The organism is Tolypothrix sp. VBCCA 56010 (genome assembly GCF_050875635.1).
GTDB lineage: Bacteria > Cyanobacteriota > Cyanobacteriia > Cyanobacteriales > Nostocaceae > Hassallia.
Genome location: NZ_JBPAOH010000056.1, coordinates 1 through 41,392, shown reverse-complemented (window position 1 = coordinate 41,392; position 41,392 = coordinate 1). Strand labels below are relative to the sequence as shown.

32 protein-coding genes, 3 tRNA genes and 2 pseudogenes are annotated in these 41,392 nt (G+C 41.5%); 23 read left to right on the top strand and 14 right to left on the bottom strand.

The features are described from left to right. Window positions 1-446: 446 nt before the first annotated feature. From AABK37_RS19680 to AABK37_RS19670, 3 genes are all read left to right on the top strand, one after another. Window positions 447-566, top strand: a complete 120-nt coding sequence (locus tag AABK37_RS19680) for a hypothetical protein (RefSeq protein ID WP_432553231.1) — start codon at window positions 447-449, stop codon at window positions 564-566. Window positions 567-610: 44 nt separating this feature from the next. After that, the gene (locus AABK37_RS19675; RefSeq protein ID WP_432553227.1) at window positions 611-817 is read left to right on the top strand and encodes an acyl-CoA thioesterase; all 207 of its coding nucleotides are present in this window, start codon (window positions 611-613) and stop codon (window positions 815-817) included. Between the two features lie 696 nt (window positions 818-1,513). Next, window positions 1,514-1,747, top strand: a complete 234-nt coding sequence (locus AABK37_RS19670) for a hypothetical protein (RefSeq protein WP_432553226.1) — start codon at window positions 1,514-1,516, stop codon at window positions 1,745-1,747. Window positions 1,748-1,784: 37 nt separating this feature from the next. On the opposite strand, the pseudogene AABK37_RS19665 reads toward AABK37_RS19670, so the two are convergent. The 4 genes and pseudogenes from AABK37_RS19665 to AABK37_RS19650 form a co-directional block, all read right to left on the bottom strand. Further along, window positions 1,785-2,526: pseudogene (locus AABK37_RS19665) on the bottom strand (IS1 family transposase). 7 nt (window positions 2,527-2,533) lie between these two features. Beyond that, window positions 2,534-3,415: a TrmH family RNA methyltransferase gene (locus AABK37_RS19660; RefSeq protein ID WP_432553225.1), complete on the bottom strand. Its 882-nt coding sequence runs from the start codon at window positions 3,413-3,415 to the stop codon at window positions 2,534-2,536. A gap of 103 nt (window positions 3,416-3,518) precedes the next feature. After that, window positions 3,519-3,600, bottom strand: a tRNA-Leu gene (locus tag AABK37_RS19655). Between the two features lie 50 nt (window positions 3,601-3,650). Then, the gene (locus AABK37_RS19650; protein WP_432553224.1) at window positions 3,651-3,950 is read right to left on the bottom strand and encodes a hypothetical protein; all 300 of its coding nucleotides are present in this window, start codon (window positions 3,948-3,950) and stop codon (window positions 3,651-3,653) included. A gap of 195 nt (window positions 3,951-4,145) precedes the next feature. Between AABK37_RS19650 and murA the strand changes: the two genes are divergently transcribed. The 17 genes from murA to AABK37_RS19565 all read left to right on the top strand — a co-directional run bounded on the left by murA (window position 4,146) and on the right by AABK37_RS19565 (window position 24,228). After that, window positions 4,146-5,522 carry a UDP-N-acetylglucosamine 1-carboxyvinyltransferase gene (gene murA, locus AABK37_RS19645; protein ID WP_163519423.1) on the top strand — a complete coding sequence of 459 codons (1,377 nt, stop codon included), beginning with the start codon at window positions 4,146-4,148 and terminating at the stop codon, window positions 5,520-5,522. A gap of 178 nt (window positions 5,523-5,700) precedes the next feature. After that, window positions 5,701-6,576 (top strand): M48 family metallopeptidase, encoded by an 876-nt coding sequence (locus AABK37_RS19640; RefSeq protein WP_432553223.1) that lies wholly within the window; start codon window positions 5,701-5,703, stop codon window positions 6,574-6,576. Further along, window positions 6,555-6,638: transfer RNA gene (locus AABK37_RS19635), tRNA-Leu, on the top strand. The genes AABK37_RS19640 and AABK37_RS19635 overlap by 22 nt, the downstream gene beginning before the upstream one ends. Window positions 6,639-6,778: 140 nt before the next feature. Then, on the top strand, window positions 6,779-7,957 hold the full coding sequence (locus AABK37_RS19630; RefSeq protein WP_432553222.1) for a tyrosine-type recombinase/integrase: 1,179 nt from the start codon (window positions 6,779-6,781) through the stop codon (window positions 7,955-7,957). A gap of 731 nt (window positions 7,958-8,688) precedes the next feature. Continuing rightward, on the top strand, window positions 8,689-8,895 hold the full coding sequence (locus AABK37_RS19625; RefSeq protein WP_432553221.1) for a hypothetical protein: 207 nt from the start codon (window positions 8,689-8,691) through the stop codon (window positions 8,893-8,895). A gap of 486 nt (window positions 8,896-9,381) precedes the next feature. Beyond that, the gene (locus AABK37_RS19620) at window positions 9,382-10,191 is read left to right on the top strand and encodes a WecB/TagA/CpsF family glycosyltransferase (RefSeq protein WP_432553230.1); all 810 of its coding nucleotides are present in this window, start codon (window positions 9,382-9,384) and stop codon (window positions 10,189-10,191) included. 487 nt (window positions 10,192-10,678) lie between these two features. Beyond that, complete coding sequence (locus AABK37_RS19615) at window positions 10,679-12,196, top strand: lipopolysaccharide biosynthesis protein (protein ID WP_432553220.1); 1,518 nt, start codon at window positions 10,679-10,681, stop codon at window positions 12,194-12,196. A 161-nt stretch (window positions 12,197-12,357) separates the two neighbouring features. Continuing rightward, on the top strand, window positions 12,358-13,641 hold the full coding sequence (locus AABK37_RS19610) for a polysaccharide pyruvyl transferase family protein (RefSeq protein ID WP_432553219.1): 1,284 nt from the start codon (window positions 12,358-12,360) through the stop codon (window positions 13,639-13,641). A 69-nt stretch (window positions 13,642-13,710) separates the two neighbouring features. Then, window positions 13,711-14,643: a glycosyltransferase gene (locus tag AABK37_RS19605; protein WP_432553218.1), complete on the top strand. Its 933-nt coding sequence runs from the start codon at window positions 13,711-13,713 to the stop codon at window positions 14,641-14,643. Window positions 14,644-14,728: 85 nt separating this feature from the next. Further along, on the top strand, window positions 14,729-15,781 hold the full coding sequence (locus AABK37_RS19600) for a glycosyltransferase family 2 protein (protein ID WP_432553217.1): 1,053 nt from the start codon (window positions 14,729-14,731) through the stop codon (window positions 15,779-15,781). Between the two features lie 146 nt (window positions 15,782-15,927). Next, the gene (locus tag AABK37_RS19595) at window positions 15,928-17,073 is read left to right on the top strand and encodes a glycosyltransferase family 4 protein (protein ID WP_432553216.1); all 1,146 of its coding nucleotides are present in this window, start codon (window positions 15,928-15,930) and stop codon (window positions 17,071-17,073) included. Window positions 17,074-17,123: 50 nt separating this feature from the next. Next, window positions 17,124-18,197 (top strand): glycosyltransferase, encoded by a 1,074-nt coding sequence (locus AABK37_RS19590; RefSeq protein ID WP_432553215.1) that lies wholly within the window; start codon window positions 17,124-17,126, stop codon window positions 18,195-18,197. A 154-nt stretch (window positions 18,198-18,351) separates the two neighbouring features. Next, a complete protein-coding gene (locus AABK37_RS19585; RefSeq protein WP_432553214.1) occupies window positions 18,352-19,269 on the top strand; it encodes an FkbM family methyltransferase in 918 nt (305 codons plus the stop codon). Between the two features lie 9 nt (window positions 19,270-19,278). Next, complete coding sequence (locus tag AABK37_RS19580) at window positions 19,279-20,481, top strand: glycosyltransferase (RefSeq protein ID WP_432553213.1); 1,203 nt, start codon at window positions 19,279-19,281, stop codon at window positions 20,479-20,481. Further along, on the top strand, window positions 20,474-21,607 hold the full coding sequence (locus AABK37_RS19575; protein WP_432553212.1) for a glycosyltransferase family 4 protein: 1,134 nt from the start codon (window positions 20,474-20,476) through the stop codon (window positions 21,605-21,607). The genes AABK37_RS19580 and AABK37_RS19575 overlap by 8 nt, the downstream gene beginning before the upstream one ends. A 13-nt stretch (window positions 21,608-21,620) precedes the next feature. Continuing rightward, window positions 21,621-22,796: a glycosyltransferase gene (locus AABK37_RS19570; protein WP_432553211.1), complete on the top strand. Its 1,176-nt coding sequence runs from the start codon at window positions 21,621-21,623 to the stop codon at window positions 22,794-22,796. A 37-nt stretch (window positions 22,797-22,833) separates the two neighbouring features. Beyond that, on the top strand, window positions 22,834-24,228 hold the full coding sequence (locus AABK37_RS19565; protein WP_432553210.1) for a hypothetical protein: 1,395 nt from the start codon (window positions 22,834-22,836) through the stop codon (window positions 24,226-24,228). A 261-nt stretch (window positions 24,229-24,489) separates the two neighbouring features. On the opposite strand, the gene AABK37_RS19560 is transcribed toward AABK37_RS19565, so the two are convergent. The 8 genes from AABK37_RS19560 to AABK37_RS19525 form a co-directional block, all read right to left on the bottom strand. After that, on the bottom strand, window positions 24,490-25,608 hold the full coding sequence (locus AABK37_RS19560; RefSeq protein ID WP_432553209.1) for a nucleotidyltransferase domain-containing protein: 1,119 nt from the start codon (window positions 25,606-25,608) through the stop codon (window positions 24,490-24,492). Between the two features lie 54 nt (window positions 25,609-25,662). After that, entirely contained in the window at window positions 25,663-26,889 is a 1,227-nt protein-coding gene (locus AABK37_RS19555; protein ID WP_432553208.1) for a PqqD family peptide modification chaperone, read from the bottom strand. A 2-nt stretch (window positions 26,890-26,891) separates the two neighbouring features. Further along, window positions 26,892-28,715 carry an ABC transporter ATP-binding protein gene (locus AABK37_RS19550; protein ID WP_432553207.1) on the bottom strand — a complete coding sequence of 608 codons (1,824 nt, stop codon included), beginning with the start codon at window positions 28,713-28,715 and terminating at the stop codon, window positions 26,892-26,894. Window positions 28,716-28,755: 40 nt separating this feature from the next. Further along, complete coding sequence (locus tag AABK37_RS19545) at window positions 28,756-29,688, bottom strand: serine kinase (protein ID WP_432553206.1); 933 nt, start codon at window positions 29,686-29,688, stop codon at window positions 28,756-28,758. 939 nt (window positions 29,689-30,627) lie between these two features. Further along, a complete protein-coding gene (locus AABK37_RS19540) occupies window positions 30,628-32,649 on the bottom strand; it encodes a lasso peptide isopeptide bond-forming cyclase (RefSeq protein ID WP_432553205.1) in 2,022 nt (673 codons plus the stop codon). Further along, the gene (locus AABK37_RS19535) at window positions 32,646-33,086 is read right to left on the bottom strand and encodes a lasso peptide biosynthesis B2 protein (RefSeq protein WP_432553229.1); all 441 of its coding nucleotides are present in this window, start codon (window positions 33,084-33,086) and stop codon (window positions 32,646-32,648) included. The genes AABK37_RS19540 and AABK37_RS19535 overlap by 4 nt, the downstream gene beginning before the upstream one ends. Continuing rightward, window positions 33,070-33,384, bottom strand: a complete 315-nt coding sequence (locus AABK37_RS19530) for a PqqD family peptide modification chaperone (protein WP_432553228.1) — start codon at window positions 33,382-33,384, stop codon at window positions 33,070-33,072. The genes AABK37_RS19535 and AABK37_RS19530 overlap by 17 nt, the downstream gene beginning before the upstream one ends. Before the next feature lie 1,004 nt (window positions 33,385-34,388). Continuing rightward, window positions 34,389-34,721, bottom strand: a complete 333-nt coding sequence (locus tag AABK37_RS19525) for a hypothetical protein (RefSeq protein ID WP_432553204.1) — start codon at window positions 34,719-34,721, stop codon at window positions 34,389-34,391. A 549-nt stretch (window positions 34,722-35,270) separates the two neighbouring features. Here AABK37_RS19525 and AABK37_RS19520 point away from each other — a divergent pair. Further along, a tRNA-Gln gene (locus AABK37_RS19520) sits at window positions 35,271-35,342 on the top strand. A 211-nt stretch (window positions 35,343-35,553) separates the two neighbouring features. Here AABK37_RS19520 and AABK37_RS19515 read toward each other — a convergent pair. Then, entirely contained in the window at window positions 35,554-35,748 is a 195-nt protein-coding gene (locus AABK37_RS19515; RefSeq protein ID WP_432553203.1) for a ribbon-helix-helix protein, CopG family, read from the bottom strand. Window positions 35,749-36,866: 1,118 nt separating this feature from the next. On the opposite strand from AABK37_RS19515, the gene AABK37_RS19510 reads away from it, so the two are divergent. Continuing rightward, on the top strand, window positions 36,867-39,083 hold the full coding sequence (locus AABK37_RS19510; RefSeq protein WP_432553202.1) for a GumC family protein: 2,217 nt from the start codon (window positions 36,867-36,869) through the stop codon (window positions 39,081-39,083). Window positions 39,084-39,218: 135 nt separating this feature from the next. On the opposite strand, the gene AABK37_RS19505 is transcribed toward AABK37_RS19510, so the two are convergent. Beyond that, entirely contained in the window at window positions 39,219-39,698 is a 480-nt protein-coding gene (locus tag AABK37_RS19505) for a hypothetical protein (protein WP_039754020.1), read from the bottom strand. Between the two features lie 700 nt (window positions 39,699-40,398). Here AABK37_RS19505 and AABK37_RS19500 point away from each other — a divergent pair. Further along, window positions 40,399-41,202: pseudogene (locus AABK37_RS19500) on the top strand (IS630 family transposase); the annotation flags it as partial. Window positions 41,203-41,392 lie beyond the last annotated feature (190 nt).

Below are 41,392 nucleotides of genomic sequence, written 5' to 3'. Positions count from 1 at the left end.
TAATGTCGTTTTTTCTAAAAACTTGGACATATAGTCGCCACAAACGGTTAAATGTCCAACTATGGTGAAGATTGTCTAATTATTTTGATTCAGTTGCAAACCCCTCCAAATTTTGCTAAACCTGTACTCAACTCAAGTTAACTTCATCCTTGAAAGTACGAAGCTTTAAAATGCTCACTTCCAAAGACTAATTAACAGCGATTTAAATACATGTAGAAATGTAGCAGGGGCTAACGCGTCGCCTTGCCAAAACAAAAACTTACAAAAAGAAAATTTTTCTTTTTAACCTAATTTTTATCTTCTCATAATTGAGCGTTTACATTAGAAAATTTAATTAAATTGAAAACATTCTTAACGCACTAAGATAACTCTTTACTAGTCGGCGCGATCGAGTGCTCGATCGCGCCGACTACATAGAGCAGTGCATCACTGAGGAATCACAACCAATGGAAAAATTCAAGACTTTATTGCGGGTTCGGCACTACGAAATGGATGCTCTCGGACACGTTAACAACGCCGTTTACCAAAACTATTTAGGGCAGCGATTGAACACTCAGAACACTTAGGCTTAACTTTAGAGGTATACCGAGAATTGGCGGGCGTATTTGTCATGGGTTGCGTAGAGATTGAGTATCTGCGCCCAGCAGTAGCAGGTGATACCTTAGAAATCACCACTTGGTTACACCAAATGCGGGGTAGCCGTGCGATTCGGCGCTACGAAATCCGCACTCCATACCAAGACGAATTATTAGTTACGGCACGAGGCGCTGTGGGTATGGGTAGAAGCCAAAACAATGCGCCCGCGACCGATTCCTAGTGGCTTATTAGTATAAATGTACACCAAATAACTTTTTAGATGGCAATACTTTGGGCAATTTTTGAGGGAAGAAGGTAAATGTATGGTTGAGAACCAGATAAATTGCGGATAGATATCTTTTCTTCGATTTCTTGCAGTAGTCGAGAATGAGACAACAGTAATATCACTTAACTTCATTAACAAAGTTGAAAATTGCCTATTTTCTAGATGAGAAAATTATCTAGATTTTATATTGATTTGTATATTTTTCATAAGTTAAATTAACTTTATTTTATATACGTTCATAAGTGGACAAGTGAAAATAAACGCGGACTGAATGTAATGAGCGGCTCTATCCGCTTTAAACTCTTGCAATTGAGCGGTAAACCGCTCACTACTAACTAAAGCTACATTTTATGTTTAATTACGCCCACTTACTTCCCGTAGGCAATTGAAGTGCGCGGGGCTGATTTATAACTTATAACGGATATCAGATATTCGCGTTGCCCCCAATTTGCAGCACAAGTAAACGAGTTACGCTCAAACTAGTTTACTTGTGCCTTGTGTGCGGGGTCGCGAAGTGCAAACCTTGTTTTACTTCACATTAGCTGATTTTGCCATCAAGCCTTTTAATGTGTAAATTTGATACAGAATAAATTAGTTTTGGTACAGATAACCATAATTATAAACTGCAATCACGATTATCAAATCAAAATTATGGAGCAAAATCAGCAACAACGCCGCGCTGCCGCTAAAGAGTTTCTTCAATCCCTCGATGAGTTGGAGGATATATTACAAGAGAGTCCGACTGAAGAGGAAGAAACTTTAAAAACCGATACTGCTAAAACCAGTGATGCTGAACTATTTGAAATAAAAGCAGAAATTGATTTAGAGGCTTTGGAAGATGCCGTTGCTGATATCGAACAATATCTGGAAAATAAAATAAAATAAAAGTTACGAGTTGGCGTTGCTCCCGTTGCGGGATGAACTAGGCTACTAAGGGTACAAATCCATGATGGAGGTAGTGCAGTAACAATCGAATTGATAGTTTAAGCATTTCTTCGGATGCGCGAATAGCAAAGAGTTTTTCGCTCTCAGGCGTGCCAAGTAATGCAAAGCCGGAGACGCTCCGCCTTTGGTCTTAATCTGGTGTTTTCTCACATCACGAGTGTCATGTATGTTTTTTTGATTATCTGGTCACAATCATCAATAAAACATAGATAAACTGGATATCCATCAGTCACATAAAAATAACATTTCCAACATTTAATAATTTTCCATAGCTTTGCTTCTTGTTTTAGCGCTACGGTCACCTAAAGTCCAAGCTAAAATACCTGGAAGACCGTTATTTACTGCTGTCCATACCCATATCTTGTTTTTTTTTAACAAACGTCTCCAGCTCATCCACTTGAAAAGACCTCAGGAATTTGTGAATGTTCAGGCGCATCTGGTAATTTGGAAGCAACTTTTTTCACCCAGTTTATTACCGTATTATGATTGACTCCAGTTAGGCGCGAGGGCGGCACGAAAACCTATGGCATTTACATACATGGTTAGACATTGTTGTTTAATTTCGTCGTTGTATCCACGCGAGTGAATATGATTCTAGAAATTGGCGTTCGCGAAGCGTGCGCTCTGCGCGATCGCATGATATACAAATGTAGTGAGCGTTTACCACGGCGATGCCCGTTCTTCCGGACATGGGTAGATGCACACTGAGGACAGTTCATCCCTTAATTATGCAACGCCTACGAGTTTATAATTCTTAACTCCTAACTCCTCACTTTGCTCCTCCCCTACAGACGTTCCAGACCGAACGTCTCTACCGCTGCTTTGCTTTTTGTAACTCCTAATCTGCCGTTGAGCTTCATACAACATTAAAGCTGCGGCGATCGCCACATTCAAAGATTCCACCCCTGGACTCAGGGGTATTTTCACTTCTATATCTGCCATTGCCGCTAAAGAAGCCGACAAACCCGCACCTTCATTACCCAATAAAATCAAACTTGGTTTTTGCCAATCTACTTGCCAATAAGTTAAAGTCGCACTTGGCATAGTTGCCACAATCTGCATTCCTGCTTGCTTGGCAAGACTGACTGTATCTTTTAAAGAAGCACTTACCGCCATTGGCAAGCGAAACCACTGACCGGCACTGGCGCGTAACACTTTGGGGTTATCTAAATCTACACTATCTGCACTCAGCCACAGCCCCGATGCGCCAGCCGCTGCCGCAGTCCGAATCATCGTCCCCAAATTGCCCGGATCTTGTATAGTTTCCAAAGCTAGCAGCAACCCAGCGAACGGAACTTGCATTGCCGAGCTTCGTTTGGCGGTAGCGATAACACCATCCGGTTGTACTGTCGTAGCGATCGCACTCAATACTTCTTCACTGACAATTTCAAAGCGATCGCACCGACTACTAGCTTGCTCCCAAAGTGCAGAATGAGCCGCTTGCCATTGTAGCGTACAACACACAACTTCCAGCGGATAATTCACCGCACAAGCTTCTTCCAGCAAATGCGTACCTTCCAGTAAAAACAACTCCTGCTTGTGACGCTCCTTCCTTGAGTGTAATTTGCGGATTTGCTTTACTAAAGAATTCTGTAAACTAGTTAACATTAAAAATTATGAGTTATAAGTTAGCAATTCAAAGAAAACAAATTTAACTTTGCGCCTCCTGTACAGACCGGACCGAGCGCGTCTCCACAACTCCTAACTGATATGCGGAACCCGGGACTTGAACCCGGAAGCCTTGCGGCACTAGAACCTGAATCTAGCGCGTCTGCCAATTCCGCCAGTTCCGCTGGCATTATTTAATCACCGTTTTTTATTGTCGCTTATTTTCTAACTTTTGTCAACGCCCTGAGGGTAAAATCAGGAATTGGTAATTGGGCATGGGGCATTGGGGATAGGTTTGGCTGTGCGTTCGGTCAAAAGATAGCCTTTGCACCTGCCGTCCGAAGGGCATAGGTTTGGCTGTGCGTTGCGATCGCTTCTTGCGGACCGACGGGTTCCACAGGCTACAGCACAACCGCGTCGGGTTAAGAGCGCTATCTGCATCTGCCGTCATGGGGCATTGGGCATTTATCCCCCTTGTCTTCCTTGTCCTCCTTGTCCCCCTCTCCCCCCTTCCCCCACTCCCCCACTCCCGCAATACGTTGGCATTACTAGGAGCGCACTTATTTTACAAATGCTTAAAAGGCTTACTCCAAATTGCTTTGGCTCGCCAATTCCACTTAAATTAATGCCAGACCTAGCGCAAAAATGTAGACAAATCGAATCTTTACTGTAGAATCGAAACCAACTTCAAATCTTTAAAATTACTGAATTTCTTTAGGAGAGCAGGCTTATTAATACCAATACCAGCTTACCGGATGCCAAATTACCTGAAGCAGACTCCTCAGTCTTGCAAATCTGGGGTGGGCATCGTTTGCGAGGTCATGTGAAAATTAGTGGGGCAAAAAATTCAGCATTGGTAATCATGGCTGGAGCCTTACTATGTTCGGGAGATTGCCGCATCCGCAACGTTCCATTATTGGCTGATGTCAAGCGGATGGGTCAAGTTTTGTCAGCTTTGGGTCTTCGTTTAGAGCAACACGATGATATTTTAGATATCAACGCTAGCGAAATTACAACGTCCAAAGCTCCTTACGAACTAGTTACCCAGTTGCGGGCGAGTTTTTTTGCCATTGGTGCAATTTTGGCACGACTGGGAGTAGCACAGATGCCATTACCCGGTGGTTGTGCGATTGGGGCAAGACCGGTTGATTTGCATGTCCGGGGACTGCAAGCGATGGGAGCCGAAGTGCAGATAGAACATGGCATTTGTAATGCTTACGTTCCAGGTAGCAATGGTAGGCTCAAAGGAGCCAAAATTTACCTGGACAGCCCCAGCGTTGGTGCAACGGAAACCTTGATGATGGCGGCTACTCTGGCAGATGGGGAAACGACCCTGGAAAATGCTGCACGCGAACCAGAAGTAGTCGATTTGGCGAATTTCTGTAACGCGATGGGAGCAAAAATTCAAGGTGCCGGCACTAGTACGATTACCATCGTCGGTGTTCCCAAATTGCATTCTGTTGACTACTCGATTATTCCCGATCGCATTGAAACAGGTACATTTTTAGTTGCTGGAGCGATCGCGCGATCGGAAATTACCCTCTCACCAGTAGTCCCCGAGCATTTAATCCCAGTACTTGCTAAACTACGAGATATTGGCGTGCCCATAATTCAAGAAGCGCCCGATTGCTTACGCATAATGCCTGCTCAAACTCTGAGAGCAACGGATATTGAAACCTTGCCCCATCCTGGCTTTCCCACGGATATGCAAGCACCATTTATGGCTTTGCTGACCGTAGCAGAAGGCGATAGCATAATCAACGAATCTGTGTTTGAAAATCGCTTGCGTCACGCTTCCGAGTTAAATCGCCTAGGGGCAGACATTCGCGTTAAAGGTAACGCAGCCTTCGTTCGGGGAGTACCGATGTTGTCTGGCGCACCTGTATTAGGTACAGACTTGCGGGCATCAGCAGCCTTAGTCTTGGCAGGACTGGCAGCTGAAGGCAAAACTACAATTCAAGGATTGCGCCATTTAGATCGCGGATACGATCGCCTTGATATCAAGTTGCAGCAATTAGGAGCAAAAATCCTCCGCGTCAGCGAAACACCGACAGATGCAGAATTACCTGCAAAAGCCAGTAATCCTCAAGCGTCGATTTCAACGTAGTGGTTTATGTCATTAGTTTTGAAAATTCGTAGTGAGCGATTTATCGCTCAATTTTAAGCGCAAAGAGCGCTCATTACGAGTAATAGGTAGGGCATCTGCCCTGCCTAATTGTCGTTATACTAACGGTGGGAGGCTGTATATATCCCACCGTTTTTTACTTTCAAGTTCTTCGATTGCTATGTCCTTTTTTAAGACTCAGCTCATTGGTATCAAAGCAGATTCTTTTCGTCATCCTTTAGACTTGGAAGCAACTCTTGCTCTCAAGCAGATACCCGGATTAGACATGCTGGTGCGGAATTTGCTCGGACCATTGGCAGAGCAAGTTTTTTATGTAGAAAATATTGCCTCCAGCGTTTTGGTAGGCGAACAACAATTGCCCGATCTACACAAGCTCTTGTTAGAAGCTTGTAAAATACTGGATATGGAGCCTCCTCAACTTTACATCCGCCAACATCCGGCTCCCAACGCTTATACTTTTGCCATGCGGGGGAAACAGCCTTTTATTGTCGTACACACTTCGCTGATCGATCTACTTACCCCTCTTGAAATTCAGGCAGTGATTGCCCATGAGTTAGGACATCTTAAGTGCGATCACAGCGTTTACCTGACTCCGGTAAATTTATTGGTATTAGCAGCCGCAAGTCTACCAAATATAGGAGCAGTGCTAGCACAAAGCATACAAGCACAACTTTTAGAATGGGTACGCTGTGCTGAGTTTACATGCGATCGCGCCGCATTATTAGCCACCCAAGATCCCAAAGTTGTCATGTCAGTCTTGATGAAGCTTGCCGGTGGTTCGCCAACATTAGCACCCCAACTCAACCTTGATGCCTTTGTCGCCCAAGCCCGCGCTTACGATGATATCAGCAAGACCGAATTGGGTGAAATGGTCAAAGTCGCTCGCACCGCTCAATTATCGCATCCAGTGCCAGTACTGCGGGCGCGAGAAATTGATCGCTGGGCAAGCAGCAAAGAATATCAAAAGTTGTTGCATTCGTCAGAAAAAGAGTATAATAGTGAAGTTGCACCCAAGGGCGGGTGGCGAAACTGGTAGACGCATCACACTCAAAATGTGACGATCGTGAGATCATAGGAGTTCGATTCTCCTCCTGCCCACTGTAAAAATATAGATAAATATAGGGTTTCAGCCAACCTATCTGGAACCCTATATTTTTAGTTCTGTTTTTTATTGACTATTTGACGATGACTTAACTATGATCTTTGTACTCGCCACAGTTCATAGTCAAGGCAAAGTAATGAACCCACAACAAAAAGGATTTGAAGGTTCTGTAGGTATCGAAACTTTCCAAGGTAGGTTACGGTTGCGGTTGCCACGTCAACTTTACGGTGGTAAACAGAAATACTTGACACTAAGTTTAGATGATAGTCCGGAAAATCAGCAGCTAGCTAAGAATAAAGTAAAGCAAATCGAGGCTGATATTGCTGGTGATTTGTTTGACCTCACACTGGTTAAGTACAGGTCACAAACTCATATAAGGTTAGTCCAGCTACAAGAAGAAACACACAAAGCACTAACATTGCTTGAACTGTGGGATAAATATACTGAGTACCGCAAACCACAAATAGCCCCTACTACCTTTCTACATAGCTATCAAAAACGGTATTTAAACGCAATACAAGAACTGCCAACTCAAGATTTAAGCAACGCTGTTGACATTCGTGACTATCTACTAAAAACAAAAACTCCAAGCACTGCCAAACAGTTACTAATTCAATTTAATGCCTGTTGCGAATGGGGTGTTAAAGTCTCACTTGTCACTGATAACCCTTTTAAGGGAATGGTTGAAAAAATCAAGATAGTCAAAGATGAAACAGAAATAATTGATCCATTTAGTCATGCTGAACGTGACGCTATAATCTCTGCTTTCCTCGATCATCCGAGACATTGCTACTACGCACCTTACATAAAGTTCTTGTTTATGACTGGTTGCAGAACCTCAGAAGCCATCGGGTTGCAATGGAAACACATTAATCATGACTGTACGCAAATTACATTCTCTGAGGCAATGTCAAAAGGTATTCGTAAAGATACTAAAACTCACAAAAGTCGGAAATTTCCTTGCAATGCCAAATTACAGTATCTACTGCTAGACATTCGTCCTAAAAACTATAAGTCTGATGAGTTAGTATTTCCTAATCGTAAGGGTCAACCTATTAATGCTGCTACCTTTCTACATAATGTGTGGAGTGGTGAGGAAAGTAAGGGAAAGGTAGGTATTGTAACTGGGCTAGTCAAAGAAGGCAAAATAGAACGTTACCGTCCTCAGTACAACACCCGTCATACATTTGTGAGTATGGCGTTAGAAGCTGGTGTAAGTGTTGTACAAGTAGCCAAATGGGTTGGAAATTCACCAGAGATAATTATGAAGCACTACGCAGGGACAATCAAACACGTACAAGTTCCCGAATTTTAACAAGATAAAGTTTTAGATAAGCTACTTAGATGCTTTTTGCCATCAATAACGAACTGTTATTCGTGTGAGCATAATATATTGTGCTTCGTGGGATGTATATCACCCACAGCAGAAGCACTATCTCAAGCAAAAATTAGGTTATAGGAAAAAGATATAGCTGTTACAAGGGTTAAATTAGCCTGTAATATTGCCTATCGAGAGTTTTCACCCTTTTTTTCCTTCATCTGGATATTAAATAAATTTATAAGTATTTTTTGCGATTTATATATTTAATTCCGGATCGCGGTGGAAAAATCATGAATATATAAGAGAAGTTAGCAAGCGCTTATTTATCGCTATCAATTATTGGATGGATTCTCTCGTCTAGTTTTAATTGAAGCAATAAAATAGCCCGGATAGTTTCTGTTACGCAGTGTATAGGAGAAAGAAACTTGAAACGCCAACGTGGTTGTCATTGCCAATGATAAATGTAAATGAGGGTTTACTTTTTTGAATGACGATGCAGCATGGATAACCGCTTATCAAACTGCACAAAATTAACTTAATTGCAGCCGTTTTTCATCATGATGTTTGTTCACCTCTACGATATTGATTTGACGATGGGATAATTACGATATAAAATGTATATAGTGAATATTAACTGCAAGGTAAATAAATTATCAGCGACTTCGCAATAATAAAAGTTTGGTTATCTTACTCCACTGATTTTTACTTAAGAGAGGTTAATAATTATGCGATTAAAGAGATGGGAATCTCCCCGTTGCGAAGGCAGAAACGATAAAGGTAGAGGTGGTTCTGCAAGACAGCGACAACTTAAAAAACAACGACAGATGTTGCGAAAAAGGCTGAAAGAAGCCGACAACGTAGACAATCGCAAAAACAATAAACAGGGGGAAGAAAAGTTAATCTTCCCCCTATTTTTTGGGACTTTTCTCTAAAGTTAGAAGATTGGTGTTATTTAAGCTACGTAACAGCAGATTGTTTGTTAATTCATCAAAATATTAAATATAAATTCTAATTAACATTTGCAATCCTCAAGTATTAAGGTTTGCCTGTTCGACTGTCTAAGATTTCGCACTGATGCCTGAATTTTTGTGTGAAGTAAATATTTGTTTTTCTAATTTTAAAGCGATTGTAATGCTTACGTAAACAAATTAAAAAGGAAATGTAAAGTTAAGATAAATTTTGCAGAAAAATTACTAATTTTGCTTTTTTATAGAGTAAATTACTATACAGGCGAAGAAGAAATAATAATTACCAGGGAAGCCAAGAATTTACAGTAAAAGCTATTGCATCTCCATGTGTTAACTTCAACCATGCTTCAACCCTTGAAAAAAGTCAGTCATTTATGAAATCTGACATTTTCAATATTTGGAATGGTTAGTCGTTGTTCTGAATTTTCATTTGACACAAGGAGTGACTTAATGGTGGGAATTTTTCTACCTAAACAAAGAGTGCTTGATTTTCCGATTACAGCTTTACGTTTTGAAGACCAGATACAGACTATACTTAGGTGGGCGATCGCTCGCGAAAGTAAGACAGTTTGCGTAGCCAACGTACATATGCTGATGGAGGCGCATTGGAATCCAGAGTTTGCTAGTGTTTTAAACAATGCAGATATAATCACTCCTGATGGGATGCCTTTGGTTTGGATGATGAGGCTTTTGGGAGTGCGTTACCAAGACCGCGTAGCGGGGATGGATATTTTCTTAGCTTTGTGTAAGCTAGCGCAAACACAAAACGTCAGTGTTTTCTTTGCGGGTTCTCAACCAGATATTCTTTCTTTGATGCAAAAAAGGTTAGAGCAGGAATTTCCTAAGTTGAAAATTGCAGGGATGGAACCTTTGCCCTTTCGTCCTTTGACTGAAACTGAAGACAAAGCTTTGATTAAGATGATCAACAACAGTGGTGCTGGTTTAGTGTTCGTATCTCTGGGTTGTCCAAAACAAGAAAAATGGATGGCTCAACATCAAGATAAAATCAAGGCGGTAATGATTGGCGTCGGTGGAGTTTTCCCTGTTTATGCAGGAATCCATAAACGCGCACCCCGCTTGGTGCGAGACTTAGGTTTTGAATGGCTGTATCGCTGGCTTCAAGAACCTCGGCGTCTCTGGAATCGTTATACACAGACGATTCCAGCTTTTATGTGGTTGGCTTTAAAGCAACTTTTAATGTCGAGTTCTTTTAGTACTCCATTTCGTATCCGCGAACGCTATTTGGGATGGAGAGATTAGTAATTGTGGAGAGTTGAAGTAAGCGCGATCGCTCCTTACTTATACGAAGAGCCAAGATGTGTCTGCTCAACTTCTATCAGGGTACATCATATACCTTTTGCAAGCATTTATAGAGAAGGCTGCTTTGACAAAATACGAAAGAATTTTTGGTACAAACAGTAGAATTGGAACTAGTGAACAGAAATACAAGACCTGTTTTAAGGAGCGATCGCTCTTTTTAAATCCCGATGTCTCATGTTATCTGCCTAAAAATAGCAAAGCGTGAAAATTATGAAATTTGCTGAAAAAATACCCGGATGTGCTACGTGTTTCTTTGGATAAGTAGGCAGTTAAGCGAGCGAAAACCCCTTAATTTTTCAGGTGCTAGTAGACAGGCTTCAATAACCCAACTTATCTACCTACTTTGATTTGTTTGTGTATTTTTGTTTGGGAAATGCTCATAGTTTAGTGAATTTATAGTGTCCTATTGGGTCTTACGCAGAAGTTCATGAAAAATCTTTTTTCTGGTGGAAAAAATGATAAATATTTCCGCACCGATCATCTGAAGGATGACCTCAAGAGGCGCTCTGTTCGTGGTGGTGCAGTCACAATGGTTGCCCAAGTTTTCAAGTTCAGCTTGAACTTAACCTCTGGCGTGGTATTGGCTCGATTGCTGACACCGCAAGATTACGGCTTATTCGGTATGGTGACTGCGGTTACTGGGTTCGTCAGCCTCTTTAAAGACTTAGGTTTGTCGATGGCAACAGTTCAAAAGGAGGAAATTACTCACGAGCAAGTTAGTATCCTATTTTGGGTCAATGTGGCAGTCAGTGTCATAACTGCGTTAATAACTGTGGCGATCGCACCGGCAATCGCCTGGTTTTATCAGGAACCGCGATTAATTTGGATTACCCTTGCTCTATCAATTGGAATTATCATTGGTGGGTTAGGCGTTCAACATAGTGCCTTGCTCAATCGCCAGATGCAGTACAAAGCGCTGATGTTCAATGATATTCTCTCCATGTTCAGTGGCATTTTATCTGGAATTGTTGCCGCTTGGTATGGAGCAGAGTACTGGGCATTGGTGATTGTGCCCTTGATATCAGGAGTTGTTAGCACTACAGGATTTTGGATTGCCTGTAGTTGGCGTCCAGGGTTGCCTACGCGGCGATCAGGTGTACGCTCCATGCTGAAATTTGGTGGTAACTTGACTGGGGCTAATATAATTAATTACCTTGCCCGTAATGTTGATAACGTACTGATTGGGAAAGTTTGGGGCGCTGAACAGTTAGGTTTGTATAGTAAAGCTTACCAATTACTGCTGCTACCACTACAACAAATTAATGCACCCATCTCCACCGTCGCTGTACCTACTTTAAGCAGATTAGTAGAGTCTCCAAAGCGTTATCGAGATGCCTATATTCAGGTTCTGCAAGTATTATCGCTTCTGACACTGCCACTGGTGGTTTTTATGATATCCACTTCAGATTGGATAGTGTGGTTACTTTTGGGATCTCAATGGAGCGAAGCCAGCAACATATTTGCTTTACTGGGCATCATAGCTCTGACTCAACCTGTGTCACAGTCTACTAGCTGGATTTTTCTTACTCAAAATCGTACCAATCATTTATTCCAAGTGGGGGCAATAAATGGAGGTTTAGCAATAGCTGCAATTGTTGCAGGTTTACCGTGGGGTGCTAAAGGTGTAGCATTGTCCTATTCAGTCAGTGGTTTATTAATTCGTACACCATTACTATTTTGGTTTGTTGGACGAGCAGGAGCGGTACGTTCCGGTGATATATACCGCACAATAGCACCTTTCATAGTTGCTGCTATAACTGCGTTGTTGGCAGTATTTGGATTTCGTAAATGGGTGGAAATTTCAAATCCGTTGCTGGGTTTAGCTATAGCTTTCGCAATCAATGCAGGCATTACATTACTCATTATTGTTGCACTACCTTCTGGAAGGCAATCTCTCAAGAATGTCCGGGAATTAGTTAATATTTTCAATAAAAAAGGTAAGTAATGCCATGATTGATAAAATTATTAATCAGTAACGTCAGCTTTTTCGCAACTTATAAAAGTTAGGACAAGCAGCTTTAGAGGTTGGAGCTTTACCAAATAAACAATGTTTATGTCTTGAGCGATCAAAACTTAAGTCCATGTCTATATTAGTAGTCAAGTATTATGAAAATTTTAGTTGAACAGAGCGGCTATAACCTAACTAATGTTGGGGATTTAGCCATGCTTCAAGTTGCAGTAGAAAGGTTAAAAAGTTTCTGGCCCAATGCCTCGATTACAATCTTCACAAAAGCACCAGAAAAGCTTTATGAATACTGTCCAGATACCCTACCTTTGTTACCATCTGGTCGTCAACTATGGATAGGACCTCCCTTACACTTTGTTCACAATCTTATACCAAGTTCTAAAAGTACTCAATTTTGGAGACATTTAGAATACGAAATTAGGAGAAAATACCCATATTTATTGCGGAAACTCATAGATTTTAAATTGAAAAGAAAGCCAGAGCAACATAAACAGTTTGATAAATTTATGGAGGTAGTTTTTAATGCCGATCTAGTAGTCGCTACGGGTGGAGGATATATTACTGATACATTTAAAGTTTGTACAATTGCGGCTTTAGAGACTTTAGAGTTAGCAAATCATCTTGGCAAGCCGACAGTTATGCTTGGTCAAGGTCTTGGACCAATTAATAGTCCAGACCTTATTAATATGGCAAAAGATGTTCTTCCATCAGTAGATTTAATTTCTCTAAGAGAGAAACGAGCTGGAGTTCCACTGCTTAAGTCGCTTGGTGTTTCTCAGGAACGAGTTATTACAACAGGTGATGATGCTATCGAATTAGCTTACAGATATCGCAATACAGCTCTTGGTGATGGAATTGGCGTAAATCTTAGGATTGCTGAGTATTCAGGTGTAAACTCTTCTCTGCTCGAAACAGTTCGATTAGCCTTACACGATGCAGCTAAAAAATGGGATGCTCCATTGATACCTGCACCAATTGACCATTCATCTTCCGAGGGTTTCATAGAATCTGACAGTGTAACTATCCAAAAGCTTTTAAAAGGTTATGACGACAATTCCGATGGTGGACAAAACCTAAATACACCGCTCAAAGTCATTAAGCAGATAGGTTGCTGTCGGGTAGTTGTTACTGGTAGTTATCATGCAGGTGTTTTTGCCCTTTCTCAAGGTATACCAGTCATTGCTTTGGCTAAGTCTGAGTACTACGTAGATAAGTTTTACGGACTAGCAGATCAGTTTGGTGTGGGTTGCGAAGTTCTTTTGTTGAATGATCCGGAATTAGAAAAAAAGTTAGTAGAGAGTATCACTCACGCCTGGGAATCAGCCGAGCAGTTAAAACCGCAGTTATTGGAAGCTGCTAAACGACAAATTGAACTGGCACACACTGCATACAAAAGAGTGTTTGACCTGGTTAATTCTCGATAAATTCTCCATATCGTAGACAAAGATTAGCTTAATCTCAATAGATTTTTATAATAAGGCTTGCTTTTTGCTATGGAACTAGCTGTCAGCGTCATCATCTGTACTCATAATCCCAAGAGTGATTATTTTGATAAAGTTTTAGCGGCACTTAGATCCCAGACTTTGCTGTTTGAACAATGGGAACTGTTGCTAATTGATAATGCAAGCGAGCAATTACTCTCCTCAGTTATTGACCTGAGCTGGCATCCTAAAGCCCGCCATCTTCGAGAAGAAGAACTAGGTCTTACACCTGCTCGGTTGCGTGGGATTCGGGAAGCTAAAGCTGAAACACTGGTTTTCGTTGATGATGATAACGTTTTGGAATCAGACTATCTTGAAGTCGCTTTGCAAATCAGTAAAGACTACCCAATGATTGCTGTTTGGGGTGGACAAACTATACCTGAATTTGAAGTAATACCTCCAGATTGGACAAAACGTTACTGGGGATATTTAGCTGTACGAGAGTTTGAGCAGGAGAGATGGTCAAATTTGATACACCAACATGAGACAACTCCTTACGGTGCTGGATTGTGCGTGCGAAAAATAGTAGCAGAGAAGTATGCCTATCTAGTCAAACACGATCCAATGCGGTTGGGTTTAGGTCGAAAGGGTTCTGATAATAAGGCTCGTATATTATTTGCCTGCGAGGACACAGATATAGCATTTACCTCCTGTGATATGGGTTTCGGCACAGGAATTTTTACAGCTTTACGGCTAAAACACCTTATTCCAGCAAGTCGTATTACTGAGGAATATTTAGAAAGAATAGTTGAAGGAACTACGTACTCTCTCACAATTTTAGAGTCCTTTCGAGGTAAAATCCCGAATTCACAGGAACCATTGTGGAAAATAAAATTATCTGAATATTACCGACTTTGGAAGATGCATCCTAAGGAGCGTCGTCTTTTTAAAGCTCAGATAAGGGGCAAAGCTTTAGCCGTTCAAAAAATATTAAATCCTCAATAAAAAGCATTCGATTGGATGATTGTAATTTGTTGAGTGTTTGTAGGTAAATACAAGTGTTTCTAGTTATACAATTATGATTTATAGTATGGCTACTAGTCTTCAATCTGAAAAGCTTCCATTGGTGAGCATACTCATCAATAACTATAATTATGCTCGCTTTTTGAAAGAAGCAATCGACAGCGCTCTCAACCAAACATATCCAAATATTGAAGTCATTGTGGTGGATGATGGCTCAAAGGATAATTCAAAAGAAATCATTACCAGTTACGGAGATAAAATCATTGCAGTATTAAAGGAGAACGGCGGACAAGCTTCTGCATTTAACGCAGGGTTTGAAGCTAGCAAGGGTGAAATTATATGTTTTCTGGATGCTGATGATACATTTTACGCTCATAAGGTAAGCAAAATAATAGATTTATTTGCTCAGGTCACTGCAAAAACTGCGGATGTAACTATCTTTAATTATCTCAAAGCTGTGGATGAGAATGGTTCACCTCTTGAAATTGATATAAATAGTAGGGGTGAATTACCAGACCTCAACAAACGCAGGGCTAAAAGCAAGCCTAAAGATGGAGAGTTATATAAAATTAGTACTTCCACAGAAGTCTATGACCATGCACGTAAGTATAGATATATTCCCTATCTTGGTTCACCTACGAGCGGTCTTGCCATGACTCGCTCCCTTGCAGAGCGAATATTTCCTTTGCCATGCGAAGGAGTGAGAACATCAGCAGATGATTTTCTCGTCAAAGCAGCAGCATTACTAGGAGACGTTTATTCAACAGAATATGTACTTTCTCAGTACCGAGTTCACAGCAACAACAATTGGTATGGACAAAAAAATATTAAATCAGCAGAATTCTGCAATGCATTAGATCAGTTTTTAAATTATAAGCTAAAGATTGATGGAAGAAAAGCTGTTTTGTCTTATTTTGATTCAATGCATTCTCATCGTTATTATACAGCACAGTCTGGAGATTATAATTGTAATAATAAACTAGTTAAATTAGCAATAACAGTAATTAAATGGCATATGGACTTAAGAACAATTAACTTTTTTGTGAAAACAATCTTGACAATCCTTTCTGTAAAATTAAAAATTAATAATGCTTCAGCGCAAACCAAAAGCTTTAGTTAAAATGATAAATTCGCTATTCGTTACTTTTATAGAGTGAATAGTATTTAGTCAAATAATTGATAAAAAATGCCTCAAAATTTTGATTTTTATTCTATGTATTTTTTTTAGATATTTTTCCGATGAAATTAAGTTAGGTAAAATAAACGATGAAGCTGGCTTACGTAACAAACTACAGTCCATTAGAGATAAAGAATTGGTCTGGTCTTTCTTATTACATTGCTCAAACACTTAACCACCAATCCATTCCTCTTGAGTATATTGGACCCCTGAAGGATAAGTTTTTTTTGAAAGCTGTGCGTAAAGGCAAGCGTCATTACAATGAATTTTTTCATGGGAAGACATATCTCAAAGACCCAGAACCTATAATTTTGAAGGAGTATGCAAAGCAGGTCTCTCAGAAGTTATCTGAGGTAAAAACGGATGTCGTGTTTAGCATAACACCCAATCCCATTGCTTATCTGGAATGCAATCAGCCAACGGTATTTTGGGCAGATTCTACCTTTGCGGCTCTAGTAGATTTCTACCCCCACTACAGTAATCTCTGTAGAGAAACAATTGAGCACGGGCACTTAACGGAGAATCTCGTCTTGCAGAAATGCAAATTAGCTATCTACGCATCTGAATGGGCGGCTCGCTCGGCTGTTGAGGATTACAACGCCGATCCATCCAAAGTCAAAGTTGTACCTTTTGGCGCAAACCTTGAGAACTACCAGAGCGTTGATGAAGTCAAAGATTTAATTGAGTCTAGACCATCAAACAAGTGTAACTTGCTGTTTCTCGGTGTTGATTGGTTTCGTAAAGGGGGGGATATTGCCTTTGAAGTGACTAAAGCTTTGAATCAGTCAGGCTTGAATACAGAATTAACAGTTGTTGGCTGCCAACCGATTATTGATGAACCACTTCCAAGTTACGTCAAACCTCTCGGTTTCATCAGTAAATCCACTGTAGAAGGCAAACAGAAGATATCTCAATTGCTGGCTGAATCGCACTTCTTAATTTTACCTTCAAGAGCAGAGTGCTTCGGGGTGGTTTTTTGCGAAGCTAGCTCCTTTGGAGTTCCATCCCTCGCTACCAAAGCAGGTGGTATTCCCACAGCAGTAACAGACGATGTTAATGGCAAGTTATTTGCTCTAGATGCCAATATCAGCGAATACTGCAAATACATTTCAGACTTATTTGTTAACTACTCAGAATACAAAAAGCTAGCTCTTTCCAGTTTTCATGAATATCAATCACGTCTTAATTGGGCGGTAGCGGGACAAACCGTGAAGAACTTACTGAGGAACCTGTAGGTTGTTGAGTACGTGTTTTTACTAGTTTGCAAGATGGAGAAGATGTAAGCATGGAGGTTAAGCTCCTAGTTAGTATCATAATCAACAACTACAACTATGAGCGCTTCTTAGCAGAAGCGATTGATAGCGCTCTGGCTCAAAGTTATCCCCATATCGAAGTCATTGTCGTTGATGACTGCTCGACTGACAACTCCCGCGATGTTATCGCCAAGTACGGTGATAAAATTATTCCCATACTTCATCAAGAAAATGGCAAACAAGCCGCAGCCTTTAACAGTGGATTTGCTATCAGTCAAGGCGAGATTGTCATTTTTCTAGATTCCGACGACTACCTTTTACCTTATGCTGTTGAACATATTGTCGCAGTGTGGAAACCGGAACTTGCTAAAGTGCATTACCGACTAGCGGTAGTGGATGGCGCAAAACAACCTCTTGGTTATTCCTACCCTCAAGGTAGCAAACCGCTAGCAAGTGGCGAAGTGTGGCGGACATTGCTAGAAGTTGGTCGTTATATCGGTGTACCGACTAGTGGTAACGCCATTAACCGTAAAGCGCTGATGCAAGTTTTTCCTATTTCCGAGCAATACAAGTTGACAGCTGATGACTATCTATCAACCCTGATTCCTTTTTATGGGGAAGTCGTCGCTATCGAAGAACCGCTGGGAGCTTACCGAATTCATAATAGCAATCAATGGGCTTTGGCAACGGTAACGGGCGCTCGCTTCCAAAGATTTATAAGACACGATCTGGAAAAATATGCCCTGTTAGAACTCAAGGCAAAGGAATTAGGTTATGAACTGCCTAAAGACCTGAAACTTCGCTCTTGGGGGCGTTGGTGGGTTCTTTTGGCTTCTTTCCGGTTAGACCCTCAAAATCACCCTATTCCTTCAGATCGTTTGCTCCCCTTGGTCTACATGGGTATTATTTCACTCTGGAAATATTCAGATTTTAACTGGCAGAAGCGACTAATTTTTAGCGTTTGGTTTATTTGGGTTGGATTCTTGCCTCTGCCCTTGGCAAAAATGGCAATTACCTGGTTGTTTGTCCCACATAAGCGCCCTAAACTATGGAGTGGGCATAAGAAGCAGGTAATTGCACACTCTGCAAAGGAAAAGCTAGTATGACCGATTCATGCTTGCACTTACTTTCTATCAGTCCCACCTCGTTATGTAGTTGGTGTGACGAAAGGAAAGCTCAATACGAATGCGATACAATTGTGAGCGCTGAAACAAAAAAGAATTCAAATTTCTAATTCAAATCTCTATAAGAGGTATATTTATGTATTTCGAGCGGCTGAAACGATTCCTTGCTCGCCCAGATGTCAAACAAAATCCAGCGAAAGCACTTCTGAAGCGTTTATGGTGGCGACTAAGATGGACTCTAACTGATAAACCCTATGTCATTCAGTTTACAAAAAACTTAAAAATTGGCGTACCTAAAACTGGATCTGCCTCTCTTATTTACTATCAAGGATACTCGGAATTAGAAACAGCGGATTTTATTCACCACTTTCTTCGTCCGGGGATGGTAGTAGTGGATGTTGGAGCGCACATTGGTGAGTATACACTACTAGCTGCCGAGAAAGTGGGAACTACGGGTGAAGTACATGCCTTTGAACCACAATCTCATTTATTTCCTATCCTCAGTAACAACGTACAGATGAATCAATTGAGCAATGTTACCCTCAATTGTGCTGCGGTTAGTAATGCCATTGGTGAAATAGAATTTGAAGTTTTTGATGAACCATCTGTCTCATCAATTCGCAAACAAACACAACTGAGTCAAGATGCAAAGCTGGTGAAAGTTGCTTGCACATCTCTTGACACCTATTGGTCAAATCAGCAGCGTCAGATAGACCTAATTAAAGTTGATGTTGAAGGTGCCGAAAAAATGGTATTTCAAGGCGCAGAAAAAATCCTCAATCAACCTTCTACCAAAGCATCCACTTGGCTATTTGAGTATTCTCCCAAGGGCTATGCTAGCTTTGGTTATCGACCTAGCGATTTGTTAGAACTACTCAAACGCCACGATTACAAAGTTTGGCAATACTGTGGCAATGGAAAAATTACAGATTTTGATCCAGCAGCTTCTTCCATAACAGGAATTATCAATTTGATTGCCGCCAAAGATAAAACTTACTTGTTATCTCTGCTGCAAGGTGAAAATATCTCCATTTCTGAATATGCCCAAACTTAGGTATCTCCTATGAAGATTTCACCCATCCGAGTACTTTTTGTCAGTCATACTTATGTTGTTGGTGTCAATCAAGGTAAACTTGACGCGATCGCCGCAACTGATCAAGCAGAAGTCGGTTTGCTAGTTCCCAAACAATGGAAAGCTGTACAGTGGAACAAAAAATTTGCAGTTGAGAAGCCATATCCGCGTATTCGCCTTTATCCATCTCCAGTATTGTTTTCCGGACGAGTCGGTGCTTATATCTATTCGCCCTTAGCAGTCTTAAAAGCAATCATCGATTTCCGCCCTGACATTATCCAAGTTGAGCAAGAAGTCTTTTCCCTTTCAGCTTTGGAAATTACCATTTTCGCTCGGCTACTCAACAAAAGTGTGGTTTTCTTCGGTTGGGAGAACATGGATCGACGACTATCACCGCTGCGCCGATGGATACGTCAGTTCGTTCTCAAAACAGCAAAATATATCATTGCTGGCAATTGTGAAGGCGGGGAATTGGTCAAACAATGGGGTTATCAAGGACCTGTGGAAGTGATGCCCCAAATGGGAGTTGATACTGAGCTGTTTACACCTCGACCACCAGAGCAAAAGAATTCTGAGTTTTGCATTGGCTTTGTGGGACGTTTGTCTTATCAAAAAGGTATTGATGTATTAATAGCTGCGGCTCACCTGCTGCGCGAGCAAGGTTACAACTTCCGCGTTATTCTCTGCGGTTCTGGTAATGATGAATTAATCTTCAGACAAGAAGCGCAAAAATATGGTGTAGATGAACTCATCACCTGGCAAGGTGGAGTCCGACACGATGAAGTTCCCCAAGAAATTAAAAAATTTGATGTCTTGGTTTTGCCTTCACGCACCGTTACCACCTGGAAAGAGCAATTTGGTCATGTCTTAATTGAGGCAATGGCAACGGGAATACCGGTAGTTGGCTCTGACTGTGGAGAAATTCCCAACGTTATTGGTCGTTCGGATCTAGTATTTACCGAAGGAAATGCTCAAGAACTAGCAGCAATTTTGGCACGTCTGATTTCCGATCCAGCTTGGTGGTCAGAAGTTGCAAATTACAGCCTTAACAGAGTTTATCAGCACTACAGTCATAAACGAATTGCTGAACGATTAATTGAACTGTGGAGCAATATCCTCACACAGCAGGGTGGCTCAGTAGCATCGGCTATACCAGCATCCAATTCTCACAGCATGGAGATACAAAGTGAGTAAAGCTATGCGTATAGCAATTGTCCGGAGAGCTTTACAAGCTTCTTTAAGCATGGATGTTTATGCCGATGGTTTGGTCAGCGGTCTTAAAACTGTTCGACCAGACTGGGAAATTCTGGAATTAGCTCCGATAGCGGCACAAAAGCAAAAAAGAAGTTCTTTGTTAAACGGTTTGGGGAAATATTATCAACGCTACTGGCACTACCCGCAAACTGTTAAAAAGCAGGAAGTAGACATTTTTCATGTTATTGACCACAGTGATGGTCATCTTGTCTACTGGCTAAAAAACACTGGCAAGCCCATCATAGTAACGTGCCACGATTTAATTAATTTTCTCCAGCCGGAGAATGTTTCTTCCCAAGCAATTATTCCCAGTGTCAGCATGGCAGCTTGGAAGTATGCTGTTAGGGGGATACGTCAAGCTAATCGTATTATTACCGTCTCGGCTCACACTGCTAAAGATGCTGTAAAACTTCTTGATGTTAAACGAGAAGATTTAATTGTTGTCCCTAATGCCGTTGAATCAATATTTTATCCACTTTCAGAAACACAAATAGAAGTTTTTCGCCGGCAACATCACATTTCACCTGAGACAATCTGCTTACTCAATGTTGGCTCCAATCAGCCTCGTAAAAATGTCTTTACTATCTTAAAAGCGCTTGGGATTCTCAAAGAGCAAAAATTACCTTTTCATTTTTGGAAAGCGGGTGCTGACTTTACTGTTGAGCAAAAACAATTTATTCAAACTCATAATTTGGAGGATTTTGTCAGTTATTTGGGCAAACCGGATAAATCGATTTTGGTTCAGCTTTACAACGCTGCTGATGTCCTGATTGCCCCATCTGTTTATGAAGGATTTGGCATGACGATTTTGGAAGCGATGGCTTGTGGAACAGCCGTGATTACTTCTAATGTGACATCGTTACCGGAAGTTGCGGGTGATGCGGCTATTTTGGTCAATCCTACTGATGTTTTAGCGATCGCCAAGGCTGTACGACATCTTTATGAAGACTCTTCTTATCGTCAATCATTAGTTGAACAAGGTTTAGCAAGGGTGAAACTGTTTTCTTGGGAACAGACAGCAGAAAAAGTCGCTCAAGTCTATGAAAAAGTTATCGGGGACACATAAGGAGATATTTTAAATGCGCGTATTAAGTATACATAATCGCTATCAGATTCGCGGTGGAGAAGATGAATCTAGCGAATCAGAACAAAGACTATTGCGGGAAATGGGACATAACGTTGATGTGTATGAAGAGAACAACGATCGCGTTGCATCGATAAATCCTGCACAGATAGCGTTAAAAACAATCTGGTCAAATGAAGCACACGCAACCGTCAAGCAACGACTGCAAAGTTCAAGCTACGATCTCGTCCACATCCAAAATTTTTTCCCTTTAATTTCTCCCTCTGTGTACTACGCAGCCAAGGAACAGAAAGTGCCTGTAGTCCAAAGTTTGCGAAATTACCGTCTTCTGTGTCCCAATGCTCTGTTTTTTCGTGATGGGACAGTGTGTGAAGACTGTTTGGGCAAGTTCATTCCCTATCCTGGAGTGCAGCATGGCTGCTATCGCGAGAGCAAAATTGCCACGTCCGGTGTAGCGACAATGCTCACCGTACATCGGGCGATGAACACTTGGACCGAGATGGTAGACCTATATATTACCTTGACTGAGTTTGCACGGCAGAAAATGATTCAAGGTGGTTTGCCAGCCAAAAAGATAGTCGTTAAGCCGAATTTTGTTCATCCCGATCCTGGAGTCGGAGAAGGACGAGGTGACTATGCCCTTTTTGTAGGTAGACTGTCTGTGGAAAAGGGGCTGGATACGCTGTTGGCAGCCTGGGAACATTTGAAAGAACCGATACCACTGAAGATTATCGGCGATGGTCCGTTATCTGAGCAAGTGATAGCAGCAGCAAAACGACTTCCACAAGTTGAATGGCTGGGACGCAAATCTATGTCAGAAGTTCATGCGCTGATGGGAGAAGCCATGTTTTTAATTTTCCCTTCCAAATGGTATGAAACCTTTGGTCGCGTAGCTGTTGAAGCGTTTGCTAAAGGAACTCCTGTGATTGCTGCGAATATTGGTGCGATCGCAGAGTTAGTAGATTCTGGTCGAACAGGTCTGCATTTTTCCCCTGGCGATCCCCACAGTTTAGCTGCTCGGGTGGAATGGGCTTTAACACACCCAACAGAAATGGCTCAAATGCGCCTTGAAGTGCGGGCGGAGTTTGAAGCTAAGTACACCGCTCAAAATAACTACCAACAATTGATGGAGATTTACAGCAAAGTTCGTACTTACAGCAATTCAAATTAATGTGTGAAAATATCCAATTCAATCATACCAAAAATATATGAATAATGAACTGGAATTGTTCAAAAAAAAATCTGATATTATCAAAAATTCAACATTACTTTTAATAGCATTTGCTACTGTTTTCTTTCCCCGGTTACTAGATACATTAGGTTTTCCACCCCCGATTAACTTTGTCCACTTTGTTATTGTTCCTTTCGCCAGCGGATTGGTACTCTTTCAAGCTAGAACAAAGAATCGCAATCAATTTTCCATTTCCATGAGTCTTCTGTTTGGTTTGGCAATTCTATTCGGAGTGACAATAGTCAGCACCCAAGTGAATAATGCTGGGATTATCAATTTGTTTTTAGAATATTTACTGCTGACTGAGCCTTATATGTTTTTGCTGGCGTTAATTTTTATCCCTATGGATAAAAGTAGTTTTACACAATTTAGAAATTGGTTCATATGGTTTTCTTGTTTTCACATCTTTTTGGCACTCCTCCAGAAACTTCTCTTACAAATCGGCATCATGCGTACAACCACTATGGGTATTCCTTGGGATAATATCCAAGGAGTTTTTTATCTTTCGGGAAGCGGTCATGTTGTCGGTGCTTCTGTCTCTATATCTTTTGGACTTTATTATCTGGTCAGTGCCAAAAATTCTCCGCTTTGGCTCCGCGCTTCAGTTTTCATGGCAGCTTTTCTTCAGCTTTTATTTGCCGATGCCAAACAGGTACTATTAGTATCGATGGTATCCTGGGGTATCTTGATTCTCATTAATGTAAAAGATATTAAACTAACCATTCAGTATTTGGTAGCTGCAATTGTAATTTCTTGGATATTAATATGGTGTGTGCAAAATTTAGAACTATTTCGCGCTTTTAAAACTTGGATTAGACCAGAGCTTTACGGTCCTGACGGAGAGGCAACTATACTCAAAACTACAGGAATTAAGATGATTTACTCTTACTACAAATCCCCCTTCAATTGGCTGTTTGGTCTGGGTCCCGGACACACTATTGGTAGACTAGGAGGATGGATGTTGAGTAAATATTGGGATTTATTAAAACCATTAGGTGCTACTATTCATCCTGTAAGTCAACAGATATCGGATGTAGTCTGGGGTAGCTTATTAGGTCGCAGTTCTAGTATGTTCTCACCTTTATTCGGCTGGGCTGGTATTTGGGGAGATTTAGGATTCTTGGGTTTAGGAGCATACTTGTATCTATTCTCTATTGTTTGGCGTCGGCTTTGTTTAGATGACTTTTCCAAGTTTTTGATGCTGAATGTGCTGATTCACGGTTTGATTTTCTCTCAGATGGAAGAACCAGGTTATATGCTATTTGTAACTGGATTAATTGGTTTGCAATGGCAGGAACGCAGAATTGCCAAAGCTTTTAAAGACCGTCCATATATGGGTGTAGATATAAACCGTTCTTTCAAACTGGGATGAAGTACTTTCCTTCATCTGAAATCCCTACTTTCTCAAAACTTTGCTAATATATCATTTAAAATGATTAGGACTTACGCAACAAACTTCGCGTCGGAGCGGTAATTCATGAATTACCGCTACGAAAAATCAGGCTTTTGAGACAATGCAAGCGTAAGTCCCGATATAATGAGTAATGGAATTAAAAAACCATTACTCATTACTCATTGGAATAAATTAAAAGGTAATTTTAACCAATAAATGTCTATTTTTAAGCTTTCCCTATTATGAAGACTTTTCGCGAGTCATCAACCAGTGAATAAAAGATTCTAGATACAAAAGTTTATCTTGCAAGCGTTCCCTAACTCTTATCTGGTAGATAGTCGTTGTCAAAAATCTCTCTGGAACATCGGTTTCTGGGAAAAAATCTTTGCTGACGGAATCAGCAAGAGAAGTTACCTCAGGTTCTGCTTTTATCCTCTGCCAAACTTCTGTAGGAATGCTCACTCCTAGTAGTTCATTAACTAAAAAAAGACCAAGAAATAGTATTCGCCTACAGCCAAATTTGTTAGATTGCGCTATGACTTTTTCCCAATTAATTTCTGGATGACTCCGAATTAATTCGGCAATATCGGCAAGCCATCCTACCACTTCCCAACGATGTCTAGACCCATGAACGCACAGGATTGGCAGCCAGTCTTCTAAAGACAGATTAGGTATTTTTGTACCAAAAAAGGAAAACGGTTCAAGCTTGTCCCACAAATCCTTAGCTTCAATTGGGCATGTATACTTAGGCGCAATTCTCCAATGTATCTCTAGAAGAATTGCTCTATCCTCATCAAAAAAGTTATAGGAATGCTCAGTTTTAGCTTGTAAAAAAGCTCTTTCCTGGCTAGGAGTCAATTCAATCTCCGGTCGATATCCCAGAGAAAGTAGCACTTCTTTAAATTCCAAAACATCTGGCTGTTGAACCATGACATCCAAATCGCCAGACTGCCGAAGTGCTAAATTGCCGTATATTGCAGTAGCTAAAACTTGACCTTTGTATGGTAAAGCGACAATCCCACGCTCTTTTAAAAGACCGAGGATTTTTAGGAGTTCTCCACTTAGAAATAAGTTGCGTTGAGCATTTCTCTGAAAAAGTTCTCGGAGTTCCTTAAATGCTTTCTCAGGAACTGCATTCGCACAAATTTTGTTGAGGCTGTTATATAGAAGTGGCATTAACTTGTGTCTACATGCTGTTGCAATTAGGTATTGCCAATCTATATCTTCCTTAACTAAAGATTTGATGCGTTGAGCGCGTTCATCATCTATTTGGGTACGAGCGCAAGAAAGAAGTAGCTCAACTTCGGGGCGAACATTGATGCTTTGGTTTTTAGTGTATGGTTTAGGAAAGGTTTTCATCACTGCGAAAGCTGGTCATTATTTTAATATTTTTACTTTGTCAATGAGTTTTGCTCAGGAAGTAAAGCCATCGCATTTAATTAACAAACCCCTCGCGTACAACTCATCTATAAATGTCTCCACATCACACCGGAGTGTGGCTTCTTCAACGTCGTAGCTGCTTAATAGTGACATAACAACTTGTTCCACATCGCCATGTTGAGCGATCGCTTGCCAAATTTCAGCACCCACACCACTCAAGCAAAAGCTTTCACCAGTTGCCAAATTCCCAATCACAATCTGTTCCTCATACTCTCCAAAAATGACTTGTGACCCTGGTTGAATCAGTCCTTTACTCTCCGGCTGAATCTGGATAATTGGAGCTTCACTAGCAGCTTTGAGTCGATTTTTCAAGCAGATTTCTGGAGGAATCAACAGCCAACAACCCTCTATCCTTTCAGTCACAGGGTTCCAAACAAAGCGATCTGGTTCATTCCAGCTAAAGCAGATATTGTCTGTCTTTCCCACCCAGTAGCGGATTCCATCTAGTTGTGCGAGGCAGTGTGCTTGCCAGTCTGGGTAATTCTCACCGAGGTCTTCTGGTGCATAGTCATGAATATCTTCAGCGCTCAAACAAGCTTTAACGCGCGGTTCACGAGATGCGATCGCTCTTCGCAAATCTGGATGAGAATAAAGCACTGCAAATATTACTGCCTCATGAGAATGAGACTGCAAAAAGTTGCTCAGTCGAGAACCTGTAAAAACACAGTCATCCACCACTACCCAAGGCACATCGGGCGATGAAGGTGGTTCTAATTGGTCGGGAGTTAGCCCCAAAGCGTAAGCCAGCATTGCCAAAACTATCAGCCCTCCACGGGGAATCCCAGTGAAGTGAAACTCCTTTAATTCCTCGTAACCAAAGCGATCTACTAATTGTTTCGCCAGACGCTGACAATCCGCTTCCGCTTGACGATAACTGATGTAGCGCAGACGAGTTATGTTCAGATTCAAATCCTGGAGTTCTCTAGCAATTCGCACTCTACCAGCTTCATCCAAGCAACCCAACACAAAAAGTGCAGGTTGAGGAGTGGGACGAACAATTAATATGTTTCCGGGCATTTCTGCCCAGATGGGACTGCTGGCAATAGCTTGAGCTAGCCCAAAAAGTGCCTCGGTGGGTTCCTTTAGCTGAAGTTCACGGCTGTACTTAGCCAAGGCTTCTGAGTCGATAGGAATGCCGTATATTTTAGGTAATGATACGGATGGCAGTTGTGCCTCGTTTTGGCAGAGAATTTCTTGCATAGTTAAACAGGAACATTACTAGTAACTTCCATTTGCTCTTTCCAAGACTGGGCATAAAAACCACCCTGAGCCAGCAATTCATCATGGCTTCCTGATTCCACAATCTTACCAGCACGCATGACGTGAATTATGTCAGCCCGCATTGCCAAGGTGAAGCGGTGGGTAATCACAACCGCAGTCCGTCCATTTGCCATAGTGCGGAATCGCTCTAACCAATCAAACTCCGCCCAAGGGTCCATTGCACTGGTCGGTTCATCCAGAATAATGATTTCGGCACGTCGCAAAAATGCTCTTGCTAAAGCAAGACGCTGCCATTGTCCGCCGCTGAGTTCTGTACCTTCAGGAAACAACTTGCCTAATATTGCGTTGTAACCTTGAGGTAAGCTAGCAATTTTCTCATGGATGCCAGCATTTTTAGCTGCCAACTCAATCTCATCTAAACTCGGAGTTGCTGACCAATCACCCAAAGCAATGTTTTCGGCAGCGGTGACGTAGTAAGAAACAGGAAACTGGAACAAAACTGTAATTAAACGCTGATATTCTATAACAGATAAATCGCGAATATCAATTCCATCTAGTTGAATGCAACCAGACTCCGGGTCATAAAAACGACAAAGTAGCTTGATTAAAGTACTCTTTCCTGCACCGTTATCCCCGACAATTGCAACTATTTTCCCCGCTGGAATCGTCAAATTAAAATTTTCTAAGACAGGGCGATCGCTACCCGGATAGCCAAAACTAACTTGTTGAAAGCTAATTCCCTGTTTCAATTGCTTGGGAATAGCTAGGGGCTGGGTTGGGCTGATAATTTGCGGTTTTAACTCTAAAAATTCAAATAAATTACTGATAAATAAGCTACTTTTATAGATTTGTCCTAGATTACCCAGCAGCGAAACCATTACGCCCCGACTTTGTTGAAACGCTTGAAAGAACAGAGCAAGTTCACCAAGGGTCATCTTTCCTTGCAAAATTCGCCAAACTACCCAACTCAGAGGAGCCATAAAAACGAAAAGTCCCAAAATCGTGGCACTGAAGCGCCCTAAACTTTGGATTTTGAGTATTTGCAGATACTCTGTTCTGAGCCGATGGCGTGATTTTAGGTAAGTAGACTGGAACTGAGAACCTAAGTTAAATAGTCGTAATTCTGCAGCAGTGTTGCTGTTAGTCAGGAGTGCATCGTAATATTCCTGCCGTCGCCGTTCTGTTGTAGTCCCCTGCCACCAACGGTGATAGTAGCGATTAAGATTTAGGATTATATATAAAGATGGCAGCGCACTGATTAATAAAACAACTGCTAGCCATGCACCATAAGGAAGTAATATTGCCGCCATTGCCAGAAGGGTAATGCTGTTTTGCATTCCATTACCGAGATTTTCTAACAGAGACAGGGATTGACCGCTGGCATCGCTACGCGCTCGGTTCAGGCGATCGTAATACTCTGATGATTCATAAAAGGCATAATCTACTGCTACAGACTTTTGATGAATCAAGGTGGTGATATGGTCGTGGACAAATTCAGATTGAGCCGTCCGTACCCATTCCATCACGGTTTGCAGACTTCCTCCTAGCAGCAAGACGCAAACCATTGCTGCTGCTGGAATTATAATCGGTTGAGCGCTCTGCCAAGTTGCCCCAGCCCCCATGACTGCTACTAAACCATCAACCACCGAGCGAGTCAGGTAGACCATCGCAACTGGCATGAGTCCCTGAATAACTAGTAATATAGCCCAGGCGATCGTCCATTTTTTAGATGCAGTCCAGACTAAATCTAGTGTTTTTGGCAAATAAGAAATTCGAGCGATCGCTCTGCCTAATTTTCTATTCAAAATTTTAAATCCCTTTCTTTTCCATTTTTAAAATATACCCTTAGGCAGATGCAAACAATTGAATATTCTCGTGTTCATCAAATATTGTTTGAGCAATATCTTCTTCTATTAGCTTGACTAACTTTGGTAATCCAGCTAAAGAACTTTTTCTTTTTAAACGACATATCGATACATTCTTCACCAAATTAGCGCACTGACGCAGATGAGAGCTAACAAACTCTGGTGTAGTTAGTAAGTCGGTAGCGCGGGAGTGGCGAACCAGTTCTATCAGAGCATTTTGAGGTGACAGAGGCTGTATTTCGTTGTGCGTTGCTGCCACATTTTCCAGCACATAAATCCGCTTGACTGGTAGAGCAATTTGCGAAAATCCTTGGTCAAGACGATTATTCCGTTTTGCTACCCCAGCATGAATTGAAGTTAATCTCTCAAAGTCGTATCCTAAAGAAGCTGCTGCATCTGGTAATAGTTTGACTTGGGGAAAGCTGGGAAAAGCGATCGGGGGGTTACTCTCAACTTTTATCGCCATCACATCGTCTGTGAGTAAACCATACCCTTGGTTGTAAAAAGCATTCGCCAAGGTTGATTTACCCCATCCGGAATGACCCAAAAACGCTACTGCTCCATTATCGATCGCAATGCTACTGGCATGAAGGACCAGATGCGATCGCTGTCGCAGCAACACGGCAAAAGCTGGTCCCAAAATAAAAGGACGAAGCAAATCCTCATCAATTCCTGGGTCTGGTTCGACAACAATCTTGCGTCCCGACTCTACCAAAAACCTGCCCGCTGTAGAGTTTTCTAACTCTAAAAATGCCACTAGCTTGTTAGCACCATCAGCTGTTTGTGTTTCTAACTGGCTAAGGGAGCGCAGCGAAATCACCACATCCGGCTTTTGTGAAACTTCACTCTTGCTGAGTTCCGGAAAAGGAAACTCAGAGTGAATGCGGAGATTATAGGCAGTATAAGCAAACACTTTTGAGTATCCTTGGACAAAATTATAGTTGGCTATTATGATTGTGTTAACCTGCTTTCCTTCTTCAAAAGGAAGGATAAAAAAGGGCTACGGATGCCCGTAGCCCTTTGCTAGGCAAGCTCTAGCTTCGACAACGAAGGTAGATTGATTGCAAGGACTTTAAAAGCTGTTTATTCAGCTTGCTGTAGCGGCTACTACAGCATTCCTTGCTCTCTATTACACACCCTTCGCGGAAGGATTCACGCAATCACCTTTCTTCGGACCGGTTTTGTAGGTTATGCAAGCATTCAGTGAACCAGTACCATTTTGGTTTGTTGCGTTTGTCTGACCGTAAAATACATCGCCGTCTTTACTGTCGAAAGAGTAAGCCGTGATATTGCTGACGCTTCCGTGTTTGACCAGTTGTGGTACTGAGTAGCTTTTCTTCATTTGAAAACTCCTGATTGTTGGTTGTAAACGCGAACTGTTAATTTGATTCAGATAACCTTTTACTAGGCAAGCTCTAGCTTCTACAACGAAGGTAGATTGATTGCAAGGACTTTAAAAGCTGTTTATTCAGCTTGCTGTAGCGGCTACTACAGCATTCCTTGCTCTCTATTACACACCCTTCGCGGAAGGATTCACGCAATCACCTTTCTTCGGACCGGTTTTGTAGGTTATGCAAGCATTCAGTGAACCAGTACCATTTTGGTTTGTTGCGTTTGTCTGACCGTAAAATACATCGCCGTCTTTACTGTCGAAAGAGTAAGCCGTGATATTGCTGACGCTTCCGTGTTTGACCAGTTGTGGTACTGAGTAGCTTTTCTTCATTTGAAAACTCCTGATTGTTGGTTGTAAACCCGAACTCTTAATTTTTATTTAGAGTAACGGCATCTCTATTTTTACATATAAACTGTTAAAAAGCAAGAAAATTTACTAACTTTTATAGTAAACTGTTCTCTATAACTTGCTGTAACGCAACCACAATGCCAACATCGCTGCTTTCCAAACTGGCAAACGCTCTTCCTGTAGATTAACTTTGCTTGCAGATATTAATCGCTCATATGCTGCACGCAGGACATTTGTGTCTACGTAAGTTTCCGCAGTTTGCAAGTGGTTGAGCATTACCTCATCTAAAACTTTTCGATCTAGTGTCAGTAGACCGTACTGAAAAGTATGAGACATATTGCCTTTGCCCAGACGCCACTGCACTTGGTCAGGTAAAACATTTTTCATGGCACGGCGCATGACTAAGCGCGACCATCCTTTGTTGAATTTCTGTTCAGGAGGCAGAGACAGACAAAACTCCAGCAAGCGTTTATCCATAAACGGGTGACGAACTTCGACTTGAAAAGCTGCTGCATAGCGATCTGATATCTCTAGCGCTTGGGTTATTACGCCAGAACTAAGACCGCGCCAGTGACGTTCCCTTTCTGTGGACGGGAAACTTGACAGAAAGTCTTTAAAAAGCTCGATACGCTTCTGCAAACCGATGCGCCTCGCAAAGCTGCGGTTAATCATCGATTTGTCAAGGTTTGTATTAAAACTATGTCCGCGTAGAAAGTGCCAAACTTTGAGCACGAACTGCGGAAGCAAAGGTTTTAAGCCGTGGCGCAGAAAAATCTGCCGCCGGGAAACCTTAAAGTGTTTCAATAACTCATTGGTCTGTTTAACAAAAGCAATCAACTTCCATTTGCGTGCTAGTTGTTCCAAACATGTCAGACCATACTGTCGCAGAATACTGATTTGGGACGCACCAGTGAGTTCATAAACAGCGTCAAGTTCAAGAGCGAAAGTTGCCCATTCTCCTTTATTTGCCAGTTCAGCGAAATAACCCTCGCCGTGCGATATGGTGTTATCGCCATCAAAGCCATCTAAGACAACTCGGACACCAACTTTTTGAGCAGCATCGTTCAATTCCCAAGCCAAGAAATGTGTAGGTGCAGGAATAGCTTCATCTTGATAGCGGAAAATTTCCTCTAAGTTTGACAAAGGACCCATTTCATCAGCGTGGACATAGTGGGGAATCATGTCACCTTGGGCAATCACAGCCTCAATAAAAGAGCGCTCGTCACTTTCGGGAACAGCATCAAAAATATTTGAGAAGGTGTGCAATGAGCGATTTTTTCCTTCTTGTATCAGCAATTGTCGTGCCATACAAGTAATAGAAGAAGAGTCCAACCCACCACTGAGATGAGAACCCACGGTAAAAGCGCTACGCAACCGACACCGTACAGCTTCCGCAAAGATTTTCTGCAATGCTTCGGCATATTCTTCATCAGAATTCAGCCGTAGTTCCCGCTTGGGGTCAAGCGTCCAGTAAGACTCTATTTGTATACCTTTGGCATTCACCGTTAGGCTACTTGCCGGAGGAAGTCGCAAGATATCCTGGTAAAAGGTGTTGGATTTATCTTGCAAGTTTGCTGCCAGATAGTCACCTACGTTCACCTCATTGAGTTGGCGTGGTATTTCTTGCAAACACAATAAAGCTTTAATTTCAGAGCCAAAAGCAAAAATTCGACCTGTTTGAAAGTGATAGTAGAAGGGCTTAACACCGATGTGGTCTCTAGCACAGAATAGTATCTGCTTTTGTTTATCCCAAATTGCAAAGGCAAAATCACCTAAAAGATGCTTTGGGCATTGTTCGCCCCATTTTTCGTAAGCAGCCAATATTAACTGGCTATCCGTAATTTTATCAGATGCACAGTTATTTAATTGTAACACACTTCTGAGTTCATCGCGGTTATCTATGCGAGCATCTGAGGTAATAATCAAATCGCCTGTAGAGTTAGCTAAAGGTAACTTTTCTAGCAAGGATTCAGGAGTAGTCCACAGCATCCGATGCCCGAAACCGATCGCCCCATCTATCCAGATGTCTGCACCATCGGGTCCCCGGTGCGCCAGGGTTTCCACCATCATTCCCAGGTCTTCCCGGTCTACAGCGCGATCGCCAAGATAGTGAATACCCATAATGCCACTCATAATTTCACTCCTTCAAGAGACGGCAGTGGCATAAAGCGGGAAAGGTCTGTTAGATAACCCATGACAATTAGTCCTTCATGTTCTATCCAAGCGTGAGCTTCTAAAATTCCTTTTTCTCCTTTAGCAACACCGATCCGCAGTTCGCAAGAGTGACCGTTGCGATTCATTAGCACCTGGGTAGTCAAAGCGCGAGCCAGACACTTTACACCAGGCATATAGCGGCTAACTGCCTTTACAGCCCAAGAAATCTTGCCGACGGACACTTGTGTTACTTGTAGGCGATCGCTTTGCCGGCTAATTTTTGCTAACACTTTTAAAAGGGTGCGAAAGGGCATTAACCACAACCCTAGCCTGATGGTTGCTAGTAAAATTAAGGTCATGATTAAAAGGTGGCGATCGCTTGCTCCCATCCGAAAAAATTTAAACAGTCGTATTATTTTTGACATCGATTAGCCCTGCTGCCAAAAGGTCTTCAAGCAATGCTTTGAGGTCGCGATCGCACTGTTGAGGTTCAACTTCATACTCTTGCAGAAGGATCGGCTTGATATCTCTCACAGCTTTTGGTTCCTGAATCAAAGTCCAAATCAGCGCTCCCACCTCATTCAACCCGTGATAAACTCCAGTCTTGAGATTGAGAATGACTGCCTCCCCACCCAGATCCGAAGAAATTTGTTCAGTATTTGCCTCTACTATCGAAGACTCAGAGATTTTCTCATCTAGTTGTTTTAAGTTCATATTTTCTAAATTTCCTTTGGCTATTTGATTAATGATGTATTTACTTTTTGTATAAATCACTTTTCTTGTACTTACGTATCTATCCGGGAAGATTTGACTAAATATCGAATATATTTTTTAGACTTGGGTAAATACTCATAGGGAAATTCACCACCTGTGGAGTATCGCCATACACAAGCTATCAGAATCGATATGCCTGGGTGCATACTTGGAAGCAGAAGTTATTCGACAAAATCACTACCTTTAACAGCTAGACAATAATAAATGCAAAAATCGTCACAAAGCCTTTAGGGTCAGCGATGGCATCAGTTGGATGGCAGTAATTAGCCTTAGTATAAAATTTTGAGAAGTTTGCTTGGCTACAATTAGCACAAAGTAGATTTTACTAAAACAAGCAGCCTGGTACACGTATTTGGTAGATACTTACGTACCCTCTCTTATGGCAGTATACATACGTATGCTATCTTTGGATCTAAGGTTCATGAAAAAAACACATTCTTGTTAAGAGCGTGTAAAGAAAAACAATTTATTCAGGACTTAGGCAAAACATATCGTAAGTAGCGATAATTCATGAATTATCGCACTCGTAAATTAAGGAACTACGCCGATTTTTTGCGTAAGTCCTATTATTATTGTTGGAAACCAACCCAGCATTGAAACTGAGGATAGCCACCAATTGATTGACCGATAAGCCATCACTATTCTTTGAGTGTCATCAACCTTAAGCGTTCTTGAAGATAACTTTCTTTTAGGCAATATTCAAAGATTTTTAAACTGGTGGTTACAACTGACAATCAACTCAAGCTGTTGGTGAAAGTTTCCTGTCGTGAATTTTACGAAGAGTGCGAACGCCTATAGTTGTGCCAATTAGAAAGCTTATAACTAAAGACGCATCCGATAAAAAATCTATATTAGATAATTTAAACTTATGCTGACTGCAAGCTGCTATAGTATCTTACTAAGTGGAGACATATTGCTTAATGATGTCAAAAATGAGAATCAACTCACAACTCAGGTTTCTCAACGATTGCTTCGCACAGTAAAGCCATCCACATATCTGGTGGATCCAAGTAATAATCAATTTCTTCAACTTGATATCGACAAGAGTTAGAGCCGTTTTTTAAAAAAATATAATCACCACGCTTGATACCTTTACCCTGTCCTGTCATATAACCTTTTTTCAAGTCATTTACAAATTCAAATACATAGTCACGTCCGCTGACGTATCGGGTATAATCATAAGTTTTATTCGGCTGCTGTTTGGGTTTATTTAATAAAAAGCTAAACAGCGATGAAAAAACGACCCTGAGGTTGATGCTTGACCTGGTAGAAGACATAAGTAAATTAAAAATAATAATTTGCAAACAGATAAGCAGTTTCTTTTACGCTGACAATTAGCTCTCGTTCAATTTGGGTAATTTATCACAATCATGGATAGCTATAACCTAAATGTATTATCATTTTAATCGACTATTTTTATTTGACAAGGTTTAAATACCTAAAATACCAGGGCAAACAAGTTTAAGATGCAAGACAATTTAAGGCAATGTCTTACATAAGTCAGCAGGCATTCATAAAACGCTTCAATTGTAATACCAATTCTGGCTTGAAGATGCGTAACACAAATTACGCACGCACGCTCTTTCGCTTCACGTAGGGGCAATTCATGAATTGTCCCTACACAGATGGGAAGCGCAACCTCACATAGAATTGGTATAACTATTTACTACTTCGTTAGTCTGAAAACATTCAAGGACAATGTTCGCGCTCGGATAGTCATTATCTGGCTTTAGTGAAGGGCAAGGATGTCATTTGTCCAAAATCCGATTTGAAAGCACTTGACATTACACCATGAGTGACTGCTATACTAATTGAAGTGAAATCGTTGGGGCGTAGCCAAGTGGTAAGGCAGCGGGTTTTGGTCCCGCCATTCCTAGGTTCGAATCCTAGCGCCCCAGTATTATGTAGAAGGGCTAGTTGTAATACACTGTCCCTTATTTTTTATCTAAAGTATAAGTAAAGATTAGCGAGAGTTTGAGGGTTAGCCAGAGCGATCGTCTAATATAATTTATACTCTAGGAAGGATTGATAGCTTCATGTAGCTGAGATTTATTTACAGTAATGAAAGCAGAAAGCCCACGTGCTTTTAGCCGTGGGGATGCCAGACACCTACGGAGGGAAACCCTCCTGCAGTGCTGGCTCATGAATGCGTTGCACATGCGCGGTGCTGTCAGATATCTTCTCTAAAGAACGAATCCACTCTCGCACTAAATCTGTTTTGGTTCGTTTTGTTTTCTTGGCGTGTTTTTCTAAAATTTTCATCTCAGTTTCTGGGATTCTGACGCTTAGATGTTTTTCTTTCATATGTATCGCAAAATGCTGTACATATGTTATCATTATTTTAGTGGGTAGGGTATTTAACCACTTTAAAAACCCAGAGTCGAGAGGCATCGCATCTTGAAAACTGAAGATAAGGGGTTCTGTGCAGGAATGCTTGCACAGGTAAAATCTTCACTTCCCCAAGTACCAGAAAACCAAGATTTTGTTGGTCGAACAGTACGGTAGGGCATACCGGATCTGGCTTCTGCAATCGAGCAAAAAGCTTGTGGACAGACCCACCTCACAGCATAGAAGGGCGACCAACTATGGTAAGTGGACTGGATGAACCAAGAATCCCACGTGCTTCTAGCCGTGGGAGTGTCAAAAAGCGCACTCGTATATTTGTTGCTTAAGCAGTAGCTGAAATCTACGAATTGCAATTTGCCAACCGCGTCGATCGCCTCAAACAAGGTACTAACCTGAATCCGTGGAAACTTCTACAGAGGATTACGCTTAGAGATGAAAAAAATATATTTATAGGACTTACTCACTTCCTTCGTCTTACCAATTGAATTTACGTAGGGGCAATTCATGAATTGCCCCTACAAGACTTTAATTTGGCGTCAGTCAGAAATTATGTATTTAAACATACTGTGCTACACTGAAATAAATTAACTCAAATCTTTGTTATTAGGTTTTATCCGGAAAAGTTTAAAGTTAATTAGTAACACTAAACAAATTAGTCCAACCTGCAACACTTGGATTTAAATACCAAACGTGTTAACTTTATTGGAACCTAATTAGCCTACATTGCAGAGGAAGTTGACTGTATAAAAAATATACGCTGCTTTGACTGACGATCTATAATGAACCAACCAATTTATCCTGCGTAATGTTACTGTAGTTGTAGTGCATCGCTCCGTTAGCAGATCGGATCGTAAATACTGTCTTCCAGGGTAATAAGCCTATCAGGTGGGTCAAGAGCAATACTCAAGTTCTGCTTGAGATTCTTAAAGACTATGAAATTAGTCGGTTTATTCAGTAATTAACCGGGGTGTTCCGAAAGCCAAGGCAGCGTAAGACGAAGTTCAACTACGTATGTCTACTTCAAATTAACACATCGTATTCCGAAATTACTGTTAGTAATTTAATTTACCATAGCCATGCTAAAGTCAGAAAAATATCCTCACCCTTTGTCACAAGCGAACACAGCCCAGTTAAATGATGTTGATGAAGGTGGATTAAATCTGGGTCAAGTTGGATCTGCTTTGCGTCGCCGAGCATTGTTAATTGCTGGTGTAACAGGCGTAATAGCAACGGCGGCGGTGTTGAAAGCAGAACAAGACCCTCCGGTGTATCAAAGTGAGTTTGAGATTTTAACCAAGTCTTTAAGTGCTGAGAATAAGGCTCTAGCCGATGTTCCTCAAACTATCGGTTCCCAACAGGTAGCAGCTCCTGAGCCTGCAAAACAAGTCGAGACCACGATCGCAGTTTTACAAAGTCATAGAGTTTTAGACCCTGTTGTCGAAAAGCTTCAAGCTAAACATCCTGACTTGACTTACGAGGTACTTGTTGGGAGTTTAGCGATCGCACCCGAAAAACTAAATATCTTAAAAGTCCAATATATTCATCCTGACGAGAAGGTAGTTAGTGAGGTTTCCAAAGCACTTGCTGATGCTTATTTGCAGTATAGTTTGGCAGAGCGTCAGGCAGATGTAGATCAGGCAATTAAGTTCGTTAACCAAGAAAAACTGCCCTTAGAGCAGCGGGTTCAGGTGTGGCAAAACAAATTGCGAAACCTGCGGTTGGAGAATAAGTTAATTGATCCAGCACAGAAAGCTGGAGAGGTATCTGGACATATTGCGACTTTGACGCAACAGCAACTCGATAATCGGGTGCAGCTACAGCAATGGGTAGCTAAGTATCAAGACTTACAAACAGAGTTAGCCCAACAACCAGGTGCTGAGGCTAGTAATTCATTGTTGAGTGATAATCCTCGCTATCAAAAGTTACTGGATCAGATTCAGGGATTGGATGGTGAGATAGCCAAAAGGTCAGCTATCTTCACGAATGAAGAAGAAGGCATGAAGCGTCTTAATGAACAGAAAGCAACGATACTCTCTTTGTTGCAACAGGAAAGGCAGCGGGTTAATCGAGATTTTCAAAGCCGCATCCGGGAACTGCAAGCCAGAGATCGAGCATTGGATGCAAAAATAATTAGTTTAAATAATTACGTCAAAGATTTGGCAAGTATTAGCCGTAATTACGATAACATTCAGCGGGAATTACAAGTTGCCACTCAAGGTCTGACTCAATTTACAAGCAAACAACAAGCATTGCAGCTCGAGAAAGCCCAAAAGCAACAACCTTGGCAGTTACTCGATCCTAAACTTACTAAAGTGACTGAACCTGATGCTATTTCAGAAAGTGCTAAGAAAAACTTAGCATTGGGGGGAATGTTAGGCTTACTGTTGGGTGTAGGGGCAGCTTTAGTTGTAGATAAACTCAGCAATGTCTTTTATACTTCTAAAGACCTCAAAGAAGCGACTAGACTACCTCTGTTAGGTGTAGTTCCGTTAAGAAAAGAACTAGCGGCATTGGCGAAGCCAGAAAATGTACGATCAGGAGCGCAACCAGTAAGTAGCATTTCCTTTTTTGAAGTGTTTCGCTCTCTTTATACAAATATTCTTCTTTTGGGTTCGGATACGCCAATTCGCTCACTTGTAATCAGTTCGGCAGGACAGGGAGACGGTAAATCTACTGTTGCTATACAGTTAGCGCAGGCAGCAGCAGCGATGGGGCAACGAGTTTTATTAGTAGATGCGAATCTACGTTGTCCGACTTTGCACAATCGAGTCGGACTGATGAATATTCAGGGATTAACCGATGTAATTTCCCAAGACTTAGAGTGGAATAATGTAATTGAGCGATCGCCTTTAGAAGAAAATCTCTTTGTCATGAGTGCAGGTCCAATTCCCCCAGACTCGGTAAGGTTACTCGCTTCTCAAAAAATGCAAGATTTAATGGACGATCTGCAAGCCAGTTTCGATTTGGTAATCTATGACACACCGCCACTTTTGGGCTTTGCAGATGCCTATTTACTAGCGGCTAATACCAACGGTATGGTGCTAGTTGCTGGTTTGGGCAAACTAAAACGTACTGTACTCCAACAAGCATTAGAAGAAATTCAAGTTTCTGGCACTCCCATTTTAGGGTTAATCGCCAATAAATCTAAAGATTCCACACCATCGTCTTATAGCCACTATCAGCAGTATTACAGACAGAGCATGAGTGCTGAACGAGTTGGTGACGATACAGATGACGACACCGCTAATTCCGGGTCAAAGTCTACTTCAATCACAAATATTAAACGACGTTAAAATGGGAAATAGGGCAATGGGCATTGGGGAGGCAGTGCCGTGCGGAGGTTCCCTCCGTTGAGGCACCTGCCGTCATAGGGCAATGGGAATAATTCTTTTCCTACTCCCTACTCCCTACTCCCTACTCCCTACTCCCTATTTTTCCGGCGATTTGAGAGCTTGATCGAGAACTTGCCTTGCTTGTTCTGCTTTAGTTCGCGCTTCTTGATAACGCATATTAGCTTGGGCAAAATTTTTGAGAACTTTAAAACCTTCCTTGAGACGGGTAATTTCTTCCTCAGTGACTGACTGATCGCTAAAGAGGACATCAACTGCTTTGCGAATTTCCAATGCTTCAGCACGGGAATCTTGAACTTTGAGCTTGAGTGTAGCAAGATTGCTCAAAACTTGGACAGCTTGTGTAATCGCATCCTCACCACCGGCAGTGTCAATTGGCGCTTCTTTCACCTCAATTAATTGTTGAGCACCAAATCCCTCTTCTAATTCGGTGGGTAGTTTACCTGCTTCCATTAGTTCCATCAGCTGATCCATCGCTTTCTCACGGGCTTTAGCTGAATCTTTGCCGGAAACAGTGAGAATGATTTCTGGGCTTTGAGCAAGAGTGTACTGAACCATATCTAAGCAAAAAAGTTGCTGGTTAACCAAGCCGAGGGAAATTATTTTAACATGAAGTGAGTAACAACTCGCGGATTAAGCTAAATTTAAAAAATAATTTTGAATTTTACATTTTGCTCTCAAGTTCAGCAGTAGCTTTGCAGGGTATACCAAAGCAACAAAAATAAAACTTTATAAAGAAGTAGGCTGAAAACCGTGGAGGATGTGGCGCACAGCGCCGTCCAAGCGTGCTGTCTTACCAGGGTTTCACAAACACTCTTTCACGATTCGGACAGTGCGTATAAGTGAACTCGTTCCTCAACACTCCGAAGCGACATTTTATAGATGTTGGCGCACTGTCCGAATCGTATCCGCTCTTAGTGCCCAAGGGATGAAAGCCACTTCGGTAGGCACTCAGCCTACCGTGATGTGATTAGCGTCACAACAAGCTTTATGCTGGGGTGTTAGTATAAGAATGTAGTTGGTTGGTCGAGCCAAATGATAATTTACGAGTTTTCGGAGTAACGGTTGCTACGTTCAATTTGCAATTGACATCAATCTAAAAATTGATGCACCAATGACCAGGCAGATGACCGGAATAGACTTAGGGCTGAAATATTTCATTGCTGATGACAAAGGCAATGTAGTAGTCTGTCAATTTAAAATTGATGAATAGGCGGCTAGTGTAAACTGTAGAGACTTAAAACAATGCGCGTATCTGATGCCGAAGAAAAAATACATTGTCTCTCTAACATCTGAAGAGAGAACGTACTTAGAAAAATTGACAACTACAGGTAAAAGTTCTGCGTATAAAATCAATCATGGGCGTGTGTTACTGCTGGCAGATACCAACCGAGAGGAAGGGGGTTGGATAGATCAAGCGATCGCTTCGACCTTAAACATCAGTGCCTCAACAATTGAAAGGGTAAGACAGCGATTTGTGGAGGAGGGTTTGGAACAAGCTCTAAATCGGCAACCTCAAAGCCAGCGTAAACCACATCGATTGGATGGTGAACAGGAAGCGCATTTAATTGCCTTGACTTGTAGTACCCCTCCATCTGGTTGTTCCCGTTGGACATTGCGGTTACTCGCAGAAAAATTAGTGGAATTGCAGTTCGTTGAAAGTGTTTCTCATGAAACGGTTCGTCAGACACTAAAAAAAACGAACTTAAGCCTTGGTTAAACGAGTCTTGGGTAATACCCCCACAAGAGTAAAGCCGCATTTGTTTGCCACATGGAAGACGTGTTGGATATTTATAAACGTCCTTACGACCCCCAATATCCAGTTGTGTGTTTTGACGAAAGTAGCAAGCAATTGGTAGCAGAAATCATTGAACCGTTACCAATGGAACCAGATCAACCCCAACGTTACGACTATCAGTATGAGCGAAACGGCGTATCTAATTTGTTCATGTTTTTTGAGCCATTAGCAGGATGGAGACATGTCGAGGTTACTGATCAACATACTGCTGTCGATTATGCCCAGCAAATGAAATATCTCGTAGATATATGCTACCCCGATGCTACTAACCCAAGTTGCGGGTTATCAAATTCTAGGTTTTTGCATCCGTCGATTCATGCGATCGCGAAACGATGACTTGTTAGTTCGCGCACCACAAGTTGGGGTTGCGCTACGCGCAACCCCAACTTCGACTGAATCAAAAATGCAATTACTGAATCGGTTTAGAGTATCATAATTTGCTTATTCCATAAAT

Coding starts and splice junctions, on each gene's coding strand:
- AABK37_RS19680 (WP_432553231.1), top strand. CDS start 447: ATGGAAAAATTCAAGACTTTATTGCGGGTTCGGCACTACGAAATGGAT.
- AABK37_RS19675 (WP_432553227.1), top strand. CDS start 611: ATGGGTTGCGTAGAGATTGAGTATCTGCGCCCAGCAGTAGCAGGTGAT.
- AABK37_RS19670 (WP_432553226.1), top strand. CDS start 1,514: ATGGAGCAAAATCAGCAACAACGCCGCGCTGCCGCTAAAGAGTTTCTT.
- AABK37_RS19660 (WP_432553225.1), bottom strand. CDS start 3,415: ATGTTAACTAGTTTACAGAATTCTTTAGTAAAGCAAATCCGCAAATTA.
- AABK37_RS19640 (WP_432553223.1), top strand. CDS start 5,701: ATGTCCTTTTTTAAGACTCAGCTCATTGGTATCAAAGCAGATTCTTTT.
- AABK37_RS19630 (WP_432553222.1), top strand. CDS start 6,779: ATGAACCCACAACAAAAAGGATTTGAAGGTTCTGTAGGTATCGAAACT.
- AABK37_RS19625 (WP_432553221.1), top strand. CDS start 8,689: ATGCGATTAAAGAGATGGGAATCTCCCCGTTGCGAAGGCAGAAACGAT.
- AABK37_RS19620 (WP_432553230.1), top strand. CDS start 9,382: ATGGTGGGAATTTTTCTACCTAAACAAAGAGTGCTTGATTTTCCGATT.
- AABK37_RS19615 (WP_432553220.1), top strand. CDS start 10,679: ATGAAAAATCTTTTTTCTGGTGGAAAAAATGATAAATATTTCCGCACC.
- AABK37_RS19610 (WP_432553219.1), top strand. CDS start 12,358: ATGAAAATTTTAGTTGAACAGAGCGGCTATAACCTAACTAATGTTGGG.
- AABK37_RS19605 (WP_432553218.1), top strand. CDS start 13,711: ATGGAACTAGCTGTCAGCGTCATCATCTGTACTCATAATCCCAAGAGT.
- AABK37_RS19600 (WP_432553217.1), top strand. CDS start 14,729: ATGGCTACTAGTCTTCAATCTGAAAAGCTTCCATTGGTGAGCATACTC.
- AABK37_RS19595 (WP_432553216.1), top strand. CDS start 15,928: ATGAAGCTGGCTTACGTAACAAACTACAGTCCATTAGAGATAAAGAAT.
- AABK37_RS19590 (WP_432553215.1), top strand. CDS start 17,124: ATGGAGGTTAAGCTCCTAGTTAGTATCATAATCAACAACTACAACTAT.
- AABK37_RS19585 (WP_432553214.1), top strand. CDS start 18,352: ATGTATTTCGAGCGGCTGAAACGATTCCTTGCTCGCCCAGATGTCAAA.
- AABK37_RS19580 (WP_432553213.1), top strand. CDS start 19,279: ATGAAGATTTCACCCATCCGAGTACTTTTTGTCAGTCATACTTATGTT.
- AABK37_RS19570 (WP_432553211.1), top strand. CDS start 21,621: ATGCGCGTATTAAGTATACATAATCGCTATCAGATTCGCGGTGGAGAA.
- AABK37_RS19565 (WP_432553210.1), top strand. CDS start 22,834: ATGAATAATGAACTGGAATTGTTCAAAAAAAAATCTGATATTATCAAA.
- AABK37_RS19560 (WP_432553209.1), bottom strand. CDS start 25,608: ATGAAAACCTTTCCTAAACCATACACTAAAAACCAAAGCATCAATGTT.
- AABK37_RS19555 (WP_432553208.1), bottom strand. CDS start 26,889: ATGCAAGAAATTCTCTGCCAAAACGAGGCACAACTGCCATCCGTATCA.
- AABK37_RS19540 (WP_432553205.1), bottom strand. CDS start 32,649: ATGAGTGGCATTATGGGTATTCACTATCTTGGCGATCGCGCTGTAGAC.
- AABK37_RS19530 (WP_432553228.1), bottom strand. CDS start 33,384: ATGAACTTAAAACAACTAGATGAGAAAATCTCTGAGTCTTCGATAGTA.
- AABK37_RS19525 (WP_432553204.1), bottom strand. CDS start 34,721: ATGTCTTCTACCAGGTCAAGCATCAACCTCAGGGTCGTTTTTTCATCG.
- AABK37_RS19515 (WP_432553203.1), bottom strand. CDS start 35,748: ATGAAAGAAAAACATCTAAGCGTCAGAATCCCAGAAACTGAGATGAAA.
- AABK37_RS19510 (WP_432553202.1), top strand. CDS start 36,867: ATGCTAAAGTCAGAAAAATATCCTCACCCTTTGTCACAAGCGAACACA.
- AABK37_RS19505 (WP_039754020.1), bottom strand. CDS start 39,698: ATGGTTCAGTACACTCTTGCTCAAAGCCCAGAAATCATTCTCACTGTT.